The organism is Virgibacillus salinus, assembly GCF_900102415.1.
GTDB lineage: Bacteria > Bacillota > Bacilli > Bacillales > Amphibacillaceae > Lentibacillus > Lentibacillus subterraneus.
Map to the genome: position 1 here is coordinate 403701 of NZ_FNKD01000002.1, position 57671 is coordinate 461371.

Genomic DNA, 57671 nt, shown 5'->3' on the forward strand with positions numbered 1-57671 from the left:
GATTCATCACTTATTTGAAAAAAACAGGAATTAATAGTGTGACTTTATCCTCTAAAAAGGATACAATAGGATAATAACTGAATGGTCATTCATTTTGGAGGATTTTAATTTATGAAAGTATTAGATAAAACAATCAGTCAATTAACAATACCGACACCTTTTGCAGTAGGTGACACTCATGTATACCTTCTAAAAGGGGAGACCCTTTCGCTTGTTGATGCAGGTGTTAAAACAAAAGAAGCCTGGGATGCATTAAAAATGCAGTTAAAAGAGCTGGGATATGCTCCTGGAGATATCGAACAAATTATTCTAACACATCATCATCCGGATCATATTGGATTAATTGAACAATTTCCCCGGGCTGAAAATATTGTAGCACATAAAAATGTAAATCCGTGGTTAACAAGGGATGAAGCTTTCTTTTCATATTATGAAGAATTTTTCAAGGACTTTTTTAACAAATGTGGAGTACCATCGAAATATAGTGCTGTTTTAAATAAGTTACGTGCACCGTTGAACTATGCTGGCCAGGGACAAGTAACCAAGGTAATTGACGAAGGAGATATTTTACCTGGTCATGAGGATTGGCAGGTCATTGAAACAAAGGGCCATGCCCAAAGTCATTTATCATTTTTTAGGGACAGCGATGGAGCGTTTATTGGCGGTGATCATCTTTTACATCATATTACCCCAAATCCGCTTCTTGAACCACCACAACAGGTTACGCAAGATCGACCTCGGCCAATGCTTCAGTATCGAACAAACCTAAATAAATGTCTGTCACTGGGGATTAAAACGGTATTCCCTGGACATGGAGATGTTTTTTCGGATATTGATGCGTTATTACCTGTTCAAATGGAAAAACAGGAGAAACGTGCAAATAATGTCTATAAGCTTTTAGTAGAAAAGACGCAAACGCCATTTGAACTTTGCAAGCAGATTTTTCCAAAACAATATGAAAAACAATTGGATTTGACAATCTCAGAAACGATTGGACAGCTAGATTATTTGGAAGACCAAGGCGTTGTTGGAAAAATGTTAAAAGATGGTGTCTATTACTATTATGCAGAATAAAGTTACAAATAAAAAAATTATAGTTACAGGTGCATCAAGTGGCATCGGAGAACGAATGTGCTGGCATATTGCTAAGCATGGTGGCACACCCATCATGCTTGCTCGCTCGATTGAGAAGTTGCAAAATCAGCAAAAGCTGATTAACCAGACTTTTGATATATCCAGTTATGTTTACCAAGTAGATTTGCTCAATGCAGATGAACTGGAAAAAGTAATCAGACAGGTTTTATCAGAACACACGCAAATTCATGGATTAATTAATAACGCTGGAGCAGGTGTCTTTGACTATGTCAGGGATATACAGTGGTTGGATGTGGAGCGCATGTTTCAATTGAATGTGTTTGCGTTAATGCGTGGAACCAAGCTTCTTTTGCCACACTTTTCACAGAATCAGGAAGGGCATTTTGTAAATATAGCGTCACAGGCTGGAAAGATTGCTACGCCAAAATCTTCTATATATGCATCAACCAAACATGCGGTACTTGGGTTTACTAATGCGCTTCGTCTGGAAATCTCTAGTAAAAATATCCATGTTACTGCAGTTAATCTTGGGCCTGTTCGAACGAATTTCTTCACAACAGCAGACCCAAGCGGGAACTACCAAAAGAGTGTTGAACGTTATATGCTTGACCCGGATAAGGTTGCCGACAATATTGTGAAGCATCTATTTACGAAAAAACGGGAAATAAATCTACCCTGGTGGATGGAGATGGGAAGTAAATTTTATCAGCTATTCCCACGGGCACTGGAAAAGAGTTTGAGAAAACAATTTAATCAAAAATAGAAGTGATTTTTGTTCGCAGTTAAGAAAGTGTAAATCCTGTCTTACTGCATAAGTGCAACTTTGGCTTATCTATTAAGGCTTGGCGATAAGCCAAGTTTTCTAAACTATTATGCTTGGTGCCCGCCAATTTTCTTACTTCTCCCAATGGTAATTCCAGCGTCAGTATAGCTGGTTGCTCGCAGTATTGCGGTCGATCCGTATTTATCACGGATTGAATCCATTACATAGCCAATATCCTTTTTCTTAGGCTTGTCATCAAATAAATCGAGCTGGGTTTCAGCATCATCATAAAGCTTATCCAGGGTCACATATACATGCCTAATGTCACTGTGTCCATCATAAAATTCATTATATAACTGCATGCAGATATCATAAATGTCCATTGTAGTATTTGTCGGAAGCGTAACAGATCTTGAACGGCTAAAGCCACCACCTGTTACTTTGGAATAGGAAACGCCAAGGTGAATGGTTCTCCCGACTTTACCCGCAGTTCTTGCTCTGCGGCACACCTCTTCGCAAAGGTCAAGAATACAAATCGCAACTTCTTCTCCGGAGTAATCACGTAATAAAGAGATCCCATGACCAAATCCTTTTTGTTCGGTTTTTGTAAAATTTCCAAAAACAGGGCTCAAATCAACACCCCAGGCATGCCAATAAAGCTGTTCTCCCATTATTCCAAAACGCTTCTTCAGATACTTTAACTCAGCGTTGGCAAGCTGCCCAAGATTGACAATCCCCATCCTATTAAGGTTCCGCTTCATTCTGCTGCCAATGCCCCATATCTTTTCTATAGGAAAAGGCCATAGTTTTTCTGTTACATCCTCATATTTACATTCAGCAATCCCAACTTGTTTAGCATGTAAATCCATAACTACTTTTGCCAGAAATTTATTATCACCTATACCAATTGAACAAGTGATACCGAAATTCTCCAGGATATCCTGTTTTATTAACCGTGCTACTTGCCACCGATCTCCAAATAGCTTTTCAAGCCCATTGACAGTAACCCAGACTTCATCAACAGAGTATTGATGGATAGCTTCTTTAGGCACATATTGATTAATAAGTTTAGTGATCTCCATGGAAACTTGAAGATAATCAGCCATATGTGCGGGAACGATGACAATTTTCGGATCTTTAGGCAGTTCAAAAAATCGGCTGACATTGCTGATACCGTGATTTTTCTTTAATGCCGGGGAGGCAGCTAAGACAATACTGCCCGGTCTATTTGGGTCCCCAACTACAGCAAGTTGAACCGTCATTGGGTCCAACCCTAACTTTATAGCTTCGACACTTGCATAAAATGAGCGCATATCGATACACAGGACATCGTTTCGCGGGTAATTAGAATAATCCACTGTATTTTCACCTCAATACTAAGAACATTTGTTCTCATTATATGTCACAAGACCTTATATTATCAATGGGAATTTATTCTTCCGGTGTTTATTTCTACGCTCTTTTCGTAATGACTTTAACCATCGCAGTTTATTTCTTTTGTGTCAAAAGCAGCAAACTTTTAACAAATAGCCTATTACTATAACTATAATCGTTTAAGGATAATAAAAAGTGTCATCAAAAAAATATTTTTTCTGATGACACTTTTTTCACTTCAGAATCGATTGTAATAGTGAAGGAACTACTTATCGATGCTTAGCATATTCAATTGGTTTTGTAATCTGCTTTAATCCTTCATACGTTTCATCGGTAAGTGTTTTGGATGTATTAAAATTTGTGTTATCTGTTACTTGGCTGATTGAACTTGCTCCGAATACGGCGGTTGCAACAGCGGGATGTTTTAAAACATATTTAAGAGCTAGCGCATTGAAGGAAGACGCATTATTAGATTGTTTAGCAATAGTTTGCTGAATTAATTTCAGTTCATCGAAAGAATAATCCAAAAAGCCATCTTGTCCTTTTTTTTCAATCTGTTTTACTGCGTTGTTACTAAGCATTCCTTTTGCCAAGGGACCTCTGGCTAGCACACTAATATTATTTTCGTGCAGCAAATCTAATACCTCTTCTTCCGGCCGGCGGTCCAGCAAATTATACTGCATCATAACACCATCGATAGTAGAACGGCTTACGTACTCACGAATAACATTGGGCCGGATGGATGATATCCCATAAGCACGAATTACGCCTTCTTTTTTAAGCGCCTCAAATGCTTCAATTGACTCATCAATAGGATCATCAATCGTGCCTCCATGGAGCATATAAAAGTCAATATAGTCTGTTTTTAAACGACGCAAGCTTTCCTTTACGCCTTTTTCAATATGTTCTTTGGAAGGATCCCAAAACCAATCTTCCTTGGCTTTATCGAAGTTATTTCCAACTTTTGTTGTCAAAATAACTTGATCACGTTTTCCTTTTAAGGCATCACCTACTATTTCTTCATTCATACCAAAATCATATAAGTCAGCAGTGTCCAGATGGTTAATGCCAGTATCTAGTGCCTGGTTAATAATTTCGCTTGCTTTTTGATTCTCTGTCCCTAGTGACATACAGCCAAGTGTTAGTTCAGATACATATAAATCCGATTGTCCTAATTGATTCTTTTTCATATTATTAACCTCCCGTTATTTAGAATATGTTTATATTTATTGTAAGGATATCCATCTGTTAAATACAACTATTTCGAGTATGATAGAATAGATAGTAATATTTTAAGGAAGGATTTTTTCCAAAAGTTTATTGTTATTGATTAGAAAACATGGCACTCCCCAATCCCTTGTGGTGAATGGACAGTAACACTTTCAGTATCAGAATTCCCACTTTGGGTAGTCGTTTTTCCGAAGCCATATGTTATGACAAAGTTTATCTAATAGTGAAGATTAAAAATTCAACGGAATTTACGAAAAGAGCTTTAAGAAAAAGGATGATAATAAGTGAAGAAATTTGAAGAGAAAACAATTCATACTGAAAAAATATATGATGGAGAAGTAGTTAAACTGCAAGTTGACGATGTTACACTTCCAAATGGTAAAAACTCAAAACGGGAATTGATAAAACACCCAGGTGCTGTAGGAATTATTCCGATTACAAAGGATAATAAAATAGTGTTTGTAGAGCAATATCGAAAGCCATTGGAAAAATCGTTAGTCGAGATCCCTGCTGGAAAACTGGAAACTGGAGAAAAGCCAGAAATAACCGCAGTTCGTGAATTGGAAGAAGAGACAGGGTATACGACAAATTCATTACGGTTTGTGGCATCATTTTATACATCGCCAGGATTTGCAGATGAGATTATGTATTTGTACATTACGGATGATATTATCCCATTGGAAGATGAAGTTGCGGGCGATGATGATGAATTCGTTGAACTAATTGAATTAACGCTGGAGGAAGCAATCCAATATGTAAAAGAACAACGAATTCATGACGCTAAAACGAACTATGCAGTACTGTATTTACAGACTTTAGAAAGGATGTAAGCAATGTTAAATTCATTCTTCGCTGATATGCATATTCACATTGGACGGGATATGTATAATAAGCCGGTAAAAATAACAGGGTCCAAAACATTAACCCTGACAAATATTTTGAAAGAAGCAAGTCGGAACAAGGGAATTCATATGGTAGGAGTAATCGATAGCCATTCTCCAGCAGTCCAGCAGGAAATAAAACAGCTTATCAAAGCAAATAAAGCATATGAACTATCCGATGGCGGAATAAGATTTGAGAACGTCACCTTACTGCTCGGGTCTGAAATTGAGGTTTATGACGAAAATTGCCGTGGACAAATCCATGTACTCTGTTATTTCCCGACACTTGCAAAGATTGAGGAATTTTCAAAGTGGCTGACAACAAAAATGAAAAATATAACATTAAGTTCTCAGCGTTATTATGGAACAGCCAAGGAACTGCAATACAAAGTAAAGGAGCTTTCCGGGATATTTATTCCTGCACATGTGTTTACACCCTTTAAAAGTATGTACGGAAAAGGGGTACAAAAATCATTGAAAGAAGTGTTTGATCCGGATTTAATTGATGGAATTGAATTAGGACTTAGTTCTGACACTGCAATGGCCGATCAAATACAGGAACTGCATGACTATACATTTTTAACTAATTCTGATGCACATTCATTAGCAAAAATTGCCAGAGAATATCAGGAGATTTGTATGGAAGAACCATCATTTCAAGAATTTAATTGGGCGCTACACAATGTTCAAGACCGAAAGATAAAACAAAACTTTGGCATGAATCCACACTTGGGTAAATATTATACAACTGTTTGCAGTCAGTGTTTAGAACCATTGTCACCAGAAGCTGTTCATTGTCATAGGTGTGAATCTACAAAGATTGTAAAAGGTGTATTTGACCGTATTCAGGAGTTGACGGATGCAAAAGAAGTGAAGGAACGTCCACCTTATTTGTACCAAGTACCATTGGAATACTTACCTGCCCTTGGACCAAAAACGTTTAAAAAACTATTAATACATTTTCAAACAGAAATGAACGTAATCCATCATACAAAACTGGATGAGTTGAAAGAGGTAATACCTGAGAAACTAGCAAATACAATAGTAAATATGAGAGAAGGTAATTTGGCTATCAAAGCTGGCGGTGGCGGTAAATACGGCAATATAATTCCGTCTTCTGAAAAATAATGAATAAGAAAACATCTTAATTTGGTATTTTTATCTGGAATTCTTCATAGTTTTTAACTAGAGAGAAAATCATGAGCAATGGAGGATTCCAATGTATAATAAACGAACTATAGCAGTAAATCATGTAAAAGAACATGCGACAATCTATATTTTTATGATTATACTATTTTTAACAGGAGTTATTTTTGGTGCAATCATCGTAAATAGTATGAATTGGGCTCAAAAAGAGGATTTATTCTTTTATCTGGAGCGCTTTTTTGGTGAAATTGCTGATAAGGAACAAATAGAAAACACTGAAATACTGAAAAGCAGTTTCTTTTATCATGCTAAATACCTGTTTTTGTTGTTTATTTTGGGATTATCCGTTATAGGTTTGCCGATTGTATGGATATTGTTATTTTTAAAAGGTCTTGTAGTTGGCTTTTCAGTAGGTTTTATTGTAAATCAGCTTGGAATGAAAGGGCTGCTATTAGCTTCTCTATCAATTGCCCCACAAAATATTATAATTATACCAATATATATAATAGCTGGCAGTCTTTCGATGATTTTTTCACTTACACTTTTAGGTAAGTTATTTTCGCGAAAAATACCCCAACCTATTCTGCAGCCATTTGGAAAGTATGTCATGTTTTTTACTTTTTTATTAGCTATATCAGTAGTTGCGTCAGCACTAGAGGCATTTGTTGCAAATGAAGCAATGGAGGCAATAATAAGATCCTTTTATAACCAATAGTTAATATTATATAATAATTATTATTGATAACAGTTTATAATAATTATACTTTGACACGCTTTACAAGTGTGCCTATAATAAAGATGGGGATATTAGGGAGGGGACTTGCCATGGAACATCGTATAGAGCGAATTAAAAAACAGCTCCATGCACAAAGTTATAAGCTAACTCCACAACGAGAGGCAACAGTTAGGGTTTTATTAGAGCGTGAAGAAGATCATTTGAGTGCTGAAGATGTATATTTACTAGTAAAAGAGAAAGCACCTGAAATTGGTTTGGCTACTGTTTATCGTACTTTGGAATTATTATCAGAATTAAAAGTTGTTGATAAAATAAACTTTGGTGACGGTGTTTCACGTTATGATCTACGTAAAGAGGGCGCAGAACATTTCCATCATCATTTGGTTTGTATAGAATGCGGTTCAGTTGAGGAAATAGTGGATGACTTACTTGGAGATGTCGAAAAGATAGTTGAAAATGATTGGGGCTTTCAGGTGAAAGACCATCGTTTAACTTTTCATGGGGTTTGCAAGCAATGTCAAGAAGCAGCTGTTCAATCTAAAACATCATAATAATAATGGGAAGCCTTTTCTTTATGTGAAAAGGCTTTTGTTTTTTATGCAGATAAGAAAATATAACTATTTTCATACTGCATTCGTGCAAGCAAGGCAATTCGCCTAAAGGCGTGGCAAGTTGCAAGTTTTCTAATCAATAATATTCAATATTAATTTACAATTATACGTAAATAGGTTACTTTTATGTGGGAATGTATTATAATAGCCCTAGTTTCATAGTTGTATGTATATTGTTATCCTTTTTTGGCATATCTTCTATTAGTAGATACTTTATTAGAGGGGACATGCCAAATGAAACATGTGATATGGGATACAATAAAAGTTTTTGTGATCTTCGTAGCTTGTACGTTTCTATTTTACGTTGGATTAAGAGCAATGCATGACGAGTATGAACAAAATCACCGGTATGATCCACCTGAGGGGGATTCTGTTAAAGTTTTTAATCTTAATGAAGATTTCATTGATCGGTTAAACTTATTTTTTCGATTAGGGGAGTAACGACTATGCTCAAGTCTGGTTTTGAAGATTTCGTTCACTATTTGCAAGTGGAAAGAGGATTATCTGACAATACGTTAAAATCGTATAAAAGAGACTTGAGGCAATATATTCTGTATATTGAAAAAGTGCTTCAAAAAACAAAATGGGATGACGTTGTACGTACAGACATAGTGGGCTTTTTGTATAAGCTAAAGGATGATGGTAAGTCGGCTGCTACTATTGCACGTACAATTGCATCGATTCGTTCATTTCACCAATTTTTAATTCGAGAACAGCTGGTGGTTCACGATCCGAGCATACATATTGAAACACCGAAAAAAGAGAGAAAGCTTCCTGATGTATTATCAACACAAGATATTGAAGCTTTATTAAAGATACAAGGTAACTCATCTTTGAAGATTAGGAATAGAGCAATGCTAGAATTATTATATGCAACTGGGTTGCGGGTGACAGAACTGACATCATTAAAAGTGAGTGATCTCCATTTAACAATGGGATTTGTCCGGTGTCTTGGAAAAGGTTCAAGGGAAAGAATAGTTCCTCTTGGTGAAATGGCAAAAGAAGCTGTGGATGATTATTTGCAGCATGCAAGAGGAAGTCTGACTAAACGTAAAATTGACGATAATACTCTTTTTGTTAATCAACATGGTAGACCGCTGTCACGTCAGGGCTTTTGGAAAATATTAAAAGGTGTCGCGCTGGAATCTGGTATAAAGAAGAAAATCACTCCACATACATTGCGTCACTCATTTGCCACGCATTTACTGGAGAACGGCGCAGATTTACGATCCGTACAGGAAATGCTGGGGCACGAGGATATATCAACAACTCAAATCTATACTCATGTTACAAAAGCTAGATTAAAAGATATTTATCAGTCCTATCATCCACGCGCATAATTTTTTGTCTATAGTCGTCAGACATCCTACAACAAATTTAAGACAACATATTATATGGGATAGTAGGAAACATAGTTAAAGGAGGTAATTACCATGCAAAATTTCAAACGAGTATTTTTAATTGTAATGGATTCGGTGGGGATTGGCGAAGCCCCTGATGCCAAAAAATTTAATGATAAAGGCGCAGATACACTAGGGCATATTGCCGAACATATGGATGGCCTCAAAATGCCTAATATGGCGAAGTTAGGTCTCAGTAATATTCGGGAAATTAAAGGAATCGAAAAGAATGCATCTCCTCGTGCGCATTACACTAAAATGCAAGAGGCTTCTAACGGAAAGGACACAATGACTGGACATTGGGAGATTATGGGGTTAAACATTCAGCAGCCATTCCGGACATTTCCAGATGGTTTTCCACCAGAATTGATTGCTGACCTACAGGAAAAAACCGGACGAAAGGTAATAGGAAATAAGCCCGCTTCTGGTACTGCCATTCTGGATGAGTTAGGATCTGAGCACATGAGTACAGGGTCATTGATTGTATATACATCAGCAGATTCAGTCCTGCAAATCGCAGCACATGAAGAAATCATTCCTATTGAAGAACAATATGAAATTTGTGAAATAGCCCGAGAATTAACATTAGATGAAAAGTATATGGTCGGCCGTGTTATTGCACGTCCTTTTGTCGGTGAACCTGGTGCTTTCCAGCGTACGCCAAACCGTCATGATTATGCATTGAAGCCGTTTGGACGTACTGTAATGAACGAATTAAGAGATGCAAATTATGATGTAATCGCCTTAGGGAAAATCTCTGATATATATGATGGAGAAGGGGTTACTGAAGCAATTCGAACAGCCGATAATGAAGATGGAATGACTAAGCTGGTTGATTCGATGGCGAAAGATTTTAAGGGTATTAGTTTCCTGAATTTAGTTGATTTTGATGCTAAATATGGTCATCGTCGTGATCCGGAAGGGTATGGAAAAGCGTTGGAGGCATATGACGCAAGATTACCTGAGGTATTAAATCAGCTTAAGGAAGACGATCTGTTAATTATCACTGCAGATCATGGAAATGATCCTATACACCATGGAACAGACCATACACGGGAATTTGTACCTTTACTCATCCATCATAAAAATATTGATGAAGGAGAACGTTTACCTATTAGAGAAACGTTTGCTGACATTGGTGCAACAATTGCGGATAACTTTAATATAACGATGCCTAAGCATGGAAAAAGCTTTTTAGATAATATCAAATAGAGGGGGAGATATTCCATGAACCAAACTGTAATAAATGAAGCAGCAGCTTTCATTAAAGAAAACTTAACCAAAACACCAGAAATCGGGTTAATTCTAGGGTCAGGCCTAGGTGTACTAGCTGATAAAATTGAAAATCCTATTACTTTTTCATACAAGGACATACCTCATTTTCCTGAATCAACTGTATCTGGACATAAAGGTCAGCTTGTAGTTGGAATGCTGGAAGGTAAGCAAGTAATCGCAATGCAAGGGCGCTTTCATTATTATGAAGGTTATTCTATGCAACAAGTTACCTTTCCTGTTCGAGTAATGAAAGACCTAGGAATAGATTCGATTATTGTAACTAACGCAGCAGGAGGTATTAATAAAACATATAACCCCGGTGACCTAATGATAATCAACGATCATATTAATAACATGGGTGATAACCCGTTAATTGGTCCAAATAATGATGAATTAGGCGAACGTTTTCCAGATATGTCACAAGTATATGATAAAACGTATATGCAGCATGCTAAAGAATGCGCAGAAAAACTGGAATTATCTGTTCAGAATGGTGTATATGTGGGTAATACCGGCCCAACCTATGAAACACCTGCAGAAATTAACATGTTACGGGCACTTGGTGGAGATGCTGTTGGAATGTCCACTGTACCGGAAGTTATCGTTGCCGGACATGCTGGTTTACGTGTATTAGGTATTTCCTGTATTTCCAATATGGCTGCTGGAATTCTTGACCAGCCGTTAACGCATAATGAAGTGATTGAAACAACAGAAAAAGTGCGTGAAGACTTTTTGCAATTTATTAAGAAAATTATTCGCACACTACCAAACTAATTATAAAGGTGATTAATATGAGAATGTACGACATCATTGAAAAGAAACGTGATGGAGAAATACTTACAAATGATGAAATTCAATTTTTTATCGATGGCTATACAAATGGAGAGATTCCAGACTATCAAGTTAGTGCGTTGTTAATGGCAGTATATTTTCAAGATATGACCGCAGAAGAACGGGCCCAATTAACGACAGCAATGGTTAATTCAGGTGATCAAATTGATCTTTCCGCTATTTCGGGTATAAAAGTAGATAAGCATTCGACTGGTGGTGTTGGAGATACAACAACGTTAATTTTAGCTCCTTTGGTGGCATCGCTTGGAGTACCAGTAGCTAAAATGAGTGGTCGAGGATTAGGACATACAGGCGGAACTATTGATAAGCTTGAAGCTGTTCCTGGATTTCACGTGGAAATTACAAGTGAGGAATTTGTTAGTCTTGTAAATAAAAATAAGGTTTCTGTCATTGGACAAACAGGCAACCTGACCCCAGCAGATAAAAAGCTATATAGTTTGCGTGATGTAACAGCAACGGTTAACTCAATTCCTTTAATTGCAAGCTCAATCATGAGCAAAAAAATTGCTTCTGGTGCAGATGCAATTGTGTTGGACGTAAAAACTGGCGCCGGGGCATTTATGAAGGAATTAGACGAAGCCAAAAATCTAGCCAGTGCTATGGTGTCAATTGGAAATCGAGTTGGCCGCAATACAATGGCAGTAATCTCTGATATGAGTCAACCGTTAGGCAATGCGATTGGAAATGCCTTAGAAGTAAAAGAAGCAATTGACACGCTTCAAGGCAAAGGACCAAAAGATTTAACCGAGTTATGTCTAACACTTGGCAGCCAAATGGTTTTATTAGCAGGTAAAGCAGAATCTCTCGATGAGGCGAGAAATCGTTTAATCGAGAATCTTAATAATGGAAAAGCGCTTGAACAGTTTAAAACATTTCTTGAGTCACAGGGCGGGGATTCCAGGGTAGCTGATAATCCCGAGTCTCTGCCACAGGCTGCTAATCAGGTTGAACTACCAGCAAAAACGTCTGGTAATGTTTCTGATATGATTGCCGATGATATTGGAACTGCGGCAATGATGCTTGGTGCAGGAAGAGCTACAAAGGATTCTAAGATTGATCTTGCGGTAGGAATCGTACTACACAAAAAAATTGGAGATACTGTAAAAGAGGGTGAATCATTATTGACGATTCATGCGAATCAAGAAGATGTTAATAACGTACAAGAGAAACTTTATGCAAGTATTACAATCTCAAAGGAGTCAGTCGAACCCCAGCCTCTTATATACGATATAATAACAAAGTAATAGATGCTGATTTTCTAAAATATTATTGCTTTTTCCAAGCAATGAGTCTTGACGCAGTTGATATAAACTTCGAAGTAACTGCTAGAATAATCTCTATAAACTCTCGTCCCGCCGTCCGAGGTCGCTACGGGCGGATGCGCACCTTAGGGAACGACCTCAGCCACCGTTGCGAAAATCACTCTGCGGGGTCTTCGGACACTTGCTATTCCCGCATGAGCATCATGCGGCCTCCGCCTTAGAAAGAGACCCAATGAAGGAAAGCATGCGCAAGACGCCAAGAGACCTGGGAGGGTATGTCCTTCAAAGATATGCGGAGATCCAAAGGGCATCGGAATACGCTTTTCCGTTAACAATAAATTGTTAGCGACCGCAACGTGTCATATTATTACCAATTTTTTCCTTAAAGAAAGCTTTCTGCCGTTCTTTGACTACAAAAAAATTTTAATAAAAGAATTATCGCCTTCTATACTGGTATATCAACCTTTCCGGAGGGAGTCACCGCCCTCCGCTCACCCAGACTAGTGTAGTGCTGTTACACATTTATTCTATAGCGATTCCTACCGAGTCAACAACGAAGGAAATACACGTAGACTCCTGTGGGAGCTGAGGCCTAGATGAGACTACGCAGCGACGTAGGAGCAAGGAGGCTCATCATCCGCCCTAGGTGCGCGAAGTGTATTTCCGGAGCGGCATAATAGCACTCAAACTTTTTAAAAAGTACTTAGCAGTTTATTTCTATTGCGACAAACTTATAGTAAACAATTAATAGAAAGAGAATAGAAAACGTTCGTAGTTTAGATGAGGAATAAAAAAGTAAAACAAATTTGAGCATTGAATTGCAGGAGCAATTTAATGCTTATTTTTTAGCAGTTAATACAACTGTGACATTCGCCATAACGTCTGCATTCCAAAGTATAAGGGGACCTAAAAAGAAAAAATAAGCTCTCTTAACTGATACCGGGTTTTCTAATATTATTCAAAATCCTGTGCTCGCATTTACTTTAATACCATCCCGGAAATATCAAATTTATAAAGTATAAATCAGGCAGATATTGGTAAGCCTATAATTATATTGAATGTTGGAGGTAAAGCGATGAAAAAGTTTGTTTTGATGACTAGTATTATATTTTCTATTTTACTAGCCACAACTGGTACCATTTATGGTAAAGAGAATGGCTCAGATAGTGAATTAAACCTTGCTCCAGATGCCAAATCAGCAATTTTAATCGAGCGTGATACAGGGAAAATGTTATTTGACAAAAATGCTCACGAAAAACTTCCACCGGCTAGTATGACAAAAGTTATGACTTTGTTATTAATAATGGAAGCGCTAGATGAAGGCAAAATAAAAAAAGATGAGATTATTCGTATCAGTGAACGTGCAGCATCAATGGGAGGTTCTCAAATATTTTTGGAAACCGGAGAAGAAATGAGTGTAAATGACTTATTAAAAGGTATTGCCATAGCATCAGGGAACGATGCGAGCGTCGCATTAGCAGAAAGAATTTCAGGAAGTGAGGAAGCATTTGTTAAGAAAATGAATGAAAAAGTAAAAGAATTAGGTCTAGAAAATACGCTATTTCAAAATACAACTGGTTTACCAGCTAAGAATCATTACAGTACCGTACATGATATGGCAGTCATGGCAAAAGAATTATTAAAATACGAAAGTATAACAGAATATACATCCAAGTATGAAGATTACTTAAGAAAAGGCCAAGATAATGAATTTTGGTTAGTAAATACGAATAAATTGGTGAAATCCTACCCAGGTGTTGATGGACTAAAAACGGGTTATACGAATGAAGCGAAATATTGCCTTGCAGCTACAGCAGAAAAAAATAATATGCGTGTTATTGCAGTTGTAATGGGAGCTGATACGACAAAAGAAAGAAATGCGACGGTTTCACAAATGCTAGATTATGCGTTTAACCATTTTGAGACAACTAAATTATATAAAAAAGGTCAAACCATCACATCACTGCAATTATTAAAAGCAGAAGAAAAAGATATTAATATTGTGGCATCAGAATCGATAAGTACCATCCACAAAAAGGGTGACCAAGATGGTGATATTAAAGCATCAGTGGAATTAAATACTAATTTGGATCTGCCGATGAAAAAAGGGAGCCAAGTTGGTCAATTGGTTGTGAAAAATAATAATAAAGTTGTTTCTAAATCACCATTAGTCGTGGATCATGATGTTAATATTGCATCTTACTTAACGTTATTTAAACGGTCAGTGCAAAATATGGTGAAATAGGAAAGAATCATTCTAATTTAGTCGAAATGCTTCTTCTTTTGTCATATAGCAGGAATTGGCCCGCTTCATAGCGAAAAAATAACTTACAAAGAGAATGTAAGGAGGAAACGTAATGGGTCTATCTACTATGTTTGAAGTTAAAAAAGATGTACTAATTGTGAGAATGTCGGGCGAATTGGATCATCATGAAGCAGAAGCATTAAGAAATAACTGGAAAGAAATGATGTATACAAACTCTATAAAACATGTTGTTTTAAATTTAGAGTCCGTATCATTCATGGATAGTTCGGGATTAGGTGTAGTATTAGGTAGGTATAAGGAAGTTTTACAAGTAGGAGGAGAGATGGTGGTTTGTTCGGTTTCTACACCGGTAAGACGCCTGTTTGAAATGTCCGGTTTATTTAAGATTGTTCGGTTAGAGGAGAACGAAGAACATGCGTTATTTACGTTGGGGGTGGCTTCATGAATAATAAAATGTATGTAGAATTTTCAAGTGTCAGTGAGAATGAGTCGTTTGCCAGAGTAGCCGTTGGATCTTTTGTTGCACAGTTAGACCCAACAATGGATGAGCTAACGGAAATTAAAACAGTCGTTTCGGAAGCGGTGACAAACGCCATTATCCATGGGTATAACAATGAACCAGACCATCTTGTTTCAATATCCTGTGTAATTCAGGATGGTGAAGTGGATTTGACGATTAAAGATGATGGTATTGGAATTGGGGACGTGGATGAAGCTAGACAACCATTATATACATCAAAACCCGAATTAGAAAGATCTGGAATGGGATTTACCATCATTGAAAACTTTATGGATTCCGTTGAGGTTAAGTCAACCCCAGATAAAGGGACAACCGTTCACATGACAAAGCAATTAACTTTCAGTAATATGGTTAGTAAATAGGGATGCCTATGGATGTTAATGTTAAACATCAAAAACGTAAAGAGTCACTCACGGATGAACAGGTGAAAGAGCTTATTCATAAAAGTCAACAGGGTGACAAAGATGCTCGAGATACCCTTGTTGAAAAAAATATGAGACTAGTATGGTCGGTTGTTCAACGTTTTATTAATCGGGGGTATGATCCAGATGATTTATTTCAGATAGGAAGCATTGGATTAATAAAATCGATTGATAAATTTGACTTAACCTATGATGTTCGGTTTTCTACCTATGCAGTTCCAATGATTATTGGGGAAATACAACGATTTATTCGGGATGATGGAAGTGTTAAAGTAAGTCGTTCACTTAAAGAAATCGGAAACAAAATACGTAAAAAGCGTGATGAATTAACAAAGGACCTCGGAAGATCACCAACTGTACTGGAAATTGCGGAAGCGTTAGATATATCCTCAGAAGATGTTGTTCATGCTGAGGAAGCCGCAAAATCACCACATTCAATACACGAAACTGTATTTGAGAATGATGGTGACCCGATAACCTTATTAGATCAAATAGCGGATCAAGATACAAAATGGTTTGATAAACTAACATTACAAGAAGCAATACGAGGATTAAATGAACGTGAACGATTGATTTTGTACTTACGTTATTACAAAGACAAAACACAGTCTGAAGTAGCCGAAAGACTCGGTATTTCGCAGGTACAAGTCTCCAGGTTAGAGAAGAAAATCCTACGTGAAATGAAAGTAAATATGAATTAAACAACCTGGCTTATCATTAAATTGCACTTGTGCAGTAAGAAAGTATTATGCTTTCTTAACTTCCGAATTATGAATCATCACAAACTTTGTGATGATTCTTTTTGTATAGCTGTTTTCTAAAAGAATGTTGTTAAAAGATATATATACTGCGACACAGTGCGGTAAATACTTGAGTACTATGACATCGCTACGGAAATACACTTAGCTTTCCGCTGAATCTCCAGCTGTTGCTATCCCCCCAGTCTCTGTGTATTTCCTGAGCTGGATTTGTATTTTGATAATAAAAATGTATATTGAGATGGATGATAACAGGATTTAAAACATTTAACCAACAGGTGGTCAGAGAGTATCACTAAAGACTATGAATTGGTTATCTTTAGTGTACGTTGCAGTTTTTTCAACTGCGATGGTTAAAGACAACAAAAGAGTATTTAACCAATAAATAACTATTAAATTATACAAATATAAGAAATGAGGCTAATAAACCAAGTTTTTCTTATGATAATTCAATAACCTTTAGCTAATACTATTTTATATACCACGACGAAGAGGATGATATCCACATGTCAGAAATAGTATATTTGCGCATGAAAAAAAATGTGGAATTAACATATTTAAGGGAGTTAACTCTAAAGGATATTGCATACATTTCAGCTTCCTCTCAATTAAAAAGGAAATTGGAAAAAACAACTTTATATCGAATTACTAAAAAGGATCGAAATATCGTCATAATTGACAGCTTTTTAGTGATTGATCATTTAGGGGATCTTCACGGAAACATAGAATTTCAACTCGTCGGACCAACCCATACTATTGTCAGAATTAAGAAACACAAAAAGCCCCCAAATATAGTAATAGTGTCTATTGTTTGGTTGCTTCTTTTCATTGGTACTGGAATGACTATTATGAATTTTCACTATGATGTCAGCATGCAAGAAGTACAACAAAAGCTACATTTTTTATTAACCGGTGAGGAGAGCAAATACCCATTGTGGATTCAGATACCATATTCATTTGGGTTAGGAATAGGAATGCTGTTATTTTTTAATCACTGGTTTACCAAACGCTTCAATGAAGAGCCAAGTCCACTTGAGGTAGAAATATTTAACTACCAGCAAAATCTCGATCAATATGTCAGTTATTATGAAAATAAGCTAAATGATACAAAACCTTATCATTAATATCCTCGAAATAGCAATTGGTTTAGCAAGTGGTTTGGCAGTAGGTGGTGGATTTGTTGCCTTTTTAACAGTACTTGGTATTATTCCTAGATTAATTCAATTGAGCCGAACAGAAAGATTGGTTCAAGTATATATTGCTAGCGTTATAATTGGATCATTGTTTGGAACATATATGTCGTTTGCTGATGTGACCTGGGATCAGCCAGTCGTTATATTGATAATTTGGGGTTGCTTCCACGGAATCTTCAACGGAATGCTTGCCGCTGCTTTAACGGAGGTATTAAATGTATTTCCAATAATATCTAAGCGAGTGCGAATGGATGATAAATTACTATGGCTATTAATGGCTATAGTATTTGGTAAAATTGCAGGATCTATTTTCCAATGGACAATTTTTGTTCGATAGTTCTTTTATGAGCGGAGTGTGTTTAAATGAATCAAGAAAAAACAAATAGTCCGGTTTCACCAAAGATAGACAAAACTGAAACATACATGAAAGATAAAATTGGTATTGGTTCATCATTCGACTTGGGTTTTCGTGAAATTATAATCTTAAAAAAGAAAATTCAGATTTATTACCTTACTGGTCTATGCGATACATCTCTTGTGCAGGAAATTATTAAAAAACTAGTAGATATCAACGATGAAGAAAGCAATTTGAAAAAAGTACCCGAAATTATAGAAAATCGTTTAGTACATCAGCAAGTAGATAAGAGCAAGACAATGGATGAAGCAGTTGATCAGCTGTTGTCTGGTCTAATTATCATATTTGTCGACGGTGAAAAGTATGCATTTGTGGTGGATGTCAGGAATTACCCGGGACGTACACCAGCGGAACCAGATACAGAACATGTAGTTAGAGGGTCCAGAGATGGATTTACAGAAAACATTATAGAAAATACTGCTTTAACAAGGCGAAGAATACGTGATGCAAGGTTGCGCCATGAAATGTTGAAGGTTGGTGAACGATCTAAAACAGATCTCTGTGTTTGCTATCTACAGGATGTGGCTGACGAGGGACTTATTAAATTAATTAAAGACAGAATTAACGAGATTGAAATTGATGGTATAGCAATGGCAGATAAAACAATTGAAGAGTTTATTGTTGAACGGAAATGGAACCCGTATCCATTGGTAAGATATACTGAACGCCCTGATGTTGCAGCTAACCATGTACTTGAAGGGCATGTTTTATTAATCGTAGATACATCCCCGAGTGTTATAATTTTACCAACAACTTTTTTTCACCATGTTCAGCATGCCGAAGAATTTCGTCAAACTCCTGCAATAGGAACTTTTATTAGATGGACGCGTTTTTTGGCTATTATGGCGTCGATATTTCTTCTGCCATTTTGGCTGTTATTTGTAATGGAACCAACATTATTACCAAAAGAACTGTCATTTATAGGACCTCAGGAAGAGGGAACTATACCAATAGCGCTTCAAATTGTTCTTGCTGATTTGGGTGTAGAGTTTTTACGTATGGCCGCCATCCATACACCGACACCATTATCTACTGCGATGGGATTAATTGCAGCGGTATTAATAGGTCAAATCGCTATTGATGTTGGAATGTTTGGTCCAGAAGTAATATTGTATATTGCAGTTAGTGCTATTGGCACCTATGTAACTCCAAGCTACGAACTAAGTGTGGCCAATAAACTTGGCCGATTCACCTTAGTTATTATAACAGGAATATTTGGTTTACTTGGGTTTGTAATAGGGTTTACGCTGTACATGTTATTTTTAATCCAGCTAAAATCACTTCGAACGCCGTATTTTTGGCCCTTCATACCATTTAATCCAAAGGCAATGCTTCAAATTGTGCTACGTGTGCCAGTTCCATTTTCTAACGAGCGTCCAAGCATTGTTCATCCAAGAAATAATTATCGTCAGCCTATTAGGAGAAAAGAACGCCATTAGAGAATCACGGGCGTTCTTTACTCTTTTGTTTTTGCCTTTCATGTGGTAAAGTGTTTTTATTATTTAAGAGCTACAGTATAGGTTGGATGGAGGAAATGACTATGATATTAGATAATCATCCATTTGAGTTAAATAGCAAAGGTCACTTGGAAATAGGTGGAGTGGATTCGATCAACTTGGCAAATAAATATGGCACACCACTGTATGTTTATGATGTTTCGATTATCCGAGAAAATTGCCGGTCTTTTGTGGACACTTTTAAGGACTTAGGTGTAAGTGCACAGGTTGCATATGCAAGTAAAGCTTTTTCATCAACAGCGATGCTACAGGTCGTTAAACAAGAGGGGCTTAGCTTAGATGTTGTCTCCCAGGGAGAGTTGTATACGGCCATTCAAGCAGATTTCCCTCCAAGTAAAATTCACATGCATGGAAACAATAAAAGCGTTGAGGAACTCTCGATGGCAATTGAGTATGGAATCGGTTGTATTGTTGTAGATAATTTTTTTGAAATAGATTTAATAAGCAAACTTCTCAAAAAGTATAACAAAACAATAGATGTTCTAATACGGGTTACACCAGGAATCGAGTCCAAAACTCATCAATACATTATGACAGGGAACGAAGATTCGAAATTTGGGTTCAATTTGCATAATGGACAGGCAGATAAGGCATTTTTGCAACTTTATAATAATGAAAATATTCATTTTAAAGGACTGCATTGTCATATTGGATCACAAATATTTGAAGCAGATGGATTTAAAATGGCCACAACTATGTTATTTAAAAAAATAGGAGAATGGAATAAACTGCATGACTACACACCAGAAGTTTTAAATCTTGGTGGAGGCTTTGGCATTCGATATACTAAAGAAGATACACCATTACCCTATTCATCGGTTGTAAAAGAACTAGTAGCTAAAGTTAAAGAACATGCTTCCATGTTTGATATGACAATTCCGGAAATTTGGATTGAACCAGGACGTGCTATCGCTGGAAATGCCGGCTTGACATTGTACACGGTAGGTTCAAAAAAAGATATTCCAGGAGTTCGCAGTTATGTTTCAGTTGATGGTGGTATGACTGATAACCTGCGGCCGGCGCTTTATCAGGCTAAGTACGAGGGTGTATTGGCTAATAAGGCCGCACAACCAGTTACTGATTTAGTTTCAGTTGCAGGAAAATGTTGTGAGTCAGGTGATATGCTTATTTGGGATCTTCCAGTACCTGAAATTGGCAGTAATGATATTTTAGCAGTATTTTCAACGGGAGCTTATGGGTACTCTATGGCAAGTCATTATAACCGATTTCCTAATGCGGCAGTTGTTTTTGTGGAAAATGGTCAGGATAAATTAGTAGTAAGAAGAGAATCTTTCCATGATGTTGTAAAAAACGATTTATCTTACGAATAACAATGAATTTGCTTTCTTTTAATAGATTGGATAACATGGTATGATATAATACAAAAGTGCAAGCGCCTGTTTAGCGCCGTATGGACTGTGCTCAGTGCATCGCGGGTGGGTCGACGTTACCGCGCAAAGCTGCGGTCTTAGTCGATCTTCCTTTATTTCTTTATCGTAGATACGAGGAGGGAAGTCCACTAGGCGCTAGGAGCTGGACGTCAATGTTAAAGTAGACAAGAATTTTAGAAATGGGACAATTATAAAGGGGATGAAAATATGAGTAAAACAGGTTATATATTAATGGAAAATGGTAATAAAATTGAGTTTGAATTATATCCGAATGAAGCACCAAATACAGTAGCTAATTTTGAAAAACTAGCGAATAGTAATTTCTATGATGGATTAACATTTCACCGTGTTATCGATGGTTTTGTCAGTCAGGGTGGTTGCCCTAAAGGAAATGGAACAGGATCAGCTGGTTATACGATAAAATGTGAAACAGAAGGTAATCCGCACAAACATGTTGAAGGGTCGTTGTCAATGGCGCATGCTGGAAAAGATACAGGAAGCTCTCAATTCTTCATCGTACACGGTCCACAACCTCATCTAGATGGTGTTCATACTGTTTTTGGTCAAGTTACATCAGGTATTGAGCATGCTAAAGCAATGAAGAACGGTGATATTATGAAAGAAATGAAAATATCTACAGAAGAATAAATAACTATGAATATTTCCTTACTGCTCTATCTATTATTTGTAGTAGCCCCAATCGGTACAGTACTTCATGAAGCAGGTCATGTAATAGGAGCGAAGTCGCTAAAAGCTGATCGTATGAGGTTAACAATAGGGAGTGGAAAAATAGTTAGCAGTTTTTTCATTAGTAAAGTCCAGGTAACGATACGGGTTATTTTCTTTTTGGGTGGATTAGCTTCAAGTGAAAGAAAACGTATTTACAAACCACATGAGCTTATTTGGATTGCGCTTTGTGGACCATTAACTAATGGACTCACTGCTTTTTTATTGTATCTTCTTAATACAGCCTATCCATCTAATTATCTATTGTTACTTTTATTATTTAATTTATGGATAGGACTTATTAACCTTGTCCCTTTTCGGTTCAAAGACAAACAATCAGATGGATACACGATTGTTAAAGTACTCACACAGAAGTGATTTCAGACATTAGAAGGTTATTCAGTAGCAGTATGTTTTTTAGAAAATATGGTAATGCTTGATAGAGGATGAATTAAATTGAGCCAACGCAAAAAAAATTGGATATTGTTAATTATTCTATTAACTTTAGGTATAGTATGGGGCTTCATTTATTGGATTGTCTTTGTATTTTGAAAGAAGTAATTTGACAAATACTCGAATATAAGGCATAAATAAGTATACAATCTCCAGCAAGTAAAAATATTAGGAAATTGTGCTTTTTCTCTCCAAAGTTGGCAAGTTATATTCATAGTGAGGGGTATCTATGTTAATTCGATATAAAAAAAATCAGGAAAAAATTGCAATGGGTTTATTATCATTCATGCCAGAAGAAAAAGATGTAAAAAAATTGCAGCAAACAATAAAAGAATATGAAACAAATCCTGACTGGCATCTTTACCTATGGAAAGAAGAAGATATAATAGGTGCAATTGGTATCAGGGTGGAAGATGATATTAATGCTGTGGTACAGCATATTTCTGTTAATCCATCACATCGAAATTCAGGGATAGGCAAAAAAATGGTCAATGAAATAAACAATATGTACAAAAGTAAATACGCAGTTTGTCCAGATGATAAGACTCAGCAATTTTACAATAAATGTACTGATTTCGAACAATAGAATGATAACTAATCGAAAGCCAGCTCTGTCGATCCAGAGCTGGCTTTTGATTAAAGTGATAAGTGTTGAATAGCTTGCAACAAATATTGATACTGCAATACTAGTTCATATTACTTACTACATCCAAGCAGCACCAACGATAATTAGAAGAATGAACAGTACTACAATTAGCGCGAATCCTCCGCCATAACTACCACCCATAATTATATTCCTCCTTTTCCACTTAACGAATAAATGTTTTTTTGGTAACATTTATCTTACGTTAATAACTTATGTTAACTATTGCTATAGTGTATAGGCGAATATAAAAAAAATATATATTTTTTAATTTCTCATTAATAAAGTTGCCTAATCGGAAGGGGGAGAGGTAATGAATCAGTCATATCAAGTAAAACTGGACACTTTTGAGGGACCACTTGATTTATTACTGCACTTAATCAATCAATACGAGATTGATATATATGATATTCCTGTTGCACAAATTACGGAACAGTACATGCAATATATACATACGATGCAAAGTCTTGAACTGAATGTTGCGAGTGAATACCTTGTTATGGCTGCAACATTATTAGCATTAAAAAGTCAAATGCTGTTACCAAAGCAAGAGATTGAAGAAGAAGATGAGTATATGGAAGATCCACGTGAGGAACTGATGCGCCGTTTAATTGAATATCGAAAATATAAAGATGCAGCAGAAAAACTCAAGGAAAAAGAAACAGATGCAAATCAAATTTTCACAAGACCTCCAGTAGTATTTGATCATATCAAATCCAGTCAACCGATAGTAAAAGGTGATACTTCAATATACGATATGCTTAATGCTTTAGGGAAAATATTTGAACGAAAGAATTGGAATAAGCCTCTCGAAACAAAAGTAAAACGTGGAGAAATTCCTATTGAACAGAAGATGACCGAAGTATTAGACCTTGTTAAACGTTCAAAAAAGGGAATAGCATTTGATGAACTATTTGATTATCCAACACGTGCCCATATTGTGGCAACATTTATTGCTGTATTGGAGTTGATGAAAGGAAATGAAATACAATGTAGACAGGAAAAACATTTTGATTCATTATACGTTTTTTATATGGAGGATTGAATGTGGAAATCAATGATTTAAAAGCTATTGCAGAAGGACTTTTGTTCGCAAGTGGTGATGAAGGAATAACAGTCAAACAGCTATCGCGAATTCTGGATATTACGGATAAAACTGTTGAACATCTAATCGATGAACTGAAATATGACTATGAAAATACAGACCGTGGAATTATGATTATGCAGTCACATCAGGTATTCCACCTAACTACTAAACCAGAGCATAGTGTTTATTTCAAAAAACTTCTTGAAACACCCCAGACGACAAGAATGTCACAAGCGGCCTTGGAAACACTTGCTATTATAGCCTATCAGCAACCAATCACAAGAACTGAGATTGAAGAGGTGAGAGGTGTGAAAAGTGACAGACCTGTGCAAACATTAATTGCAAGATCTCTTATCGAAGAAGTTGGAAGAAGAGAAGGTGCCGGCAGACCAATACTCTTTGCTACAAGTAAGGAATTTTTAACTTACTTTGGCTTAACTTCATTGGAAGAGTTACCACCATTACCAGAGAATATGGATCAAGAAGAAATGGAGCAAGAAGCTGATTTATTTTTTGAAAAGTTTTCAGATCAACTAGATCATAGCAATAATAATTAACTAATTTTTATATTATGTTAATAAGTCCTTGCGTATATTGCGCAAGGACTTTTAGCATTTATAAGAAATTATAAATACATTCTACAACTAAAGCTTAAGCCGATGCTTTTACCTTCAAAGTTTAAGGGGTTCTAATAAAGAAAAATTAACTTTCAGAAAAAACCCTTTATCGTTTTCTAATTTTCAAATCATATCTAGTCATACCAAGCATAAACTGTATAGATAAATTATCAGCGGGAGGAAAACCTACTATGCGTTACATAGTCATTTCACTTTGCCTAATATCAGTTATATTTTTAAACCCAACAATCGGACGAGCAGAACCCAGTATTTCGGCAAATAATGCTGTTTTAATGGAACAATCATCTGGGAGGGTGTTACATGAAAAAAAAGCCCATGATAAGAGGCCAATAGCAAGTATAACGAAGATAATGACAGCTATTATTGCAATTGAATCAGGTAAATTAAATGAAACAGTAACCGTAAGTAAACGGGCTGTATATACAGTTGGATCTTCTATTTATTTAGAACAAGGAGAAAAAATTAAACTGAAGGATCTTGTCTATGGACTTATGCTTCGCTCTGGTAATGATGCAGCAGTGGCAATTAGTGAATATGTTGGTGGTAGCCTGGAAGGTTTTACTCATTTAATGAATAAGAAGGCACAATGGTTAGGAATGACGAATACTTCGTTTGATAATCCGCATGGACTTGATTCTGAAGATCACTATTCTACTGCATATGATATGGCGTTACTTATGCGCTACGCCATGGATAATGAACAATTTCGTCAAATAACAGGTTCAAAGTCTTACAAACCTGAGCGGGCATATACATGGCAAAATAAAAATAAGTTACTCACACAATTGTATGAATATTGTATTGGAGGAAAAACCGGATATACAAAAGTTGCTGGTAGGACATTGGTTACTGCTGCAGAAAAAAATGATATGAATTTAATTGCTGTGACCTTGGATGCACCAGATGATTGGCAGGACCACATCGGAATGTATGAATGGGGCTATAAAAATTATGCTATGACGACGATTGGTAACCAGGGAAAGGTTAACTACAATATAAAAGAATCGAGTGATCATACAAGTGGGTATTTACATGAAGATATAACAATACCACTAAACCGACATGAACAAAAGGAAATCGAAAGCAAGACGTTTATTTTAAAGAATGCATCAAATAGAACAGAGGATATAATTGGTAAGACTATTTATTTTATAAACTCAGTTCCGATTATCGAAACACCAATATATTCAGAAAAAAAACAGGATGAAAACTTTTTTGCAGATATTGTTTCAATATACAAACATATTATTGGGTTTAATTATGTATGGTAAATTTAATATGGGCATTTATGGCAATGATTGGAATTGTCTATGCTATGTTCAATGGTACAATGGAGGAGGTAAATAAAGCATTATTCGAAAGTGCGGATGATGCAGTAACGCTATCGATAGGATTAATTAGTATATTGGTATTTTGGCTGGGTATTATGAAAGTGGCCGAAAATGCAGGTATTTTACGAGTGCTTACTAAAATGTTTAGACCAATAGTAGTTAAATTATTCCCGGATATACCTAGAGATCACCCCGCGATGGGATATATACTATCTAATTTCACAGCTAATATATTTGGGTTAGGTAATGCTGCAACACCGATGGGTATTAAAGCGATGCAGCAAATGAAGGAGTTAAGTGGGACAGACACTGCTTCTAGATCAATGATAACTTTTCTGGCGTTAAATACATCAAGTTTAACAATTATTCCAACGACAGTAATCGCTATAAGGATGCAATATAATTCTATATCTCCCACTGAGATTGTTGGTACAACAATTATTGCAACATTAATCTCTTCATTAAGTGCGATAGTAATTGATCGGCTTTTTTACTATAGTAGTCTCAGGAGGAAGTGAGTATGGGTATTATTACATCTATCAGCACTTGGTTAATACCATGTTTCATCCTAATTGTACTTTCTGTAGCAACGTGGAAACGTGTTCCAACATATGAAATGTTTGTCGAAGGGGGAAAAGATGGTGTCAAAATGGCATTTTCATTACTTCCTTTTCTAGTTGGAATGATTGTATCTATATCCATTTTACGTAGCTCTGGGGCGCTGGAGGCATTTATAAATTTAATATCACCAATCCTTGTAATGGTAGGAATACCACCAGAGATAATTCCTCTTGCGTTGGTTAGACCTATTTCCGGAACAGCGGCCTTGGGAATGACTACAGAATTAATAGGTACTCATGGTCCAGACTCATTTATCGGTAGATTGGCTTCCACCATGCAAGGGAGTACAGATACTACGCTATATATTTTAACGGTATATTTTGGGGCAGTTGGCATCAGGAAAATGGGGTATGCACTCAAAGTTGGACTATTAGCTGACTTAGTTGGTATAATAGCATCTGTAATAGTTGTAACATTAATATTTGGCTAAATCTTGAAAGTAGCGTTAACATATAGTTAACGCTATTATTATGGTGAAAATAATGAAAAATGGTGATATAATGACAAATTCTTTAGAACGGTTACAAAAGGTTATCGCACAAAGTGGAGTCACATCAAGGAGAAAAGCGGAGAAATTGATTGTTGATGGTAAAGTAAAGGTTAATAGTAAAGTCGTCAATGAACTAGGAACTAAAGTGACTCCCAGTGATGATATTGAAGTTAACGGAGTACTTTTGGAAAAAGAGGAACCTGTATATTATATGCTCTATAAACCTAGAGGGGTTATTTCGAGCATAAGTGATGACAAAGGAAGAAAAGTTGTAACAGATTATTTGGGAGAAGTTTCTGAGCGGATCTATCCGATTGGACGACTCGACTATGATTCTTCTGGTATATTATTGTTAACAAATGATGGTGACTTTGCTAACCTGCTAATGCATCCGAAACATGGTGTAGATAAAGTATATGTTGCAAAAATTAAAGGTATTCCAAGTAAAAGTGAGCTTAATAATTTAAAAAAAGGTGTTAAAGTTGATAATGATCTACTAAAAGTTATTGGATATAACATACTAGAAGTAGATAGACAAAAAACAACCATGATATTGGAACTGACACTGCATGAAGGTAAAAATAGGCATATCAGACGGATGATGGATGGGATAGGATATCCTGTATCCAAGTTGAAGCGGGAGAAGTATGGTCTTCTGACTTTACATGGAATGCAGCCTGGAAATTATCGGCCATTAACCCCTCATGAAATTAAAAAAATGCGGCATTTAGCAGAAAACTAAAGAAAAGTGCCTGTTTAATGTTGTAAAAATCTGTACCTGCAATCCACCAGGTGGCGAGAGGGTTAGTATTAAGTGCAATTAATTGTCGAATAATAGTCAAATTTGCCACTATGTTCTCATGATACAATGACGTGGGGAGTGAATAGACATGAGCACCGAAAAGATAAAGGCGAATAAAAAGCGCAAGAAACAAAACAGGCTGATTTTTAGAACAGTTGTGTTAGCGGTCTTACTTGTCGCCGTTGTATATGCTTTAGTTTCTAATTTTAACAAAGAAAAGACAAATGTTGAACCAGGTAATGAGGCACCAGATTTTAAGCTTCAGCAAATAAATGACAACAACGAGCTTGAAACAGTACAATTAAGTGAGTTGGAAGGTAAGGGTGTCATGCTAAACTTTTGGGGAACATGGTGTGAACCATGCAAAGCAGAAATGCCTTATATGGAAAAGTTATACCCAGAATATAAGGACAAGGGGATTGAAATAGTCGCTGTCAGTCTGGATGCTACTGAAATTGTTGTGGATCGTTTTGTTGATCGATATGACTTAACATTCCCTATACCGCATGATACAAAAAGTGAGGTAATGAATCTTTATAGCGTTGGTCCAATACCGAGTACTTTTTTTATAAATCCAGAAGGGGAAATTGTTGAGGTAGTTGAAGGTGCGTTAACTTTAGATAAACTTGAAGGCCATTTAAAAGAAATTCAACCTAAATAAAGAATGCAGCTATTGTGAGGGATATGAATGAAAAACATTAAGTGTGAGTGTGGGCACGTTAATCCAGAGGGGACGGTCCTTTGTGAGGCTTGTGGTAAACCTATAGAAGGTAACCAGCATATTGATGGAAATGATAAAAAGAAATTATTAAATATGCGATATGATGGTAGTGCACGCAGGTCGCAAACATATAACAAGTCAATTGTTGACAAAATATGGAATTTCTTTTCTTCTGTGAAGATTGGTGTATGGCTAATTGTTCTAGCTCTCATTGCCTCAGCAATGGGAACTATATACCCACAGGAAATGTACATACCGGCGGATGCTGTATCAAGGGATCCCTCTATATTTTATGAAGATCGATATGGAATAACTGGCCAAATCTATTATCAGTTGGGGTTCCATAATTTGTATGGATCTTGGTGGTATATGTTGCTGATTGCTTTAATTGGTATTTCTTTGGTGATTTGCAGTATTGACAGGTTTGTCCCTTTATATAAAGCATTAAAAATACAAAAGGCTAGACGTCATGCTTCATTTCTAAGTAGACAGCGTTTATATAGTGAAACAGAACAAGTTACCTCAGAAGAAAAGAATAAAATCGTCTCAGGTCTAAAGAAACAACGATATAAAGTTACTGATGAAAATGGGCATATTTTAGCAGAAAAAGGGCGTTTTTCCCGTTGGGGTCCTTATGTAAATCACATTGGCCTAATTATTGTTTTAATTGCCGCATTATTGCGCTTCACTCCGTTTATGTACCTCGACGATTATGTTTGGGTAAGGGAAGGTGAACAAACCGTTATTCCAGGAACGAAAGGTGAATATTACATAAAAAATAAAGACTTTATCCTGGAAACATATGATGAAAACGATGAGCGCTTTCAAAAGGCTATAAAAAAAGAAGGCATGGTTCCTAAAAACTTTCAAACCAATGTAATTGTTTATAAGGAATCTGGAGAAACAATACCAGGGGAAGACCCTGAACTTGAAAAAGTTGCAGAAGATGATATTCGTATGAATCATCCTCTGAAATTTGATGGGTATACGCTTTACCAAGCCGGATACCAATTAAACGAGTTTACAAGCATGACCTTTAAAGTTCATGAGACAGATGATTCAGAAGAAACATCTCTCGGTAATTTCAAAATTGATTTAACATCTCCTAAGCCCGAGTATAAACTGGATAGTGGTTTTAGAGTTGTTGTTGATCAATATTATCCAGATTACTATTTGGATGATGGAGAGCCGAAATCGAAAACAGATTATCCAAGAAATCCAGCGTATGTATTTTCTGTACATCCCCCTGATGGCAGCGAACCTGAAATGAGTTTTGTAGGAATTGGAAAGAATGTTGATGCAACTGGAGAGAATGATTATAAACTGGGAATTCAGGATTTTAAAATGCGTGATGTGAGCGGAATAACTGTCAGACGTGATTATACCCTGCCATTATTTGTAGTAGGTGCCTTTATATTTATGTTTGGGGTAATACAAGGAATGTATTGGCAACATCGCAGAATCTGGATACACCCTAAAGGGGAAGGTATCCTAATGGCTGCTCACACTAACAAAAATTGGTTTGGTGTGAAGAAGGATATTGAGAAAATAATTGAGGATACAGATATAAAAATGGTTGACGATCAACAAGAATTAGATGATAAATAACGTTATATGAATCAAGGAGGATATAAATGGATTTTTTAAGTATAAGTAGTACGATGCTATATACAGCTTTTATCCTGTATTTGATCGCTACGTTTTTCTTTGGCGCGACAATTAAAGAAAAAAAGTCGGACAGGAGTAAAGGAATAGCTGGAAAAATTGCAATTTCCATAACTATCATTGGCTTTTTAGCACAAATTGTTTATTTTATAACAAGATGGATAGCAAGTGCCCATGCCCCCGTAAGTAATCTGTTTGAATTTATGACGTTTTTCGGTATGGGGTTAGTGTTTGCATTCATTATCATCTATTTTATTTACAAACTTAATATCTTGGGATTGTTTGCATTACCGATAGCAATGATAATAATTGCCTATGCGAGTATGTTTCCAACCGAGATTGCTCCCCTCGTACCTTCGTTGCAGAGTCACTGGTTATATATTCATGTAACAACAGTGTCACTTGGAGAGGCAATTCTATCGATAAGTTTTGTAACGGGGCTGATTTATTTAATCAGACAAGTTGATCAATCAGTTAGGAGTAAACGTACTACTTGGTTAGAAATCGTTTTATTTTCCTTAATCGTTTTTATTGGTTTCAGTGTAATTACTGTAGCATTTAACTTATCAGGGTATAGTGCTCAGTTTGAATATACTGTAAATAATAGTAATAATACAATTACCACCGATTATCACTTGCCACCGATTGCAGGTCCTAACGAGGGCGAACTAATAACAGGGGATAAAATGAATCCATTATTTGACGCTCCGGGATGGATGCGTGGTGTTGACGCAGCAAGGAAATTTAATACTATTATATGGTCAGTTTTGTCTGGACTAGTATTATATGGATTGACCAGATTAATCTTGCGTAAAAGAATTGGAGCAGCGATCCAACCATTACTTAAGAAAGTGAAACCCGATCTATTAGACGAAGTTTCTTATCGTGCGGTAGCAATTGGTTTTCCTGTTTTCACTCTTGGCGGAATAATATTTGCATCTATTTGGGCTCAAATAGCATGGGACCGCTTTTGGGGTTGGGATCCAAAAGAAGTTTGGGCATTAGTAACCTGGTTCTTCTATGCAGCATTTTTACATTTGAGACTATCACGTGGTTGGCATGGTGAAAAATCTGCTTGGCTTGCGGTTGGCGGCTTCGCTATTATTATGTTTAATCTGCTTGCTGTAAATCTGATTTTAGCTGGTCTTCATTCATACGCTTAATGCAATGACAGTTTTTGGTTTTTTAAAGGATATTATTTTCGACGAAATAATGATAAGGGGGAGCTTTTATGGAATCAAGCGCTAAAGTGTTAGTTGTAGACGATGAGGAAAGAATTCGACGTTTAATAAAAATGTACCTGGAAAAGGAGGACTTCATTGTTGAAGAAGCAGAAAATGGTACGGAAGCATTGGAACTTGCACTTCAAAATGATTATGATGTAATCCTATTAGATATCATGATGCCGGAACTGGATGGTATTGAAGTTACCCAACAAATACGAGAGAAGAAAGCGACTCCTATTATTATGCTTACAGCAAAAGGGGAGGAAGCAAATAGGGTACAAGGGTTTGAAGTGGGCACCGATGATTACATTGTAAAACCGTTCAGTCCAAGAGAAGTAGTTTTACGTGTGAAGGCATTGCTGCGTAGAGTTTCGAACACTAACTTTAATGAAGCGAATACACCGACCAAAAATTTAATCGTTTTTCCTCATATGACCATAGATCATGATGCTCACAGAGTTACGGCAGATGGAATAGAAGTTAGTCTAACACCTAAAGAATATGAGTTGTTATGTTTCTTAGCTAAGTCTCCAGATAAAGTATTTTCACGTGAACTTCTATTAAAAGAAGTTTGGCAATATGAGTTCTTTGGAGACCTACGTACAGTAGATACACATGTAAAGCGGCTACGTGAGAAGTTAAATAACGTATCCAAAGAAGCTGCTAAGATGATTGTTACTGTCTGGGGCGTCGGATATAAATTTGAGGTAGATGATGTATAATGATGTTTTGGCGTAGTGTTGTAGGGAAGCTAGCAATAACGATATTATTGCTAGTTTCTTTTGTATTATTTATTTTAACCGTTTTACTTTTGGAGTTTTTTGAGAATTTTCATGTTGATGAAGCAGAAAAAGATATGATGCAAACAGCAACAAAGGTTTCTATAATGGTAGAGCAATATGATAACCAGGAATTAGCGTTGGAGACTGCAGAACGTGTAAAGGATCCAGCAAGCCGTTTAGCTATCATTTATGAAGATGGTACTTCATGGGTATCCCAATCTATTGATAACGACCTTGGTAAACTCGATACCCAATGGCTGAAAAAGGAAAATGATCTAATGGGAGTTATTACTAATGGTGAAAATATAAAAAAACAACTATTCTTACCTGATGGTAATACAGAAGTAATGATCGTAGGTACTCCAGTTAGCCAAGATGGAGCAGTTTTTGTATACCAATCACTTGATATCGTAAACCAGACGAAAGCTGAAACGACTAAAATTATCTTTCTTGCTGCTGGTATTGCTATAATTTTAACAACTATTTTTGCTTTTTTTCTTTCCACCAGAATAACGTCACCTTTAATAAAAATGCGGGAAGCAGCATTTGATCTTACAAGAGGAGAATTTAACACGAAAGTACCAATTTTAACACACGATGAAATTGGTGAGCTTGCAATGGCGTTTAACCGAATGGGCAGGCAACTGAAATTTCATATTAATGCGTTAAGACAGGAGAAAGAACAGCTTTCAAGTATCGTAAGTTCCATGGCAGATGGTGTGATTACATTTAACCGAAATAGTGATATGCTTATAACAAATCCTCCTGCAGAGCGGTTTATTGAGAATTTATATTACGAAAATGATATGGATTCGTCAGAAAACAATAATAAAGCACCGATACCTTTAGATGAAATATTAACGAATGTCATCCATGATGAAAAAGAAGCAATACATGAAATTAATCTACAAGGACGTACATGGGTAATGATAATGACACCTTTATATGATCAGACATATGTACGTGGAGCGGTGGCTGTTATTCGTGATATGACAGAGGAACGACGATTAGATAAGTTGCGAAAAGACTTTATCGCAAATGTTTCCCATGAACTGAGAACACCTATTTCCATGTTACAAGGATATAGTGAAGCGATTGTCGACGATGTGGCAGAAAGTAGAGAAGATAAAAATGAACTTGCACAAATTATCCACGATGAATCTTTAAGAATGGGTCGCTTGGTGAACGAATTATTGGATTTAGCACGGATGGAAGCAGGTCATATACAGTTAAATATAGAAAATGTTAACGTAGAAAAATTTATTGAAAGAATTTTGAAAAAGTTTAAAGGGTTGGCGGATGAAAGTGATGTTGAATTAAATCTTATAAAGCATATTTCCACTGACCAAATATATATTGATCAGGATCGAGTGGAGCAGGTATTAACAAACCTAATAGATAATGCAATTAGACATACCAATGAAAACGGAAAAGTTAATGTTATTATTGAAAGTAATGCAACTGATTTTAATGTTTCGGTGAATGATAATGGAAGTGGTATTCCGGAAGATGATCTACCATTTGTATTCGAACGTTTTTATAAAGCTGACAAATCACGCACAAAAAATAGTAAGAAAAAGGGAACTGGACTTGGACTTTCCATTGCTAAAAATATTGTGGAAGCTCATAATGGTTCAATTACTGTGAACAGCAAAATTAATGAAGGAACCACGTTTTCATTTAAACTACCTTTACAAGAGAAGTAAATATGATATGATAATATAGAATTGAATAATAATATAGAGTTTGGTGTCATTACTTAATAGGGAATCCTGTGAAAAACAGGAACTGTCCTCGCAACTGTATGTGATATTCGAAATAAGTGTAATCCACTGTATGATCCGTCATATGGGAAGGACTTATAGTAGGTGTAAATCACGAGTCAGTAGACCTGCCAAGTCTCTAACGTTTCAAAGCTTCGAGGATGTGAGCGATTGGGACAACCGAGTACATTGTGATTGGTTATTTTTATGTATCGATTGTCTATTTAAGCTAACTCTCTAGAAGGGTTAGCTTTTTATATGTTTATAATTGATTGATACTTAGAACTTAAACGATACCTTGGTTTCCAACGCCCAATTCTCCTCAATACAAAAATAGAACTGGAGGAATGGGAAGATGAACAAATTGTTTTTACGTATTGCATCATTGCTGATCGTTATGGGATTATTGATCGGGTGTGGTGCTGAAGAACAAGAACAGGGGCAGACAAACAGTCAAGAAGAGAAAAATACAGTAAGTGAGAACTCAGAGGAACAAAGTGAGGAAAAGGTTCAGATTACAATTTCCAAAGATAAAGGTTCTGAATATATTAATGAAAAAGAGGTTGCTGTTAAAGAAGGGGCAACACTTATGGAAGTAATGGAAGAGAACTTTCAGCTGGAGACTGATTTTGATGATGGCTTTATAACATCAATTGACGGTGTTGCACCTAAAGACGGCGAGCAAAAATCTTGGATGTTTACTGTAAATGGTGAAATGCCTACAGTCGGTGCTAAAGAATTTAAGCTATCTCCTGGTGACAAAGTAACTTTTGATCTGCAAGCTTGGGAATGACTTAATTGAATACTTATAAAATTACGTTACTTGCATTGCTTGCAGCACTGGCTGTTGTCGGACGCTTCGCCTTTGCATTTCTACCAAATGTCCAGCCGGTAACATCACTAATTATTGTCTGTGGTTTATTATTAGGCCCTCTAGCAGCTGTTTTACTAGCTATTTTAACAACATTCCTCTCTAATATGATTTTAGGAATGGGGATATGGACAATCTGGCAAGTGGTTGCCTGGGCATTAATTGGATTATTAAGTGGAGTGTTAGGAAAATACCCTCGAAAGATCCCAGGATTAATATTAGTAATTATTGCGGTAATTAGTGGTTATTTATACGGATTTATTATTTCCCTAACGACATTTTCTGTTACTGGAAAATTTCTTCCGTACTATCTGGCAGGATTACCATTTGATACATATCATGCAATTGGCAATGGGGTATTTATGGTTCTGTTATATCCGATAATTGCTCACTTTTTTAGAAATTATGCTGAAAAACATTTCAATTTGCAGAATACCAACTGAATTAGGTTGGTATTTTTGCGTTTTTCTAATATAGTATAATAAGTTGTAACTTTCGTGTGGTAATAAACGACTATGTAAATGAACGGAGGATCTTTATGAAAGCCGTTTTTGAGAAATTTTATGATAACTATCATCATGATTTATACCAATTCATCTTTTATATGGTAAAGGATAAAGAAACTTGTGAAGACCTCGTTCAGGAAGTATATATTAAAGTCTTAAAATCCTACGATTCTTTTAAAGGAGAAAGTACTGAGAAGACTTGGCTATTTTCAATTGCGCGGCACATAACAATCGATTACTTTCGCTCTCAGAAGAGGAAACGAAATCGTATTATGGAATACTTTGACTGGAGTGAAAAAGGGCAATTAATTCAGGATCAGAAGTTGCTCCCTGATGAGATAGCTATGCAAAATGAACAAGTGAAAGATGTTTATCGCTATTTGGATAAATGCACACCAGATCAAAGAAGTGTTCTAATATTACGGTATATACAATCATTTTCTATTCAGGAGACAGCAGACATCTTAAATTTCAGTGTTAGCAAAGTGAAGACGACACAGCATCGTGGACTGAAGACATTGAAAAAATACATAAGTGAAGGAGGAGATGTATTGTGAATACTTTCGACAACAACGAAAAGCAGATTAAAGAATCGTTAGAACAGATGCCAGTAATGGAAGACAGCTTGGACAAAGATATACTCTATCAGCGCATCTCCTCCGAACTTAATAATGAAATACGACCTAAAAAAATTAATAAAAAGTTTGTACTTATTCCTATTTTCAGTACAGTTATGGTGCTGTTGCTATTAGTTCTTATAGTACCTTCGATGATGAATAATACGATGTATCAGAGTAATAGTGAAAATAGTTCTGCTGATAAAGCAATGGACAATTCTGCCTCTAACGAAAGTATGGATGGTGGAAACGAGTCGAGTGAACTAAAGAGGCAGGAAGACAATGCATCTTCTGCTGAAAGTGAATCAAGCGTTACGATGATGGAAGCCGAGATGCAGTCTCACGTTATTCATTCTACGGATGACAATACTACTATAATACATGGTGCTCTTGCCGATCGTCAGGCAAAGTATATTATCCCGTTAGCTTTTGAAGTTCCCAAAACAGAGAATGCGGGAAAGTATTATAATCAGATAAGTACTTATTTGAATGAGAAAACATGGGGTGTTAGTGACTATATGTTTTCGGGTGCAGTATTCCAATTGGATGAACAAAATAGTCAAGTTCATGTGGAACTGCCTGAAGATTTTTCTGTCACCTCAAGTACTCAGGCGAATATGTTTATAGGTTTACTGACAACAATGTTTGCCCCTAACAAAATTAATAAAGCTGTCTTTAGTCAGCAAGTAAATCTTGATCCTATAGGTAAAGTGAAGGAAATATCGCTAAAATCTTCAAATGTCATTTATAAACGATATCAATTGTCTGAAGAAAAACGTGTGTTTCTTGCAAGAATACCAGTCGAAGACCAATCTGATATTGAAACCGCGTTAGCCGAAATGAAAAAGGATGAAGAATCATATAATGTCTATCACTCAATACCAAGAAATATTGATTATTCATTGAGACGTGAAGGTGATTTACTTCAAATAAATTTTGCCGATAAAAAAATGGCTTACAATAACCAGGAAACCGTAACGATGATAGAGGCTATTCTGATGACTGCGAAAAGCTTTGATTATCAGGAAGTCTTATTTACAAATACTTCAGACGAAACAATAGGCCCATATAATTTATCTGAGCCAATTAAAGTACCAGAAGGAGTAAATGCAATTAAAATTGATTGAGTCAAAGCGTTCCGAGAGGAGATATCCTGTCAGAACGCTTTGACTTTTTTAACAATGGGAATTATCATATAATTTATACGAGTTATTTATTTAGGGATGATTTCAATGGAACAAGAAACAATTATCGATAGAATATCGACAAAAGTAAAACTAATACGGGTGGAGAATAATTATACACAAGATCAAATGGCAACTGTATTGGGAATATCAAAGAAGTCGTTAGTTCAAATTGAGAAACGGAGAAACAATGCTAATTGGACTACGACAGTAGCGTTGTGTGCGCTTTTTCGTGACAGTGAAGTAATACAGCAAACTGTAGGATATGATGTACTAACGATTCTCGAAACAGCAGCACATAAAGAAAGATGATTCCCTACATTAGGAGCTTTCGTGTTATTCATCTTCAAATTTTAATGGATCACCATCAAATGATGTATCAGCTATCTTGATAGAATCAGTAGGACAACCCTCATATGCATCAATCATGTCTTCCTCCAATACATCCGGTACTTCGACATTTCCTTCATTCTCATCCAAAACTACATATGCAATCCCTTCATCATCATAATCATATATATCAGGAGCAGCAGCACCACATGCTCCGCAAGCAATACACGTTTCTTTATCAACAATTGTATATTTAGGCATGAATTAACCTCCAGTTCGTTTACAAAAAAAGTCTTGTACAAACTATTGTAAGGCTGATATTTATACATTTCAACTGCTATAATACATGTTATCATTAATGAGGAAGGAAACTCTGATAATCGACACAAATTATTCATAAAGGAGTTTAGAACATTGATATTTGATCGTATTGTCATTACATGTTGCTCCCAATTAAAAACTGGACGTAGTGTCGCAGCAATATATCATCTACTAAGAGGAAAAAAATCAATCCAAACCGTTCAGGATGCTCACATATATAAATTGGATAATTTTTACGGAATTTATAAATCGTTAAAGAAGCAGAATTTTGATGAAAGAATAGATAAGCTTATCTCTGCAGGTTTAGTCCAGCTTAATGATAATTCTTCAGCAATACCAACTGCATTAGGTAATGAATGGTTACAAGAAAATCCAAATAGTATTCCGCTACGTTACTTTAATGGAATGAACTACTCTAGTTCTGCAACCATATTTTTTGAAAGATTAGTCCTTTTAATTCAAACTATATCAAATAGTAGTAACAGCAACCTTAACTTCATACCAGTTGTTGATAAACCAGTGGTTACAGGTTGGGTGAAAAAACAATATTACGTTATTAAGCAAGATCGGCATTATTTTCTGCAAAGTTTTTATGACGAATTGTACGATCTTTTAAAATGTTTTCAGGATCAAGAAGCAAGTATGTTTGTCGATAGTTTAACTGGATTCAAGCACTATGGAATGAGCAGTTATCAGCTGGCTGATAATTATAACCTTAAATTGATAGATGTGCCTTTGGCTCTTATTGGAATAATTCATCATATGTTATTCACAATCGAACATGATACAAGAAAATATCCATTGTTATCACACATTAAAAATGAATTGCCAGAGTACTCGAATACTACTAAATCAGCAACTAAGACGAGGGAACTTTTAAATTGCCATTACACTGCAGAAGAGATCTCGATTATGCGTAACCTAAAACTGAATACAATTTATGACCATATTGTTGAAATAGCACTATATGATGAGCAATTTCCTCTTGACAATTACATAGATGAGCAAGGTCATCAGGAAGTTTTAAATGTGATAAATAGATTGAAATCCTATAAATTAAAAGATATCAAGCAAGAGATAAATAAGGAAATAAGCTACTTTCAAATAAGACTTGTTTTAGCTGTTGAAAATATAACGTAATCAGGTGATAGAATTGAGTGTGAATATATTAAAAAGCCAATTATTCAATCAGTTTAATATTACATCTTTTCGAGAAGGACAAGAGGAGATCATTAATGACGTAATGCATGGAAAAGATGTATTAGGAATTTTACCAACTGGATCCGGAAAATCATTATGTTACCAATTACCCGCAACAATTATGGAAGGGGTGACAATTGTTGTTTCTCCACTAATTTCATTAATGCAAGATCAGGTGAAGCAATTAAAATCAACAGGATTTAAATCTGTTATTGCGTTAAACAGTTTTCTAGAACCAAAAGAGAAAAGACGTGCATTCGAGCATCTGAATGAGTACAAGTTAATTTACATATCTCCAGAATTCCTTCAGCAATCACAAATAATAGACTACTTAAAAAATATTAAAATTAGTTTATTTGTAGTTGATGAGGCTCATTGTATATCACAGTGGGGGCACGAATTCAGGCCTGATTATTTACGGTTAGGCTCTATTTTGGAAAAAGTGAATAATCCTACCGTCTTAGCTTTAAGTGCAACAGCAACCAAAGAAGTGCAGGAAGACATAATTTATTCATTAAATAGACCTAATATCCAGAAACATATATACCCGATGGATCGTGAAAATATCTCTTTTACTGTGCAAAAAGTAAATAGGGATATTGAAAAAAAGGAGATTATCATTAACTTACTGAAAAGTCATCGTGTGCCTACATTGATTTATTTTTCAAGCAAACGAAAAACAGAAGAAATTGCAGCATTCCTGTCTGAAAATGTCCCTTCACACCGTACAGCTTTTTATCATGGTGATATGGACCAATTAGATCGGATAACAATTCAACAGCAGTTTATGAATGATCAGATAGATGTAATCTGTTGTACGAGTGCATTTGGCATGGGGATTAATAAACACAATATTCGATTGGTGCTTCATTATCATTTTCCACTGCAGATAGAATCCTATATACAGGAAATTGGACGTGCTGGCCGCGATGGAGAATCAAGTGTGAGCCTTTTACTCTATACTTCAGGTGATGAACTTATTCCAAATGCTATAATCGGGAATGAATTACCGAGAGTAGAAACATTAGACACAATTTTCATGAATCTCTATCGGTTGTATTTAAAATCACCTAAGTTTTTATCCTATCAAGACATGCAGGAAAAATTACAACTAAATGAAACCGAATGGAGATTTTTGCACTATCAAATGGAAAAGCATGGTATGATTAAAGGGAATAAGATTATTTATCAAAGGGATATTTGGAATAAGGCTTTGCTTAATATAAGCGATTTAATTAAAAAAAGAAATTTATTAAAAGAACAGAAGTTAAAAGAAATAATTTCCTGGATTCATGAAGAGGAATGTTTACGCAAACATCTTTATAAAAGCTTTCAGAATAATTACAAGTCTCCTTTGTATGGATGCTGTTCGAATTGTGGTTTTACAATTAATGAATGGAATGCTAAACAAACAGAAGTCAATCATGTAACACATAATTGGGAAAACAAGTTACGAAATTTATTGTTAAATGGAGTTCAGAATGGCTAGTCAAAGTGAGATAATAAAGGGAATGACTGATAAGGAATTAAGCAAACAGATAATTTTTTCACAATTGCTATTAATCGTAGTTAGTTTGCTTTCAAGTTTGATATTTTTTGATGACATGGTAGAGTGGTTTGGTCTATTTCGCTTTAACTTATATGAAATAGCTTATTATGGAATATTACCGGGACTTATCATCGTTGCTTCAGATATCATCCTTATTTATTTTTTTCCAACAAAATACTATGATGATGGTGGCATTAATGATAGAATTTTTAGAAACCGTTCCATCAAAAAAATTTTTGCCATTGCTTTATTGGTAGCTGTTTCTGAAGAAATATTGTTTAGAGGAGTTATTCAGACTACATTTGGTTATGTAGTTGCTAGTATTATTTTCGCACTTATTCATATTCGCTACTTAAAAAAGCCTGTATTGTTACTATCAGTTTTAATTGTAAGTTTTTATATTGGGTATATTTTTATACTTACGGAAAATTTATTAGTCACGATTACTGCTCATTTTATTGTAGACTTTTTATTAGGGGTAGTTATTCGCTTCAAAAGTGAGGTGCTGTATAATGAGTAAAGAGACCAAAGAATATACTGATCAGGCAAATGAATTACGAAAGCTTTTTAATGAAGTTCAAGAGGAAAGTGAACAATCTGTACCAGTAGATGATGGTGAAGATGAAGGTTCCGAAACAGAACAAGAAGAACGTGATGTTGATATATTAAACTTGCCGCCACGTAAAGAGGTACATAGTACAAATAATAAGCGAACCAGAGTTAAATTAAGTGGAGCATCACTTCGCTTAGTTATTGTAGTTGTTATATTTTTAGCATTCTTAGGTGGAGCATATTATCTATGGGGACAAGAACTAATGGAAGTTATTACAAATATCTAGTAAAAAGGTGCCCTTTAATAGGCACCTCCAGGCAAAGTCAGAATATAACTTTTTTATCTTTTTCCTCTTTAAGTATTTCGACGGCTTCTCTGAAACGTAATGAGTGTACCACTTCACGCTCTCTAAGATATTTTAAGCCATCATTTAGATCAGGATCATCGGATAAGTTAATAATCCATTGGTAGGTTGCTCTTGCCTTTTCCTCTGCAGCTATATCTTCATATAAGTCTGCAATCGGATCCCCTTTTGCTTGAATATAGGTAGCGGTCCAAGGTGCGCCAGCAGCATTATGATAAAATAAAGCATTATCATGACTGGCATAATGGGCACCAAGACCTGCTTCCTCCATCTGTTCTGGGGTTGCATCCTTTGTGAGTTTGTATATCATAGTTGCTATCATTTCGAGATGGGCAAATTCTTCTGTACCAATATCGGTAAGTAAACCTATTACCTTGTCAGGTATGCTGTATCGTTGATTTAAGTAACGTAAAGCCGCAGCTAATTCACCGTCAGCACCACCGTACTGCTCAATCAGAAATTTAGCGAGACGGGGATTACATTCGGTGACTTTAACAGGGTATTCCAGTTTTTTCTCATAATACCACAAAATATCTCCTCCTAGATATTAGATATTCCATTTAAATTAAACCTGCCAAGGCCAAGGAGTGTTATCCCAATCCCACGGATAATTTGAATAACTTCTACCGTACTGCATTAATGGCCCAAACTTTTTTTCGAACTTAACTTTGAGTTCTTTGCTTTGCTTTGAGAATAAATTAAATTGTTCTATTGCATCATAATCTTGTGGGTGTGTATCTAAATATAATGTTAGCTCCACTAATACGAAATCCACTGCTTGAATTTCCTCGAGCAGTTTGTAATATTCAGATGGAAGCACTTTATTCATCAACATCACCTCTTTTATTAGGTCCTGGATAGGGACTGAATAACTCTTTCCATAGTGTTCCATGATATAGCGCTGCTCTTGGTTCGAATTGTGCTAATCCAGGGGGTTGGAAGTTAATGTATAGTTGAGGTGGGGTAGAATAACTTTTTACTGTCATAGGTGGGCAAGGGTCATATGGGCTGGCATAGGGTTCCCAAAATTTATATTGTGTGAACATAAAATCCTCCTTTCGAAATAATAACTTTCCGCTTCTATTCATGGTATGTAAGTATATGGATGTCCTATTCAATTATATATAGTGCTTAATATCTTTTTCTTACTAGATAAGTGCAACTCAGGCTTATCTTTATTAAGGCTTGCACCCCGAGTATAAGAGGTTCTAAGAAAGCAAAGTACGCTTTTAGAAGAATTCTTGCAACGAATGCCAAGTTTTCTAACACAAATCATTTGTATTATGAATGTGTATGACTGAAAGGAGGATTAAGATTGATTTATATAATATCTGCCTGTGTATTAATTCCTTCCGCATTTATATTGTATATGATATATAAAGCACATCATGATACAATTGATTACCGAACAATTAAAGTTACTGACTTATCGTCTGAGTTTAATTTATTTTTTATATCTGATATACATCGAAGAAAAGTAAGGACTGAAACGTTACGGTCCATAAAGGAGAACGTTAAACTTGTTGTTATTGGTGGGGACATAACAGAAAAAGGCGTACCAATTGAACGAACGAGGGAAAATATTCGCAAGCTAAAAGAATTTGGTGCTCCTATATATTTTGTTTGGGGAAATAATGACTATGAAGCACTTCCAAGTAAAATATATGGACTCTTAATTAGTGAAGGTGTAACAATACTGACAAATAACAATCATGATATATTAATTGGCAGCCAGACAATAAGTTTAATGGGATTAGACTGCTGTCAGCACAGTGAAGTACTGATGGATCTAGCAATGAAAAATGTAAACGGATTTTATACTATTCTTCTAACACATGACCCCAGTGCTTTTTATGAAACAGAGGAAGAATTTCAAAATAAAGTTGACATTGTTTTGGCTGGTCATACACATGGTGGTCAGATTCGTATTTTCGGATTTGGATATTTTGAAAAGGGCGGATTAACTAAATTACACAACACTAAAATCTTTGTCAGTGAAGGTTATGGGTATACCAGACTGCCATTTCGACTTGGAACAAGATCAGAATGTCATGTATTAACTTTTAAGCAATAATAATTGTGATGTTCAACAAATGCATCAATAGCATATACTTATAGTAATTAAAAAAGTTAATGTTTTTAATTAGAATAATAATGATTAATTTTGTTTAGCAGTTAAGAAATATACTTTCATAACTGCATAAGTGCAACTAAGGCTTGCACTTCAAAGTATAAGGGGTTAAATAGACTTCATAAAGCCCATTTGACAATAAGTCAAGTTTTCTAAAATGTATTTATAAAGGAGGATGCTTTATGCGAATTGAACGAGTGTCCGATAGCCAATTTACAATTTTTTTAACGTTTGATGATCTAATAGATCGTGGTTTTACGAAAGAGGATTTATGGCATGATGCTACGAATGTGCGCAATTTATTTAGTGATATGATGTACGAAGCCAGTACGGAATTAGGATTTGAATTGGAAGGTGTTCTCCTCGTTCAAGTTCATTTAATGCAGGCACAGGGTATGCATGTAATCGTGACTCAAAAAATTGAAAATACAAGTTGGGAAGAGGATTTCATTGAGATGAAAGTAACGTTAGATGAAAGTAAGGAAATGATATTTTCTTTTAAAGAGTTTGAGGATATTATTCAAGTATCTTCCTACTTATCAGTTATAAATATGGATGGCGGACAGGTATATTATATGAATAATCGTTACTATATGTTGCTAAATGAGGATGAGCTGACCCCGAAAAACAAAGAGAATATCATTGCAGTTATGTCTGAGTTTTCTTCTCCCAGTATTATTACATCACATCGATTAAAGGAATACGGTAAAGTAATCATGCAAGAAAATGCAGTAAATCAAATTATGAAGATCTTTTATGATTAATAAGAATAACTAGGGAAGAAGACTGATCTGAAATCGCTTTCATATCAAAATTAATTACCGTATAAAATAACCTTATTTTATTGCATATTTATCATGAACGTGTATACTAATCTCTGAGTACAGCTATAATAATTTTTTTGATAATCTAGGAGGTAAATTCATGGTAGCCGATAAACCAGCAGATTCTGCCAAAGAAGCAATTGATAAATTGGATGTGTTAAATTCAACGCGCACAGTTGTAAAAAATGCATTGGAGAAATTGGGTTACCCTGATGAAGTATTTGAATTGCTAAAAGAACCCATTCGAATGATGACAGTGAGAATGCCTGTTCGAATGGATGATGGTTCAATCAAAGTCTTCACTGGATACCGTGCTCAGCATAATGATGCAGTTGGTCCAACAAAAGGCGGGGTAAGATTTCATCCTGATGTTACAGAGAAAGAAGTTAAGGCCCTGTCAATTTGGATGAGTTTAAAAGCAGGAATTATGGATTTACCATATGGCGGAGGTAAGGGCGGCATTATTTGTGATCCGCGTGAAATGTCATTTCGCGAACTAGAAGGAATTAGTCGTGGATATGTACGTGCGATAAGTCAAATCGTTGGCCCAAATAAAGACATTCCTGCACCAGATGTATTCACTAACTCACAAATTATGGCGTGGATGATGGATGAATACAGCCGTATTGATGAATTTAATAATCCTGGTTTTATTACAGGGAAACCTATTGTTCTTGGTGGCTCACATGGAAGAGAAACCGCAACTGCTAAAGGTGTAACAATTTGTATTGATGAAGCAGCTAGAAAAAAAGGTATAGATGTAAAAGGTGCAAGAGTAGTTGTCCAAGGTTTTGGTAATGCAGGAAGTTTTTTAGCGAAATTCTTACATGACGCCGGCGCAAAAGTGGTAGGTATATCAGATGCCTATGGCGGTTTACATGATCCTGAGGGACTTGACATTGATTACTTGCTTGACCGTAGAGATAGTTTTGGAACAGTCACAAAATTATTTAATAATACAATATCAAATCAGGATCTACTTGAATTGGATTGCGATATTCTAGTACCGGCTGCTGTTGAAAATCAAATTAGAGAAGAAAATGCACATAAGATTAAAGCTAGTATTGTAGTAGAAGCAGCGAATGGCCCAACAACATTAGATGCTACAAGAATCTTGTCTGAGCGCGGAATATTACTTGTTCCAGATGTCCTAGCATCTGCAGGTGGAGTAACGGTATCTTATTTTGAATGGGTCCAAAATAATCAGGGGTATTATTGGGAAGAAGAGGAAATTCAGGAAAAGCTTAAAAAAATAATGGTTAAGGCGTTCAACAATATTTATAACACTGCGGAAACAAGACGCGTAGATATGCGCCTTGCAGCTTATATGGTCGGCGTTCGAAAAATGGCCGAAGCAGCAAGATTCCGTGGATGGGTATAATGATTTAGTATTTTACTCATTGTAAAACCAAATAAATGACGAAAAAACTCTTATCATGTATAGTTGGGTAGGAGTTTTTTAGCAGTTAAGAAAGTATAACTACACGATAAGGGGTTCTATGAAAGCGAAAGCAAAGTACGCTTTCATAAGAATCCCTTTATGAATTCCAAGTTTTCTAATGTTACATGTAAGAAAAGGAAGTGCTTTAATATGCAAAAAGAATCAACTATAATTATTGGGGGTGGCCCTTGTGGAATGTCGTGTGCCATTGAGCTCCAGAATAAAGGCATAAAACCATTAATAATAGAAAAAGAAAATGTGGTTAATACGATTTATAACTTTCCAACCCACCAGACATTCTTTAGCTCAAGTGAGAAGCTCGAGATTGGAAATATCCCATTTATAACCGAAAAACAAAAACCTGTACGTAATCAGGCTTTAGCATACTATCGATCAGTAGCAGAGCGAACAAAGTTAAGAATTAATACATTTGAAAAAGTTATAGAAATCAAACCAAGTAAATACAATATTCAATTAAAAACTGAAAAGAACACAGGTGAAATATTTGAATATCAGGCAGAGAATTTAATAATTGCTACTGGCTATTATGACCAGCCGAATAAGATGGGGATTCCAGGTGAAGAGTTACCAAAAGTAATGCATTATTTTAAAGAATCGCACCCTTATTTCAATAAAGATGTAGTTATAATAGGGGGTAAAAATTCAGCAGTTGATGCTACGTTGGAACTGCATAAAGCAGGAGCAAATGTTACTGTTCTGTATCGAGGTAATACTTACTCCCAGAGTATAAAACCATGGATTTTGCCTGAATTCGATGCTTTAGTCAGAAAAGATATTGTAACTATGGAATTTAACGCTAATATATCCAAAATAACAAACCATAAAGTAGAGTATAAAGTTAATGGTGAATTGAAAACAATCGATAATGATTTTGTGTTTGCTATGACTGGGTACAAGCCCGATCTCCAGTTTCTGAAAAGGGCAGGAGTTTCGGTTGACGAAAAAAATGGCTGCCCTATTTTTGATGAAAATACAATGAAAACAAACGTGGAAGGAATTTATGTAGCCGGTGTAGTAGCAGCTGGTTATAACAATAATAAGATCTTTATTGAAAATGGCAGACACCATGGTGGACTTATTGCGAGATCTATAACGAAAGAATAGAAAAGCAAAGGATAACAGCTGTATATAGCGTTATCCTTTGCTTTTGTTTACTATAGTTCATTCTCAAAAATTTCGGTTAATACATTTACATCTTTCGTTTTTTCTAATGCTATCATTAATTTAATTCTGGCTTTAGGCCCAGTTAGCCCGTTGGACATGATTACACCATATTCCTTAAGTTGTTTTCCACCGCCTTCGTACCCATAAGTTGGTTGTACGATTCCTCGGAAACATCTTGATACTAAAATTATAGGAATTCCTTTCTTAATAAATGTTTGTATTGGCTTAACGGTATCTTTAGGTAAATTCCCTTGTCCCAACCCTTCTATTATAAGACCATCTGGATTAGCTTGGTAAATCGCATTAAGAATCTGTTCATCCATCCCAGCGTATGCTTTTAGTAAAAACACTGTTTTAGTGATTTGTTTTACTGGATGGGAATGTCTTTTCAATATCGTGTGATGAAATATAATAGATTCTTTTGTAATGATTCCAATTGGTCCATACTGTGGACTTTGAAAAGTTGCTACATTACTTGTTGATGTTTTAGTTACATTTGTTGCTGTGTGTATCTCATCGTTCATTACGACAAGTACACCTTTGTTTGCAGCCTCATGATCTGTTGCGACTCGTAGTGAACTAATTAAATTATAAAGGGCATCAGAGCCAATCTCGTTTGTGGACCGCATAGCTCCAGTAATAATGACCGGTTTTTGGGTTCTAACAACCAGATCAAGGAAATATGCTGTTTCCTCAAGAGTATCAGTACCATGAGTTATTACAACCCCATCATAATCATTACTTAACTGATCAACCTTAATAGCTAGTTCCAACATATGTTGTGGAGTCATCTGCGGTGAAGGGAGAGAGAAAAAGTTTATCTCATCTATGTTAGCGTACGTGTTAAAATAACCTGATAAATCTGTTAATGGATGATGTTTAGTTGTATTGACTTCACCTGTACTTTTATTTTCTACCATTGAAATTGTTCCACCAGTATGGATAATCACAATATTTTTCATATAAATCACCAGCCTAAATTCTATTTTAATTCATGTCACTTAATGATACGATTATATCAAGATAATTGGAGAGAGGTCCTTATTATGTTAGCTATTTTATCTGCCGGAATAGCACCTACATTCGCATTAATGTCTTTTATTTATTTGAAAGACCGATTTACAGAACCATTCTCGCTAATTCTAAAAACGTTTATATTAGGTGCACTGCTCGTATTTCCGATTATGTTTATCCAATACGCATTAACGATAGAAAACATAGTAAATGATAATAACTTTATTCAATCTTTCCTGGTAGTAGGTTTTATTGAAGAGTTTTTTAAATGGTTCATTTTTATGTATGTCATCTATCATCATACTGAATTTGATGCACATTATGATGGAATTGTCTATGCTGTTTCTATAAGTTTAGGGTTTGCTACAGTAGAGAATTTCCTGTATCTGCTTACAAACGGAATTGAGTACGCATTTTCTAGAGCATTATTTCCAGTATCATCACATGCTTTGTTTGGTGTTATAATGGGCTTCCATTTTGGTAAGGCTAAAATTAATAGTAATTATAAGAAATGGAATATTTTGTTAGCATTAATTATACCCTTAACTTTACATGGCAGTTATAACTATATTCTAAAATCTATTACGAGTAATTGGCTAACATTATTGGTCCCATTTATGATTGGGCTTTGGATAATTGGTTTGCGGCGAGTTAAATCTGCAAATAAGCCAATTATTGAAGATGTAATTCAAAAAAGAAAATTACGAGCTTGAAATCCTTTGTATCCTTTAGATATGGAGGATTTTTTTATTGATAGAAATCTTAATGAATAAAAAGGACGTTTAGTTAAAAAATAGGTATCACATGACAATGCATTATCAGGAGGAAAATTAAAATGACCTATAAAAAAATGTTCCTATTCATAATCATTATATGTTTTATAGTGGTAGGACTTCAAACATCACATACCCCAAAACAAGTAAATGCATTTACATCGCAAGTAATTCAGAAGGGTGCTGTTGGGGATGATGTTATTGAATTGCAGGCGAGATTACAATATTTGGGTTTTTATAATGGGAATATAGATGGTGTCTTTGGGTGGGGAACATATTGGGCATTACGAAATTTTCAATATGAATTTGGCCTGAAAGTAGATGGATTAGCAGGACTCACCACAAGGCAAAAGTTAGTAGAGGCAAGTGAATATGATAGGAAGTATGTAAAAGAACAGATTAAAAAAGGAAAAGATTTTACACATTACGGCGGAGTGGATAATACTAAACAAACTACTCCAGATAAGGAGGAAAAACAACAGAATACAAATAACAAGAATAATCAACAAGGTGCAAATAACAATCAACAAACTAAAGCAGAGCCTACTGCTGTTAATGTACCACAAGGATATTCACAGAATGATATCCAATTGATGGCAAATGCAGTTCATGGAGAATCGCGAGGTGAATCTTACGTAGGACAAGTTGCGGTAGCAGCTGTAATATTAAACAGAGTTGAAAGTTCCACCTTTCCAAATACTGTTTCAGGAGTGGTTTTTGAACCACGTGCATTCACTGCTGTTGCTGATGGACAAATATGGTTAACTCCAAATGAGCAAGCAAAAGAGGCAGTTCTAGATGCGGTGAACGGTTGGGACCCCTCAGGGAATGCGATATATTACTTTAATCCGGAAACCGCAACTTCAGATTGGATTTGGTCAAGAAAACAAATAAAAAAAATAGGGAAACACATATTTGCTAAATAGCAAGGAGTGATAAAAATGGTACGATGGATTTTAATCGGTGTTCTTACAATAGGGATAGCTGGTACAGCGTTTTGGGGTTATCAGGAACATCAGGAGAAAAATGCTATTCTGATACAGGCAGAAAATACGTATCAACGAGCATTCCATGAACTTTCATATAATATGGATCTTTTAAATGACAAAATAGGTACAACATTAGCAATGAACTCCAAAGAGCGATTATCACCACAAATGGTTGAAATTTGGCGACTAACATCTCAAGCAATATCTGATGTAGGACAATTGCCACTTACATTGCTCCCTTTTAACAAGACAGAGGAGTTCCTCTCTAATATAGGTGATTTCACCTATCGTACTGCTGTGAGAGATTTAAAGAAGGATCCACTAACTGACAAGGAAACATCAACACTCAAGGAATTATATAAACAGTCAGGTGAATTAAAAGATGAGTTAAGACAAGTACAGCATGTGGTCTTGGAGGAAAATTTGCGCTGGATGGATGTACAGTTAGCGTTAGCTACTCAAGAAGAGCAATCAGATAATACTATTGTTGATGGGTTTAAAACAGTTGAAAAGAAAGTAGAGGGTTACACCGAAAGTAATGTGAATTCGTCAATTACTGGAACTTCATCCAAAGAGCATGAGTACCAATTTCTAAAAGGCGATAAAATCGGAAAAGAGGAAGCATTAGAAGAGAGTAAAAAATTGTTTAATGTAAAAAATGAAAATAATATGACAGTTACAAAAAGCGGTGAAGGATCAGATATACCTACTTACAGCGTGTCTTATAAGAACGGTAAGAAGAATGGATACGTCGATATATCTCAACAAGGCGGACATCCAATAACTCTTTTAGTAAACAGATCTACGAATGAACAAAAGATAAGTTTAAATGAGGGTTTAGAAAAAGCAAAAACTTATTTAGAGCAAAATGGATTTAAAGATATGACTATATTTTCAAGTAATCAATTTAGTAATGTGGGGGTATATTCGTTCCTCTACAACCAGGATGATGTACGAGTATTCTCGGATGCAATTGAAATTAAAGTCGCCCTAGATAATGGCGACTTACTTGGATTTACTGCAAGAAATTACTTTATGAACCATAAAGAAAGAGATATCCCCAAGCCAGAACTCTCTATAAAAGAGGCAAAGAATAAAGTCAATCCAGATGTTGAAATAAATGAAGAACATATGGCTGTTATTGACAATGATATTGGAGAAGAAGTATTAGTTTATGAATTTTTAGGTGTTCTTGGAAATGAGACATACAGAATATTTATAAATGCAATGGACGGTACTGAAGAAAAAGTTGAAAAGCTGGATGGAACTGAAATAAACTTTGCGATGAGAACAAAAGAGAAAGTTCCTGTTTAGCCTCATAAGACATGGCTGATTACACAGTATTTAATTTTATAATTTTCAATGCTGTACAAAAGGGATTGACTTAGGTCTTTCCCTTTTTTGATTTTTCTGTAATAATGTAGGCATATAGTATTACTTGAATGGGGGTCATTGAAGTTGAAGATTGGGACATTACTCAACCTGGAGTTAAAACAAGATCAGACAGGTGAGGTTTTGAAGTATCGTTGCAAAGTTGTTGAGAAAAATGAGGATTATCTCTATATTGATTATCCGATTGAAATTAAAACGAACAAAACCGCATTTCTTCACAAAGGATCACGTTTATCAGTGGAATACGTGGGAAAAGACCAATCCGTTTATAAGTTCCATACAGAGATAATTGCTAGAGTGAAATTAAACGTACCAGCACTTATAATCGATTTTCCTCGTAAAGATAATATAAAAAGGATTCAGCGCCGTGAGTATGTGCGAATTGAAACTGCAATTGATATAGCTTTTCATGGTTCAAAAGATTCATTTACTACTGTAACTTCCGATATAAGTGGTGGTGGTCTATCCATCATTGTACCTAATGGTAAAACAATCGTAGAAAAAGAAGAGGCTAGCGTCTGGATAGTTCTCCAGATGCACTCAGGTGAATTTCAATATGTAACAGCATTAACAGAAGTTATCCGGGTTAAAGAATCAGAAAGCACAGCAAGTATAGCATCTCTGAAATTTATTTCGGTTACAAAACCAGTTCGACAAAATATTGTTCGATATTGTTTTGAGAAACAAAGGGAAGCTAGAAAAAAAGAATTATTATAAAATATACTTTTGAAATTGAACTTTTCCTCTAACCTCATTGTTATTTTAATAAGGTGGCAATTTTTACATAGTTTAAGTTTGATTATTTTGTATTATATTAAAAGCAATAGACCGCGTTTTTATAGATATGTTATTATTTTATATAAGGGTTTAATTTAAACTTGGCTTTTGTGCCAAGTTTTTCCTGTAATGAATAGAATTCTAGTGACTTGAATGGATAATGAGAGGAATGAACAATAATAATGGAAGAAATCTCAATCGCAATTGATGGCCCAGCTGCAGCTGGAAAAAGTACAGTAGCTAAAATTGTCGCAAAACGGCTTACATATGTTTATATCGATACAGGAGCAATGTACAGGGGTTTAACTTTAAAGGCTCTTAATAAGCAAATTTCCCTTGAAGATGAACAACAGCTTGCAGCATTATTGACAGATACAGATATAGAGCTTGTCCAGGGTGAAAACGGACAGCACGTTATGATAGATAAGGAAGACGTAACACGCAGTATACGTTCTGATGAAGTAACAAATAATGTATCATTTGTAGCCAAACATCCCAGCATTCGAAAAGAAATGGTGAAAAGACAACAAATACTTGCAGAAAAAAGCGGAGTCGTCATGGATGGAAGGGATATTGGTACACATGTGTTGCCAGAAGCAGAGATAAAGATATTCCTGATTGCAACCGTTGAAGAAAGAGCTAAACGAAGATATGAAGAAAATATACAAAAAGGGTTTCCTGCTGATTTAGAGAAATTAAAAGAGGAAATTGAACAAAGGGACCTGATTGATTCTAAACGAGAGGCAGCTCCACTAACTAAAGCAAATGATGCAATAGAGATTGACACTACCGCCTTAACAATTGATGAAGTGGCTGAATTAATACTAAATGAAGCAGCTAGAGTAATCACTAAGTAGAGGGGATTTAACATGAGTCTTTATAAATTTGCAAGAACAGTTGTAGCGATAATTTTTTTTCCGTTGTTTCGTATTCAAATAATCGGAAAGAAGAATGTACCAAAAGAAGGACCAGTAATTATATGTTCAAATCATATCTCAAATCTTGACCCACCAGTTGTTGGGATTACTTCTCCTCGTGATATATTCTTTATGGCGAAAGGTGAACTGTTTGAAAAGCCATTTTTGGGGAAACTATTATTAGCAATTCGTGCATTTCCCGTTAAGAGGGGATTGAAAGACCGAAACGCATTACGTAAAGGATTGCAAATATTGGAGAATGGCGAAACATTAGGCCTATTTCCAGAAGGTACACGGAGTAAAAGCGGTGAACTTGGTAAACCATTAGCAGGTGCTGGGTTCTTCGCGTTAAGATCAAATGCTGCTATTGTACCCTGTGCAATAATTGGGCAATATAAGCCAGGAAAAAAACTTACTGTTATTTATGGGGAACCGATGGATATGGAAGCTTACAGAGCAGCCAAGTCTTCTGCAAAAGATGCGGCCGAAGCGATCATGTCTGAGATTAAGATTTTAAAAGAAAAACATAATTCCTAGTCTGCATTACTTGACAAATAATTATAAATATTAGAAGTTATAAAAAAGAGAGTTTAATGTATTGTTGTTTTGTACTTTAAGGAGGGCTAATTGTATGAGTGAATCTAGTAATGAAATTACGCAGTTTGAGGTAGGAGATATTCTATCAGGAACAGTTGTAAAAGTTGAAGATAAACAAGTTCTTGTTGATATTGGATATAAGTCTGAGGGAATTGTCCCAATCAGTGAACTATCAAATCTTCACATCGAACAAGCGAGTGATCTTGTAAAAGAAAACGATATACTTACGTTGCAAGTGAAGAAAATGGAAGATGATGAAATTATCCTATCTAAAAAGGCAGTAGATGCTGAGAAGTCATGGGATTCCTTAGAAAAGAGCTATGAAAATAATGAAGTTTTTGAAACAGAAATCAAAGAAGTGGTAAAAGGTGGTCTTGTAGTAGACGTTGGACTGCGAGGATTTATACCTGCATCCTTAGTTGAAACTTACTTTGTAGAAGATTTTGCAGATTATAAAGATAAGAAATTAACAGTTAAGATTGTTGATTTGGATAAAGAACAAAATCGAGTGATATTATCCCATAAAGATGTTGTTCAAGATGAAACAAAGCAGCAGAAGCAAAAAGTTCTTCAATCGCTGGAACAAGGTCAAGTATTAGAAGGTGTTGTCCAACGTTTAACTAGCTTTGGCGTTTTTGTAGATTTGGGTGGTATTGATGGACTTGTTCATATTTCACAGTTAGCGCACGAGCATGTCGAGAAAGCTTCGGATGTTGTGTCTGAAGGTGATAAAATCACAGTCGAAATTTTATCTGTTGATCGAGATAATGAACGTATATCTCTGTCACGTAAGAAAACACTCCCTGGACCTTGGTCAAATATTCAGGACCGAGTATCAAAAGGAGATGTTCTTGAAGGGACTGTCAAACGTCTTGTAAACTTTGGCGCATTTGTAGAGGTTTTATCAGGAGTAGAAGGACTTGTTCATATTTCTCAAATTGCTAACCGCCATGTCGGAACACCTCAAGAAGTACTTGAAGTTGGTCAACAGGTAAAAGTCAAAGTACTTGATGTTAGTGAAAAAGAAGAACGGATGTCGCTAAGCATTAAAGAACTTGAGCAAGAACAGGAAGCAGCAGAATTTAAACAATATGAAAAAGATGAGGACCAATCAGGTTTTCAGCTAGGTGATTTCATTGGTGATAAATTAAATAAATACAAATAATATTTTTGAGAAGCTCTTCCGACAGCAGGGAGAGCTGTTGTTTTTGAAAAGCTCTTTTGGTAAATTTTGTTGCTTTGTAAGCCTCGCATTTTCGCAGTTTAATATAAACTGCGAAGTAACATTGAAAAATACTCAACCGGGGCTCATAACTTCGATATGAGTGACCGTTTCTCACTATTTAAACAGAGTTCGGGTTCTCATAACCCTGATGAGTGAGCCCATGGCTAGTAAGACTGCGAAAGTGCTAGCTTGAGCAGATGTTGCATTGGTACCTGAGTGGTGCAAAAGAAAATTTTCACTGTGTCGCAGTTTATATCAACTACATGTTAAGATTAATTGCTTGAAAAAAGCAACAATCTTCTAAAAAAGCCTTTAGCAAAGATTATTGTATATATACAATAATTGATTTATTATCACACAGCCTTTGTTTAAAAGTAAAAAATAATTGCCATAATACTAAATATAGTAGGTGGTTATTCATGGGTAGTGGACTTATTTTTTACTGGTTTTGTTGGGTTATATGGGTTGTGATTACGTTCTTCATGAAAAAAGATAGACGAAGAACGTTTTTGGCATGCTGGATTCTTTTATTAATCTTATTTTCAAACTTGCACTTCACAATATATTATTATCAAATTTCTGTAAGTTTCCTGGTTTTTCTTGGGGGAACTCTACTTCTACATTTAAAGCTCCCACGATTAATATTTCATTCATTTATTTCTTTCATTGTAAGTATTGGATATATTGGCATCGTGATTTGTATAAATATTACCCCGTTAAGGCTCTTTTTCCCTCAGCTTATAACTATTTCTGTTTTCCTTGTGATTTTAGTTATGCTATTGACTAATGGTCTTTTAAACAGACTTGGAACTGGTTTGTTTGGTATTGCATGCGGAGAAATAGTATATAGTATGATTATGGCTAATTATGCCATACAAAAAACAATAGGGGATATGGAGTTTTTTGATTGCGTGCTAATCGTTATAGCTCTTTTACTCTGTAATAGCTTACTACTAACATTGAATCGAAAAATTTATATATTAATGTCAATAACTAGACATTCGATAAGACAGCGAGCTTGCTAATGATTGTGAATATAACTTTCTTTTGCTAGAATTAGTAAAAGTTAATGCAATCATAAAAATAAAAATTAGAGATATTTAAAGAAAGGATGTTCCTTTCATGAGGAAATCTGTTGTAGCAATTGTAGGTCGACCGAATGTAGGTAAATCGACTATTTTCAATAGACTGGTAGGAGAACGAATATCTATTGTGGAGGATATACCTGGTGTGACCCGAGACCGAATATATGCTCAAGCTGAATGGTTAACATCAACATTTAATCTGATCGATACAGGAGGCATTGAAATTGGTGATGAACCATTACTAGTACAAATGCGTCAACAAGCTGAAGTCGCTATCGATGAAGCGGATGTAATTGTATTTTTATTAAACGGTCGCGAAGGAATTACAGCCGCTGATGAGGAAGTTGCCAAACTTCTATTTAAATCAAATAAACCTGTTGTTGTTGCTGTTAATAAAATGGACAATCCTGAAATGCGTGAAGAAATATACGAATATTATTCATTAGGTTTTGGTGAGCCGTATCCTATATCAGGGTCGCACGGACTTGGTTTAGGGGATTTATTGGATGCTGTTGTTGGGTATTTCCCTGAAATAAGTGATGTAGAAACAAAAGAAGATACAATTTATTTTAGTCTAATTGGGAGACCTAATGTAGGTAAGTCTTCATTAGTTAATTCTATGCTTAATGAGGAAAGGGTTATTGTCAGTGAGATAGAAGGGACTACAAGAGAAGCTACTGATACATACCTAAAAAGAGATGACCAGGATTATGTAATAATTGATACGGCTGGAATGCGTAAACGTGGAAAGGTGTACGAGACTACAGAAAAGTACAGTGTTTTACGTGCATTAAAAGCGATAGAGCGTTCTGATGTGGTTTTGGTTTTAATTGATGCCGAAACAGGAATAAGGGAACAGGATAAGAAAATAGCTGGTTATGCACATGAAGCAGGAAGAGCTGTTATACTTGTTGTAAATAAATGGGATACAGTTGAAACGAATGAAAAAACGATGAAAGAATTCGAAACCAAAGTACGTTCGCATTTTCTATTCTTGGACTATGCTCCTATCGTATTCCTTTCTGCAAAAACAAAGAAACGCTTGCATACGTTAATTCCAGCAATAAAAGTTGCCAGTGAAAATCATGCGAAGCGTATACAAACAAATGTATTGAACGACGTAATTATGGACGCGATAGCAATGAATCCGACCCCGACAGTAAAAGGGAAACGCTTAAAGGTCTTATATGCAACGCAAGTAGCTGTTAAACCGCCAAGTTTTGTTGTCTTTGTTAATAATCCTGAGCTAATGCACTTTTCATATGAGAGATTTTTGGAAAATAAAATTAGAGATGCTTTTGGTTTTGTTGGAACTCCAATAAAAATATTCGCACGAAGTCGACAATAAGGAGGAATTGCAATTGAGTAAAGTAGCTGTATTAGGTGCTGGAAGCTGGGGGACAGCATTAAGCATTGTATTAGCTGATAATGGACATGATGTTCGTTTATGGACACATCGAAAAGAACAAGCTGATGTAATTAACACAAAACATAAGAATGAAAATTACTTGGATATAATGATTCCAGAACAACTGATTGCATTTCATGATTTGGAAGAAGCAGTTGATGATGTTTCAGCTATTGTTATAGTGGTCCCTACGAAGGCCATTCGTGATGTTTGTAAGCAATTAGACACGATATTAAAACACAAAGTTACTATTATTCATGCTTCCAAAGGTATTGAACCAGAATCACTAAAAAGAGTATCACAGATGATTGGCGAAGAAATGAATGAATACACACAAGAAGATGTTGTTGTATTATCTGGACC

Annotated in this window: 64 protein-coding genes, 1 pseudogene and 1 riboswitch (2 of these 66 cut by a window edge); of the genes and pseudogenes, 57 read left to right on the plus strand and 8 right to left on the minus strand. The window is 35.6% G+C overall.

Translation table 11 applies throughout. The annotated features are described in order from the left end of the window. The 3 genes from BLS02_RS08815 to BLS02_RS08825 form a co-directional block, all read left to right on the plus strand. Positions 1–34: the 3' end of a M20/M25/M40 family metallo-hydrolase gene (locus BLS02_RS08815; RefSeq protein ID WP_092492638.1), read on the plus strand. The gene continues 1595 nt to the left of window position 1, outside the view; only the last 34 of its 1629 coding nucleotides appear in the window; the start codon falls outside the window, past its left edge; it ends in the stop codon at positions 32–34. A 77-nt stretch (positions 35–111) separates the two neighbouring features. Continuing rightward, positions 112–1074, plus strand: coding sequence for an MBL fold metallo-hydrolase (locus tag BLS02_RS08820; protein WP_092492639.1), 963 nt, complete (start codon positions 112–114; stop codon positions 1072–1074). Further along, positions 1064–1858 carry an SDR family NAD(P)-dependent oxidoreductase gene (locus BLS02_RS08825; RefSeq protein ID WP_092492640.1) on the plus strand — a complete coding sequence of 265 codons (795 nt, stop codon included), beginning with the start codon at positions 1064–1066 and terminating at the stop codon, positions 1856–1858. Before BLS02_RS08820 ends, BLS02_RS08825 begins: the two co-directional genes overlap by 11 nt. Before the next feature lie 107 nt (positions 1859–1965). Here the strand turns inward: BLS02_RS08825 and BLS02_RS08830 are convergent, their stop codons facing one another. Both BLS02_RS08830 and BLS02_RS08835 read right to left on the minus strand, forming a co-directional pair. Further along, positions 1966–3216 (minus strand): DNA polymerase IV, encoded by a 1251-nt coding sequence (locus BLS02_RS08830; RefSeq protein ID WP_092492641.1) that lies wholly within the window; start codon positions 3214–3216, stop codon positions 1966–1968. A gap of 285 nt (positions 3217–3501) precedes the next feature. Next, the gene (locus BLS02_RS08835) at positions 3502–4422 is read right to left on the minus strand and encodes an aldo/keto reductase (RefSeq protein WP_092492642.1); all 921 of its coding nucleotides are present in this window, start codon (positions 4420–4422) and stop codon (positions 3502–3504) included. Between the two features lie 324 nt (positions 4423–4746). On the opposite strand from BLS02_RS08835, the gene BLS02_RS08840 reads away from it, so the two are divergent. The 20 genes from BLS02_RS08840 to BLS02_RS08935 all read left to right on the plus strand — a co-directional run bounded on the left by BLS02_RS08840 (position 4747) and on the right by BLS02_RS08935 (position 22872). Next, positions 4747–5292, plus strand: coding sequence for an NUDIX hydrolase (locus BLS02_RS08840; protein WP_092492643.1), 546 nt, complete (start codon positions 4747–4749; stop codon positions 5290–5292). Between the two features lie 3 nt (positions 5293–5295). Beyond that, complete coding sequence (locus BLS02_RS08845) at positions 5296–6471, plus strand: endonuclease Q family protein (protein ID WP_092492644.1); 1176 nt, start codon at positions 5296–5298, stop codon at positions 6469–6471. A 91-nt stretch (positions 6472–6562) separates the two neighbouring features. Then, positions 6563–7204, plus strand: coding sequence for a stage II sporulation protein M (spoIIM, locus tag BLS02_RS08850; RefSeq protein WP_092492645.1), 642 nt, complete (start codon positions 6563–6565; stop codon positions 7202–7204). Positions 7205–7314: 110 nt separating this feature from the next. Further along, positions 7315–7776 carry a ferric iron uptake transcriptional regulator gene (gene fur, locus BLS02_RS08855; protein WP_092492646.1) on the plus strand — a complete coding sequence of 154 codons (462 nt, stop codon included), beginning with the start codon at positions 7315–7317 and terminating at the stop codon, positions 7774–7776. A gap of 294 nt (positions 7777–8070) precedes the next feature. Further along, entirely contained in the window at positions 8071–8277 is a 207-nt protein-coding gene (locus BLS02_RS08860) for a DUF4227 family protein (RefSeq protein WP_092492647.1), read from the plus strand. Between the two features lie 5 nt (positions 8278–8282). After that, a complete protein-coding gene (gene xerD / locus BLS02_RS08865; protein ID WP_092492648.1) occupies positions 8283–9176 on the plus strand; it encodes a site-specific tyrosine recombinase XerD in 894 nt (297 codons plus the stop codon). Between the two features lie 93 nt (positions 9177–9269). Continuing rightward, positions 9270–10448, plus strand: coding sequence for a phosphopentomutase (gene deoB / locus BLS02_RS08870; protein WP_092492649.1), 1179 nt, complete (start codon positions 9270–9272; stop codon positions 10446–10448). Between the two features lie 15 nt (positions 10449–10463). Beyond that, positions 10464–11285, plus strand: a complete 822-nt coding sequence (locus tag BLS02_RS08875; protein WP_092492650.1) for a purine-nucleoside phosphorylase — start codon at positions 10464–10466, stop codon at positions 11283–11285. Between the two features lie 17 nt (positions 11286–11302). Beyond that, positions 11303–12607 (plus strand): pyrimidine-nucleoside phosphorylase, encoded by a 1305-nt coding sequence (locus tag BLS02_RS08880; protein ID WP_092492651.1) that lies wholly within the window; start codon positions 11303–11305, stop codon positions 12605–12607. A gap of 1093 nt (positions 12608–13700) precedes the next feature. Then, complete coding sequence (locus BLS02_RS08885; RefSeq protein WP_092492652.1) at positions 13701–14870, plus strand: D-alanyl-D-alanine carboxypeptidase family protein; 1170 nt, start codon at positions 13701–13703, stop codon at positions 14868–14870. A gap of 112 nt (positions 14871–14982) precedes the next feature. Further along, positions 14983–15336 (plus strand): anti-sigma F factor antagonist, encoded by a 354-nt coding sequence (spoIIAA, locus tag BLS02_RS08890; RefSeq protein ID WP_092492653.1) that lies wholly within the window; start codon positions 14983–14985, stop codon positions 15334–15336. Next, on the plus strand, positions 15333–15773 hold the full coding sequence (gene spoIIAB, locus BLS02_RS08895; protein WP_092492654.1) for an anti-sigma F factor: 441 nt from the start codon (positions 15333–15335) through the stop codon (positions 15771–15773). Before spoIIAA ends, spoIIAB begins: the two co-directional genes overlap by 4 nt. An 8-nt stretch (positions 15774–15781) precedes the next feature. Further along, positions 15782–16534: an RNA polymerase sporulation sigma factor SigF gene (sigF, locus tag BLS02_RS08900; protein ID WP_092493230.1), complete on the plus strand. Its 753-nt coding sequence runs from the start codon at positions 15782–15784 to the stop codon at positions 16532–16534. A 563-nt stretch (positions 16535–17097) separates the two neighbouring features. Beyond that, positions 17098–17715: a stage V sporulation protein AA gene (locus tag BLS02_RS08905; protein ID WP_092492655.1), complete on the plus strand. Its 618-nt coding sequence runs from the start codon at positions 17098–17100 to the stop codon at positions 17713–17715. After that, on the plus strand, positions 17693–18121 hold the full coding sequence (locus tag BLS02_RS08910; RefSeq protein WP_092492656.1) for a stage V sporulation protein AB: 429 nt from the start codon (positions 17693–17695) through the stop codon (positions 18119–18121). Before BLS02_RS08905 ends, BLS02_RS08910 begins: the two co-directional genes overlap by 23 nt. 26 nt (positions 18122–18147) lie before the next feature. Then, on the plus strand, positions 18148–19638 hold the full coding sequence (locus BLS02_RS08915; protein ID WP_092492657.1) for a spore germination protein: 1491 nt from the start codon (positions 18148–18150) through the stop codon (positions 19636–19638). A 101-nt stretch (positions 19639–19739) separates the two neighbouring features. Then, positions 19740–21047: a diaminopimelate decarboxylase gene (lysA, locus tag BLS02_RS08920; protein ID WP_092492658.1), complete on the plus strand. Its 1308-nt coding sequence runs from the start codon at positions 19740–19742 to the stop codon at positions 21045–21047. Positions 21048–21314: 267 nt separating this feature from the next. Continuing rightward, the gene (locus BLS02_RS08925; protein WP_092492659.1) at positions 21315–21755 is read left to right on the plus strand and encodes a peptidylprolyl isomerase; all 441 of its coding nucleotides are present in this window, start codon (positions 21315–21317) and stop codon (positions 21753–21755) included. Positions 21756–21761: 6 nt separating this feature from the next. Next, positions 21762–22211, plus strand: a complete 450-nt coding sequence (locus tag BLS02_RS08930; protein ID WP_092492660.1) for a site-2 protease family protein — start codon at positions 21762–21764, stop codon at positions 22209–22211. A 304-nt stretch (positions 22212–22515) separates the two neighbouring features. Beyond that, positions 22516–22872 carry a GNAT family N-acetyltransferase gene (locus tag BLS02_RS08935; protein ID WP_092492661.1) on the plus strand — a complete coding sequence of 119 codons (357 nt, stop codon included), beginning with the start codon at positions 22516–22518 and terminating at the stop codon, positions 22870–22872. A 117-nt stretch (positions 22873–22989) separates the two neighbouring features. Here the strand turns inward: BLS02_RS08935 and BLS02_RS08940 are convergent, their stop codons facing one another. Beyond that, positions 22990–23073 carry a YjcZ family sporulation protein gene (locus BLS02_RS08940; RefSeq protein ID WP_092492662.1) on the minus strand — a complete coding sequence of 28 codons (84 nt, stop codon included), beginning with the start codon at positions 23071–23073 and terminating at the stop codon, positions 22990–22992. Between the two features lie 169 nt (positions 23074–23242). Between BLS02_RS08940 and BLS02_RS08945 the strand changes: the two genes are divergently transcribed. The 16 genes and pseudogenes from BLS02_RS08945 to BLS02_RS09020 all read left to right on the plus strand — a co-directional run. Then, positions 23243–23974 carry a segregation/condensation protein A gene (locus BLS02_RS08945; protein ID WP_092492663.1) on the plus strand — a complete coding sequence of 244 codons (732 nt, stop codon included), beginning with the start codon at positions 23243–23245 and terminating at the stop codon, positions 23972–23974. Between the two features lie 2 nt (positions 23975–23976). Then, positions 23977–24573, plus strand: coding sequence for an SMC-Scp complex subunit ScpB (gene scpB / locus BLS02_RS08950; protein WP_092492664.1), 597 nt, complete (start codon positions 23977–23979; stop codon positions 24571–24573). Between the two features lie 251 nt (positions 24574–24824). Continuing rightward, positions 24825–25925, plus strand: a complete 1101-nt coding sequence (locus BLS02_RS08955) for a D-alanyl-D-alanine carboxypeptidase family protein (protein WP_092492665.1) — start codon at positions 24825–24827, stop codon at positions 25923–25925. After that, positions 25919–26503, plus strand: coding sequence for a nucleoside recognition domain-containing protein (locus BLS02_RS08960; RefSeq protein WP_092492666.1), 585 nt, complete (start codon positions 25919–25921; stop codon positions 26501–26503). Before BLS02_RS08955 ends, BLS02_RS08960 begins: the two co-directional genes overlap by 7 nt. A 2-nt stretch (positions 26504–26505) precedes the next feature. Beyond that, entirely contained in the window at positions 26506–27036 is a 531-nt protein-coding gene (locus tag BLS02_RS08965) for a spore maturation protein (protein ID WP_092492667.1), read from the plus strand. 70 nt (positions 27037–27106) lie between these two features. Further along, entirely contained in the window at positions 27107–27838 is a 732-nt protein-coding gene (locus BLS02_RS08970) for a pseudouridine synthase (protein WP_092493231.1), read from the plus strand. A 148-nt stretch (positions 27839–27986) separates the two neighbouring features. Next, a complete protein-coding gene (gene resA, locus BLS02_RS08975; RefSeq protein WP_092492668.1) occupies positions 27987–28559 on the plus strand; it encodes a thiol-disulfide oxidoreductase ResA in 573 nt (190 codons plus the stop codon). A 27-nt stretch (positions 28560–28586) separates the two neighbouring features. Beyond that, positions 28587–30227, plus strand: a complete 1641-nt coding sequence (gene resB / locus BLS02_RS08980; RefSeq protein ID WP_092492669.1) for a cytochrome c biogenesis protein ResB — start codon at positions 28587–28589, stop codon at positions 30225–30227. 26 nt (positions 30228–30253) lie between these two features. Next, positions 30254–31447 carry a c-type cytochrome biogenesis protein CcsB gene (ccsB, locus tag BLS02_RS08985; protein WP_092492670.1) on the plus strand — a complete coding sequence of 398 codons (1194 nt, stop codon included), beginning with the start codon at positions 30254–30256 and terminating at the stop codon, positions 31445–31447. 68 nt (positions 31448–31515) lie between these two features. Continuing rightward, positions 31516–32232: a response regulator transcription factor gene (locus tag BLS02_RS08990; protein WP_092492671.1), complete on the plus strand. Its 717-nt coding sequence runs from the start codon at positions 31516–31518 to the stop codon at positions 32230–32232. A 2-nt stretch (positions 32233–32234) separates the two neighbouring features. After that, complete coding sequence (locus BLS02_RS08995) at positions 32235–33998, plus strand: ATP-binding protein (protein WP_092493232.1); 1764 nt, start codon at positions 32235–32237, stop codon at positions 33996–33998. A 24-nt stretch (positions 33999–34022) separates the two neighbouring features. Further along, a riboswitch (cobalamin riboswitch) is annotated at positions 34023–34205 on the plus strand. A 205-nt stretch (positions 34206–34410) separates the two neighbouring features. Continuing rightward, positions 34411–34848, plus strand: a complete 438-nt coding sequence (locus BLS02_RS09000; protein WP_092492672.1) for a DUF4430 domain-containing protein — start codon at positions 34411–34413, stop codon at positions 34846–34848. Between the two features lie 5 nt (positions 34849–34853). Further along, positions 34854–35369, plus strand: coding sequence for an ECF transporter S component (locus BLS02_RS09005; RefSeq protein WP_092492673.1), 516 nt, complete (start codon positions 34854–34856; stop codon positions 35367–35369). Between the two features lie 95 nt (positions 35370–35464). Then, complete coding sequence (sigX, locus tag BLS02_RS09010; protein WP_092492674.1) at positions 35465–35989, plus strand: RNA polymerase sigma factor SigX; 525 nt, start codon at positions 35465–35467, stop codon at positions 35987–35989. Next, positions 35986–37176: a hypothetical protein gene (locus BLS02_RS09015; protein WP_092492675.1), complete on the plus strand. Its 1191-nt coding sequence runs from the start codon at positions 35986–35988 to the stop codon at positions 37174–37176. The genes sigX and BLS02_RS09015 overlap by 4 nt, the downstream gene beginning before the upstream one ends. A 105-nt stretch (positions 37177–37281) precedes the next feature. Further along, positions 37282–37533, plus strand: a pseudogene (locus BLS02_RS09020) (helix-turn-helix transcriptional regulator); the annotation flags it as partial. Between the two features lie 36 nt (positions 37534–37569). Here the strand turns inward: BLS02_RS09020 and BLS02_RS09025 are convergent. After that, the gene (locus BLS02_RS09025; RefSeq protein ID WP_092492677.1) at positions 37570–37824 is read right to left on the minus strand and encodes a ferredoxin; all 255 of its coding nucleotides are present in this window, start codon (positions 37822–37824) and stop codon (positions 37570–37572) included. 153 nt (positions 37825–37977) lie between these two features. Here BLS02_RS09025 and BLS02_RS09030 point away from each other — a divergent pair, with 153 nt between their 5' ends. From BLS02_RS09030 to BLS02_RS09045, 4 genes are read left to right on the plus strand one after another with little or no spacing between them, the layout of a single operon-like run. After that, positions 37978–39024: a YpbB family protein gene (locus tag BLS02_RS09030; protein ID WP_092492678.1), complete on the plus strand. Its 1047-nt coding sequence runs from the start codon at positions 37978–37980 to the stop codon at positions 39022–39024. 19 nt (positions 39025–39043) lie between these two features. Further along, positions 39044–40573: a RecQ family ATP-dependent DNA helicase gene (locus BLS02_RS09035; protein ID WP_254788745.1), complete on the plus strand. Its 1530-nt coding sequence runs from the start codon at positions 39044–39046 to the stop codon at positions 40571–40573. After that, positions 40566–41153: a CPBP family intramembrane glutamic endopeptidase gene (locus tag BLS02_RS09040; protein ID WP_092492680.1), complete on the plus strand. Its 588-nt coding sequence runs from the start codon at positions 40566–40568 to the stop codon at positions 41151–41153. The genes BLS02_RS09035 and BLS02_RS09040 overlap by 8 nt, the downstream gene beginning before the upstream one ends. Beyond that, positions 41146–41472, plus strand: a complete 327-nt coding sequence (locus tag BLS02_RS09045; protein WP_092492681.1) for a hypothetical protein — start codon at positions 41146–41148, stop codon at positions 41470–41472. Before BLS02_RS09040 ends, BLS02_RS09045 begins: the two co-directional genes overlap by 8 nt. Before the next feature lie 37 nt (positions 41473–41509). Here BLS02_RS09045 and BLS02_RS09050 read toward each other — a convergent pair whose 3' ends face one another. From BLS02_RS09050 to BLS02_RS09060, 3 genes are read right to left on the minus strand one after another with little or no spacing between them, the layout of a single operon-like run. Continuing rightward, positions 41510–42079 carry a manganese catalase family protein gene (locus tag BLS02_RS09050; protein ID WP_092492682.1) on the minus strand — a complete coding sequence of 190 codons (570 nt, stop codon included), beginning with the start codon at positions 42077–42079 and terminating at the stop codon, positions 41510–41512. 36 nt (positions 42080–42115) lie between these two features. Beyond that, positions 42116–42379: a spore coat protein CotJB gene (locus BLS02_RS09055; RefSeq protein WP_092492683.1), complete on the minus strand. Its 264-nt coding sequence runs from the start codon at positions 42377–42379 to the stop codon at positions 42116–42118. Beyond that, on the minus strand, positions 42372–42596 hold the full coding sequence (locus tag BLS02_RS09060) for a spore coat associated protein CotJA (RefSeq protein WP_092492684.1): 225 nt from the start codon (positions 42594–42596) through the stop codon (positions 42372–42374). Before BLS02_RS09060 ends, BLS02_RS09055 begins: the two co-directional genes overlap by 8 nt. A gap of 269 nt (positions 42597–42865) precedes the next feature. On the opposite strand from BLS02_RS09060, the gene BLS02_RS09065 reads away from it, so the two are divergent. The 4 genes from BLS02_RS09065 (at position 42866) to BLS02_RS09080 (ending at position 47071) form a co-directional block, all read left to right on the plus strand. Further along, positions 42866–43624, plus strand: a complete 759-nt coding sequence (locus BLS02_RS09065; protein WP_092492685.1) for a metallophosphoesterase — start codon at positions 42866–42868, stop codon at positions 43622–43624. A 239-nt stretch (positions 43625–43863) separates the two neighbouring features. Further along, complete coding sequence (locus tag BLS02_RS09070) at positions 43864–44445, plus strand: genetic competence negative regulator (RefSeq protein WP_092492686.1); 582 nt, start codon at positions 43864–43866, stop codon at positions 44443–44445. A 160-nt stretch (positions 44446–44605) separates the two neighbouring features. Further along, positions 44606–45886 carry a Glu/Leu/Phe/Val family dehydrogenase gene (locus tag BLS02_RS09075; protein WP_092492687.1) on the plus strand — a complete coding sequence of 427 codons (1281 nt, stop codon included), beginning with the start codon at positions 44606–44608 and terminating at the stop codon, positions 45884–45886. Between the two features lie 210 nt (positions 45887–46096). Beyond that, positions 46097–47071, plus strand: coding sequence for a YpdA family putative bacillithiol disulfide reductase (locus BLS02_RS09080; protein ID WP_092492688.1), 975 nt, complete (start codon positions 46097–46099; stop codon positions 47069–47071). Positions 47072–47121: 50 nt separating this feature from the next. On the opposite strand, the gene BLS02_RS09085 is transcribed toward BLS02_RS09080, so the two are convergent. After that, a complete protein-coding gene (locus BLS02_RS09085; RefSeq protein ID WP_092492689.1) occupies positions 47122–48093 on the minus strand; it encodes an asparaginase in 972 nt (323 codons plus the stop codon). Between the two features lie 84 nt (positions 48094–48177). Between BLS02_RS09085 and prsW the strand changes: the two genes are divergently transcribed. The 10 genes from prsW to BLS02_RS09135 form a co-directional block, all read left to right on the plus strand. Continuing rightward, entirely contained in the window at positions 48178–48858 is a 681-nt protein-coding gene (prsW, locus tag BLS02_RS09090) for a glutamic-type intramembrane protease PrsW (protein ID WP_092492690.1), read from the plus strand. Between the two features lie 122 nt (positions 48859–48980). After that, positions 48981–49844, plus strand: coding sequence for a spore cortex-lytic enzyme (gene sleB / locus BLS02_RS09095; protein ID WP_092492691.1), 864 nt, complete (start codon positions 48981–48983; stop codon positions 49842–49844). A gap of 15 nt (positions 49845–49859) precedes the next feature. Beyond that, positions 49860–51221, plus strand: coding sequence for a germination protein YpeB (ypeB, locus tag BLS02_RS09100; RefSeq protein WP_092492692.1), 1362 nt, complete (start codon positions 49860–49862; stop codon positions 51219–51221). Positions 51222–51365: 144 nt separating this feature from the next. Continuing rightward, positions 51366–52016 (plus strand): flagellar brake protein, encoded by a 651-nt coding sequence (locus tag BLS02_RS09105; RefSeq protein WP_139180783.1) that lies wholly within the window; start codon positions 51366–51368, stop codon positions 52014–52016. 239 nt (positions 52017–52255) lie between these two features. Beyond that, complete coding sequence (gene cmk, locus BLS02_RS09110) at positions 52256–52933, plus strand: (d)CMP kinase (protein ID WP_092492694.1); 678 nt, start codon at positions 52256–52258, stop codon at positions 52931–52933. 12 nt (positions 52934–52945) lie between these two features. After that, the gene (locus BLS02_RS09115; protein ID WP_092492695.1) at positions 52946–53530 is read left to right on the plus strand and encodes a lysophospholipid acyltransferase family protein; all 585 of its coding nucleotides are present in this window, start codon (positions 52946–52948) and stop codon (positions 53528–53530) included. 94 nt (positions 53531–53624) lie between these two features. Then, positions 53625–54755 (plus strand): 30S ribosomal protein S1, encoded by a 1131-nt coding sequence (gene rpsA, locus BLS02_RS09120; protein ID WP_092492696.1) that lies wholly within the window; start codon positions 53625–53627, stop codon positions 54753–54755. 479 nt (positions 54756–55234) lie between these two features. Next, positions 55235–55840 carry a YphA family membrane protein gene (locus BLS02_RS19495; protein ID WP_092492697.1) on the plus strand — a complete coding sequence of 202 codons (606 nt, stop codon included), beginning with the start codon at positions 55235–55237 and terminating at the stop codon, positions 55838–55840. Positions 55841–55937: 97 nt separating this feature from the next. Further along, on the plus strand, positions 55938–57248 hold the full coding sequence (gene der / locus BLS02_RS09130; protein WP_092492698.1) for a ribosome biogenesis GTPase Der: 1311 nt from the start codon (positions 55938–55940) through the stop codon (positions 57246–57248). Positions 57249–57261: 13 nt separating this feature from the next. Beyond that, positions 57262–57671: the 5' end (the start) of an NAD(P)H-dependent glycerol-3-phosphate dehydrogenase gene (locus BLS02_RS09135; protein ID WP_092492699.1), read on the plus strand. It continues 628 nt past the right edge of the window; the window shows 410 of its 1038 coding nt (coding positions 1–410); the start codon lies at positions 57262–57264; its stop codon lies beyond the right edge, outside the window.

Coding starts and splice junctions, on each gene's coding strand:
- BLS02_RS08910 (WP_092492656.1), top strand. CDS start 17,693: ATGATACAAAACCTTATCATTAATATCCTCGAAATAGCAATTGGTTTA.
- BLS02_RS08860 (WP_092492647.1), top strand. CDS start 8,071: ATGAAACATGTGATATGGGATACAATAAAAGTTTTTGTGATCTTCGTA.
- sigF (WP_092493230.1), top strand. CDS start 15,782: ATGGATGTTAATGTTAAACATCAAAAACGTAAAGAGTCACTCACGGAT.
- lysA (WP_092492658.1), top strand. CDS start 19,740: ATGATATTAGATAATCATCCATTTGAGTTAAATAGCAAAGGTCACTTG.
- BLS02_RS08880 (WP_092492651.1), top strand. CDS start 11,303: ATGAGAATGTACGACATCATTGAAAAGAAACGTGATGGAGAAATACTT.
- BLS02_RS09080 (WP_092492688.1), top strand. CDS start 46,097: ATGCAAAAAGAATCAACTATAATTATTGGGGGTGGCCCTTGTGGAATG.
- BLS02_RS08845 (WP_092492644.1), top strand. CDS start 5,296: ATGTTAAATTCATTCTTCGCTGATATGCATATTCACATTGGACGGGAT.
- spoIIAA (WP_092492653.1), top strand. CDS start 14,983: ATGGGTCTATCTACTATGTTTGAAGTTAAAAAAGATGTACTAATTGTG.
- resA (WP_092492668.1), top strand. CDS start 27,987: ATGAGCACCGAAAAGATAAAGGCGAATAAAAAGCGCAAGAAACAAAAC.
- sleB (WP_092492691.1), top strand. CDS start 48,981: ATGACCTATAAAAAAATGTTCCTATTCATAATCATTATATGTTTTATA.
- BLS02_RS09045 (WP_092492681.1), top strand. CDS start 41,146: ATGAGTAAAGAGACCAAAGAATATACTGATCAGGCAAATGAATTACGA.
- BLS02_RS08820 (WP_092492639.1), top strand. CDS start 112: ATGAAAGTATTAGATAAAACAATCAGTCAATTAACAATACCGACACCT.
- ypeB (WP_092492692.1), top strand. CDS start 49,860: ATGGTACGATGGATTTTAATCGGTGTTCTTACAATAGGGATAGCTGGT.
- BLS02_RS08905 (WP_092492655.1), top strand. CDS start 17,098: ATGTCAGAAATAGTATATTTGCGCATGAAAAAAAATGTGGAATTAACA.
- BLS02_RS09085 (WP_092492689.1), bottom strand. CDS start 48,093: ATGAAAAATATTGTGATTATCCATACTGGTGGAACAATTTCAATGGTA.
- ccsB (WP_092492670.1), top strand. CDS start 30,254: ATGGATTTTTTAAGTATAAGTAGTACGATGCTATATACAGCTTTTATC.
- fur (WP_092492646.1), top strand. CDS start 7,315: ATGGAACATCGTATAGAGCGAATTAAAAAACAGCTCCATGCACAAAGT.
- BLS02_RS09075 (WP_092492687.1), top strand. CDS start 44,606: ATGGTAGCCGATAAACCAGCAGATTCTGCCAAAGAAGCAATTGATAAA.
- BLS02_RS08875 (WP_092492650.1), top strand. CDS start 10,464: ATGAACCAAACTGTAATAAATGAAGCAGCAGCTTTCATTAAAGAAAAC.
- BLS02_RS09070 (WP_092492686.1), top strand. CDS start 43,864: ATGCGAATTGAACGAGTGTCCGATAGCCAATTTACAATTTTTTTAACG.
- der (WP_092492698.1), top strand. CDS start 55,938: ATGAGGAAATCTGTTGTAGCAATTGTAGGTCGACCGAATGTAGGTAAA.
- BLS02_RS08930 (WP_092492660.1), top strand. CDS start 21,762: ATGAATATTTCCTTACTGCTCTATCTATTATTTGTAGTAGCCCCAATC.
- BLS02_RS09040 (WP_092492680.1), top strand. CDS start 40,566: ATGGCTAGTCAAAGTGAGATAATAAAGGGAATGACTGATAAGGAATTA.
- BLS02_RS08925 (WP_092492659.1), top strand. CDS start 21,315: ATGAGTAAAACAGGTTATATATTAATGGAAAATGGTAATAAAATTGAG.
- BLS02_RS09025 (WP_092492677.1), bottom strand. CDS start 37,824: ATGCCTAAATATACAATTGTTGATAAAGAAACGTGTATTGCTTGCGGA.
- BLS02_RS08885 (WP_092492652.1), top strand. CDS start 13,701: ATGAAAAAGTTTGTTTTGATGACTAGTATTATATTTTCTATTTTACTA.
- BLS02_RS08945 (WP_092492663.1), top strand. CDS start 23,243: ATGAATCAGTCATATCAAGTAAAACTGGACACTTTTGAGGGACCACTT.
- BLS02_RS08825 (WP_092492640.1), top strand. CDS start 1,064: ATGCAGAATAAAGTTACAAATAAAAAAATTATAGTTACAGGTGCATCA.
- sigX (WP_092492674.1), top strand. CDS start 35,465: ATGAAAGCCGTTTTTGAGAAATTTTATGATAACTATCATCATGATTTA.
- spoIIAB (WP_092492654.1), top strand. CDS start 15,333: ATGAATAATAAAATGTATGTAGAATTTTCAAGTGTCAGTGAGAATGAG.
- BLS02_RS08935 (WP_092492661.1), top strand. CDS start 22,516: ATGTTAATTCGATATAAAAAAAATCAGGAAAAAATTGCAATGGGTTTA.
- BLS02_RS08955 (WP_092492665.1), top strand. CDS start 24,825: ATGCGTTACATAGTCATTTCACTTTGCCTAATATCAGTTATATTTTTA.
- BLS02_RS08990 (WP_092492671.1), top strand. CDS start 31,516: ATGGAATCAAGCGCTAAAGTGTTAGTTGTAGACGATGAGGAAAGAATT.
- BLS02_RS08970 (WP_092493231.1), top strand. CDS start 27,107: ATGACAAATTCTTTAGAACGGTTACAAAAGGTTATCGCACAAAGTGGA.
- BLS02_RS08995 (WP_092493232.1), top strand. CDS start 32,235: ATGTTTTGGCGTAGTGTTGTAGGGAAGCTAGCAATAACGATATTATTG.
- deoB (WP_092492649.1), top strand. CDS start 9,270: ATGCAAAATTTCAAACGAGTATTTTTAATTGTAATGGATTCGGTGGGG.
- BLS02_RS08960 (WP_092492666.1), top strand. CDS start 25,919: ATGGTAAATTTAATATGGGCATTTATGGCAATGATTGGAATTGTCTAT.
- BLS02_RS09000 (WP_092492672.1), top strand. CDS start 34,411: ATGAACAAATTGTTTTTACGTATTGCATCATTGCTGATCGTTATGGGA.
- BLS02_RS19495 (WP_092492697.1), top strand. CDS start 55,235: ATGGGTAGTGGACTTATTTTTTACTGGTTTTGTTGGGTTATATGGGTT.
- BLS02_RS08940 (WP_092492662.1), bottom strand. CDS start 23,073: ATGGGTGGTAGTTATGGCGGAGGATTCGCGCTAATTGTAGTACTGTTC.
- BLS02_RS08835 (WP_092492642.1), bottom strand. CDS start 4,422: ATGAAAAAGAATCAATTAGGACAATCGGATTTATATGTATCTGAACTA.
- spoIIM (WP_092492645.1), top strand. CDS start 6,563: ATGTATAATAAACGAACTATAGCAGTAAATCATGTAAAAGAACATGCG.
- BLS02_RS09115 (WP_092492695.1), top strand. CDS start 52,946: ATGAGTCTTTATAAATTTGCAAGAACAGTTGTAGCGATAATTTTTTTT.
- BLS02_RS09055 (WP_092492683.1), bottom strand. CDS start 42,379: ATGAATAAAGTGCTTCCATCTGAATATTACAAACTGCTCGAGGAAATT.
- BLS02_RS08965 (WP_092492667.1), top strand. CDS start 26,506: ATGGGTATTATTACATCTATCAGCACTTGGTTAATACCATGTTTCATC.
- resB (WP_092492669.1), top strand. CDS start 28,587: ATGAAAAACATTAAGTGTGAGTGTGGGCACGTTAATCCAGAGGGGACG.
- BLS02_RS08915 (WP_092492657.1), top strand. CDS start 18,148: ATGAATCAAGAAAAAACAAATAGTCCGGTTTCACCAAAGATAGACAAA.
- BLS02_RS09060 (WP_092492684.1), bottom strand. CDS start 42,596: ATGTTCACACAATATAAATTTTGGGAACCCTATGCCAGCCCATATGAC.
- prsW (WP_092492690.1), top strand. CDS start 48,178: ATGTTAGCTATTTTATCTGCCGGAATAGCACCTACATTCGCATTAATG.
- xerD (WP_092492648.1), top strand. CDS start 8,283: ATGCTCAAGTCTGGTTTTGAAGATTTCGTTCACTATTTGCAAGTGGAA.
- rpsA (WP_092492696.1), top strand. CDS start 53,625: ATGAGTGAATCTAGTAATGAAATTACGCAGTTTGAGGTAGGAGATATT.